Genomic DNA, 57,671 nt, shown 5'->3' with positions numbered 1-57,671 from the left:
TCAACGAATCGTGAAAGAAACGGCTCAACCGGTTACGTGCGCGCGACCGCCGTGCTCCGCGGGCGGCAGATACCCGCCGTCGCGCTCGGGCGCCGAGCCGAAATAGCTGGCCCAGGCGTCGTGCAGCGCGTCGTGCGTCACTTCGAGCGGATCGCCGCGATACCGCGCGCCCGCGGCGACGAGACGCAACAGATCCATCGGGAAACAGGCGAGGTAGGCCTTGCCGGTCGGCAAATGCAGCCGATGCAGCAGATAGTCGAATGCGTCCTGCGTCGATGCCAGGCCGAGCGACTCGCATGCGGCGTCGAACACCGCGCGGTAGTGGTCGATCGACAACGCGCCGACATGAAGCTTGGAGCCGAGCCGGCGCAGGAACGCATCGTCGGCGAACTGCTCCGGCGCGATGTTGCTCGAGAACACCGGCCAGACGTCGAACGGCAGCACGAAGCGATTGCCGGACTCGAGCGTCAGGAAATCGACGCCGCGATCGAGCGGCCGCAGCCAGCGGTTGAGCAGGTCGCGCGGCTCGACGCGCTGGCGGCCTAGATCGTCGATGATGTACATGCCCATGTTCGCCTTCATGTGCGGCGGCGCCTGGTAGAAGCCGGCGGCTTCGTCGCGGCGCAGGTCGAGCTCGTCGAGCGTCAGTTCGCCGCCGGACATCACGACCGGCCGCTCGCAGAGGCGCCAGCGGCGATCGGCCGATTGGCCGTCCGTCTGCGACGCCGCATCGACATGCACGAGCGGATCGTAGATCTGGATCACTTCGCCGGCCGCGTAGATCGCATACGGCACCGGCACGTGGCCGCCCATCAGCGCGCCGAGCCGCTCCGCGAGGTAGGTCTTGCCGCTGCCGGCCGGGCCGTAGATCAGCAGCGGCCGGCCGGAATTCAGCGCGGCGGCCGCCGAATCGAGGATCGCCGTGTCCATCACAACGCCGTCGAAGATGGCCCACACGTCGTTCTGGGCCACGCGCAACTTGCGCACCGAATGGGTGGACAGGCACTCGAGATACGCGTCGAGCGTGACCGGCGCGGGCCCGCTGTAACTGCTGCGCGCACGTTCCTCGAGCGCGGCCACACGGCCCGCGTCGGTCAGGCGGAACGTCACGTCGAGGTCCGTCTTGCCGCGATGGGTCAGTTCGACGAGATGCTCGCGCACCAGGAACGCGAAGATGTCGTCGAGCACCGCGAGCGACAGGCAGTGCCGTTCGATCAGGTCGCCGTAGGACGGGCGGCCGAGCACCAGCGTCGACTTCAGCACGAGCCCTGCGACGAACGCCTGGCTCAGTCCGGTTTCCTCGAGCGAGCGCGGCGCCGCCGGCAGTTGCGTGCCCGGCCTGGCGTACGCCTCCCGCATTGGCGACGGATGCGGCAGGTGTGAAACCTGCGCGTCGCGCGTCGGTTCGGTGAGGTTCGTGTTCATGTTCGATCCATCCTCGTTGCAGGCTCGGCGCGCTATGCGCACGATACGAACAGCATGCCCAGCGTGCCGGCGGCGATCGCGACGCCATACGGCAACGCACCGACCGACGCGAACGCCACGGGGCCGTCGGTTGCCCCTGCACGCGCCGCGGGCGAGCGGCGCGCGATCAGCGCCAGGACGTTCGCGCCCATCTGGCGCAGGCGTCCGCGCAGCAGCGCGAAGCCGATCGCGCCGATGCCACCGGCCAGAAAGGCGGCCAGCACGATATAGAAGGTCATCGGTGCGCCGACCCACGCGCCGATCGCGAGCATCAGCTTCACGTCGCCGGCGGCCATCCCGCGCAGCAGATAGAACGGCAGCAGCAGGCCGAAGCCGGTCGCGGCGCCGGCCAGCCATGCGAGTGCGCCCGCCTGGACGCCGTGCAGCGCGCACTGGGCAATCAGCGCGCCGGCAAGCCCGATCGCGACGAGCCGGTTCGGGATCCGGCGGCTCGTGATATCCGTGCTGGCCGCGACGACGACCAGCAGCGTCACGCACAACGGAACCGGATAAGGCAGCGCGGCAGGCAACATGGCGAACCTCGATTGAATGTAATGTCAGGGTCACTGACCCAGTGCGGTATTGACCGCATCGGTCACGACCGACGCGATCATGTTGTACGCGTCGTCAAGCGAGCTGCCCAGCGTCATCACGCTTGCCAGCACGATGGTGGCGAACAGCGCCGCGATCAACGCATACTCGATCGACGTCACGCCCTGCTCGTCGCCGATCCATCGCAATACCGATACCGCGCGTTCCCTGGCCCGCATGGCGGCCTCCGATTCGGTCGATCAAGGAGCGGGGGCGGCTCGAGCACTGCACCGGCCGAGCCATCCGCCGTTCGTTCCATCCGACATCCGTGGGTGTTGCGTCCGGCCCTGCACGCGCGACGGATTGGCGACGAACGGGCCGGACCCACCGTTCGCCGCCCCGTCATTCAGAGCGCCGAGCTGAGGTCGTCCGCAATCGTGTTGAAGACGTCCTTGAGGTCGCCGCCGACCAGCGTCAGTGCTGCGACGAGACCCACTGCGATCAGCGCGGCAATCAGGCCATATTCGATAGCCGTCACGCCTTGCTCGTCTTGAACGAAACCGCGGACCTTCTGAATGAACGTGGACATGGCAATTCTCCTTTCGCACTACTATGGGATTCCCGTTGTCGGGGATCGACGCAGGGAGCGGGTACTACCGGCACAGCAAACGAATTCGGATGAGGCGCTCAGCGACGCACGCGGCAGGGTACGAGCCTCGCCTGGTGAACGATCGTCGGTGAGCTGATGCGTGCGATATGCATGCGCGCTGCGATCAGGCGAATGGCGCGATCGAGCAGAACGGTGTAACGACCGCTCCGGACATGAATACGGATTGAATGGATGACGCCAACGCGTCGATGGTGCTGCGGGACATCTGCGCGGCATGCAAGCCGCGGCGTGCTCTGGTCTTTCATTTTTATTCCCCAATGCTGTCATGTGATTCTTGTTGCGCGGACGATGCCGTCGCCTATTCGCTCGGTCGACGTTTTCCGGCTGCTTGCACGGCCTGGGCGGCGTATTTCTTCCCCGACGCGCCCTCGATCCGTTGCTTTCCGCAGGTGATTGAGTCCGGTTTTGTCAGTCTGTTGCGTCAACCGGTCTTTCATCACGTCGTCGACTGTCGTGCGGACCATGTCGCAAAGAGCAGGCCAGCCTTGAAGAAATCCAGGCGCAGCAAGGGTGCCGGCGATTCGCCCTGGCGCCCGGTCCCGGCGCGATGCCGGAAATGTTTCAAATTTGATATACGCGGGCCGGCCCGCCCGGACGGCCACCCTGGCGCGGCCGCACTGCGCAAGGGCTCCAAAAAATTTTGTCGGGACTTTCCCGAATCCGCGAAGTCGCGCGTCCGACGCCCATTCCGGGCGATGCCGGACCGGCCAAAAACGCGGAATGTTTCAACCGAGAAACATCCGTCCCGCCACCCCGGCTTTTTCAGACGTCAAAACCCGGTTTTCAGCCTGATTGCCGCCGATTCGATATGGCTCGATCCAGCCGGCGGTTTGCGTCACACGATTTTTTCTCCAACAATGCATTCACCGGACAACGCCGTTGAATGCGATTCGATCCGGATACACGACAACACAAAAAGGCTGCGGCAGACCAGGCAGCCTTCACTGCAGACGGGGCATCATGTACACGGCCAATCGTGGAGTGCGCTATCGCGCCAAACGCTGTGCTCAGTGGCTGACAGCAGACCGAATCGTTCCGTACAGCTGCATCATGCTGCTGCTGTCCGTCGCTTTTCTGATCACCTGGGCCGTCGTAACGGATGCCTTCACATCGCAGGCGACCGCCCGGCCGGGCGTCGACTTCTCCGTCTTCTGGACCGCATCGCAGCTCGTGCTGCAAGGTCATGCCGCAGCGACCTACGATCCGGTCTTCTTCTCCCATGCCGAGGTAGCGCGATTTGGTGCCTATATGGGTCACCAGTCGCTGCCCTGGCTCTATCCGCCGACGATGCTCCTGTTCGTCGCGCCGATTGCCCTCGTGCCTTTCCTGCCCGCGTTTTTCCTCTTTTTTGCGGGCAGTCTTTTATGCTATGCGTATGCCGTCCTGCGACTGTCCGGACTTCGTACGTACCTGCCCGTTCCGCGCGCCGCCGCGCTCGTCGTGCTCGCCTACTCGGGCGTATTCTGGTCCATCCTGTATGGGCAGAACAGCGTCCTCACCGCCGGCATCGCCGCCCTCGCGATGGTTTGCCTCGGCCGTCGCCCGATCCTCGCCGGCGTGCTGATCGGGCTGCTCGCGATCAAGCCGCAGATGGCGATGGTGTTTCCGTTCGTGCTGATCGCGACGCGCGCATGGCGCACCTTCGCGGCGGCGGCCGTCGCGACCACGCTGTTCACGGCGGCCAGCATTGCGCTGGCCGGCACCGAATCCCTGACCGGCCTGGCGCATGCGATGTCGATCGTGCGCGGCATGCATTTCACGCTACCTGCCTACTGGTTCGTTTCGCCCACGCCGTTCGCGGCACTGCGGCTCTCCGGTGCCTCGATTCCGGTCGCGCTCGCCGTGCAGGCGGCCGTAGGCCTGCTCGCCATCGCGGCCGCCGTCCAGGTCTGGCGCCGCACGGCCGACATGCGTCTGCGCGGCGCGGCACTGGCCGTCGCCACGCTGTTGACGACGCCCTATCTGTGGCATTACGAACTGGCCTGGCTCGGCATCGCGGTCTTCTGCATGATCGCCCACGGACTCGACGAAGGCTGGCTGCCGGGCGACCAGATCGTGATCGTGATCGCGTGGCTGCTGCCGGTATTCGAGGTGTTCAACCGGATCTCGAAGCTGCCGCAGTTCGGCCCGGTCGTGCTGCTCGCCATCCTGTTCGTCGTCGTGCGCCGCGCCAACCTTGCCCCGCGGAGCGCGCAATGAAATCGCCGCTCACGCTACTGCACGCGGATTCGGCGATGGACGCCCATCCGGAGCTGCCGATCGCCGGCCCGCGCCGTTACCCGCATTGGCTCAATCGCGAACGTGTGCGCCTTTATGCAGCGGCGGTATTGTTCACCGAGCTGCTGTTCATGTTCGTATATCTCGTGCGCGTACATTGGTCGCAGACGGCCTTGCCCGAACCCCTGGCGCAGGATGTCGCGCCGATCTGGGGCGCCGCATGGCTCGCCGCGCACGGCCTCGGGATCAACGCGTGGAACCTGCCGTCGCTGTTCGAGGTCGAGAAGGTCGCGCTCCCGATGATGAATGCCGGGAACGGCTCGTTGCCGTGGCTCTACCCGCCCACGATGCTGATGTTCGTGCTGCCGCTCGGCTGGCTGCCGTACATGCTCGCGCTGGTGCTGTGGCTGGGCGCCACCTACGCGCTGTTCGTGACGACGATCCGCGCCACCGTACAGCGCGAGGGCGCGCTGCTCTGCGCGCTCGCGTTCCCCGGCGCGTTTCTCGCGGTGATCGTTGGGCAGACGAGCCTGCTGACCGCGGCGCTCGCGGGCGTCGGGCTGCTGACGCTCAATCGCCGCCCCGTCGTCGCTGGTATCTGCTTCGGGATGCTGACGATGAAGCCGCAGATGGCGGTGCTGTTTCCGCTCGCGCTGCTGTGCGCCGGACAATGGCGTGCGCTCACCGCGTGGGTCGCGACGATCGCCGGCGGCTTCGCACTGTCGACGCTGATGTTCGGCTTCGACGCCTGGGTCGCATTCGCGCACGGCGTGGACGCCGCCTACCAGATCGTCGGCGCCGGCCACGCGCGGCTCGCGCGCATGCCGACCGTGTTCGTGCTTGCCACCAGCCTCGGCTGGCCCGGTTCCGTCGCGCGCGCGCTGCAGCTGCTGTCGGCCGCGACCGCCGCGCTCGCCGTCGTGTACGCGTGGCGCGGCGCGTGTTCGTACGCGCTGCGCGCCGCGACGCTCGCCTGCGCGTCGCTGGTCGTCGGCCCCTACCTGTACGACTACGACCTGACCTGGTACGGGCTCGTGATCGCGTGGTATGCACGCTATGCGTGGACGCACGGCTGGCGGCGCTTCGATCGCGAATGGCTGTTGCTGATGTGGGTGATGCCGCTCGCCGGCCTCGTGCTGGTGCCGCACCTGTCGTTCCAGTTCATGCCGCTCGTCACGCTGGCATCGCTGGCACGGCTCGTCAGCCGGATTGCGCAGGAAAGACACGACGCGCCGTCGATGCCCGACGCACGCGACCACTCGACCGAGACCGGCTTCACGCATCCGGTCCGATCGCACCACCGCCCGGCGCACGAACTGCGCCGCATCGGCCGCGCGAATCTCCGCGCCGATCGCTGACACGTGATTACAGGGGAACCCATCATGCGCGAACCACTCTATACGCCGCTCGTCTCGCTGGTCGTGCCGTTCTACAACGAAGGCGAAGCCGTCGAACGCTTCTTCGACGTCGTGATTCCGCTGATGTCCGGTCTCGACGCGATCCGCTTCGAGATCGTCTGCGTGAACGACGGCAGCCGCGACGACACGCTCGACCGCCTGATCCGGGTCAGCATGACCGATCGCCGCGTGCGCGTCATCGATCTCACCCGCAACTTCGGCAAGGAAGCGGCGCTGACGGCCGGCCTCGACGAAGCGGCCGGCGATGCGGTGATCCCGCTCGATGCCGACCTGCAGGATCCGCCGAGCCTGATCCCGGTGATGCTCGAGCACTGGCGCGACGGCGCGGAAGTCGTTGCCGCGAAGCGCAGCAATCGCGCCTGCGATTCGTTCGCGAAGCGGACCGCCGCCGCGATCTACTATCGCGTGCACAACCTGCTGTCGGACGTGAAGCTGCCGGAGAACGTCGGCGACTTCCGGCTGATGGACCGCAAGGTCGTGAACGCGCTGCGCAGCCTGCCGGAGCGGCATCGCTTCATGAAGGGGCTGTTCGCATGGGTCGGCTACCAGACCGTGATCATCGAGTACCAGCGCGACCCGCGCAGCGCCGGGCACTCGAAGTTCTCCGGCTGGAAACTGTGGAACTTCGCGCTCGAGGGCATCACGAGCTTCAGCACCGTGCCGCTGCGCAGCTGGACCTACATCGGCGTCGGCATTGCCGCGCTCGCGTTCCTGTACGGCGCGTTCATCGTCGGCCGCACGATGCTGTTCGGCAATCCGGTGCTCGGCTACTCGTCGCTGCTGTCGGTCGTGCTGTTCATCGGCGGCATCGAGCTCATCGGCATCGGCGTGGTCGGCGAGTACATCGGACGCATCTACGACGAGTCGAAGCAACGGCCCGTCTACCTGATTCGCCGCCGCTACCAGACGCACGCGAAGGTAATCGAACTGCCGGTCGCACGCGATGCGCGCCGCCCGGCCGCCCGCCGCCGCGTGCAACCGGCCCGCGTGCGGGTCGGCGCACGCTGAGCGGCGACGCGGCGATGTTCGCGCTGCTCTATGCCGAGCGCGTGCGGCTGGCGCGCTTCGGCCTGTCCGGGCTCTGCTCGACCGCGCTGCACGTGCTGACCGCTTCCGCGATGTACGCGTGGTTCGATGCCACGCAGGTGGTGGCGAACGCCACCGCATTCGTCTGCGCGACCGCGTTCTCGTATCTCGCGAATACGCTGTGGAGCTTCTCGTCGACGGTGCAGTCGCGCAACCTGCTGCGCTACCTGACCGTCGCGCTGGCCGGCTTCACCGAAACCCTGCTGCTCGCGCGCGCCGCCGAACTGCTCGACGTGCCGCGCGGCTGGGCGATCGTCGCGATCGCGCTGCTGAGCCCGCCGACGATGTTCGTGCTGCACAGGGTGTGGACGTATCGGTAAAGGGTGGCGGCGCCGGCATGCGATACGCGCCCGACGAATCCACGCGGGACTCAATCGGCGCCGCAAGGCGCACCTGGCTCGCGCACATAGTAGATGTCCCACTCCGCCTCGCCGGTCTGAACGAACCCGTAGCGTCGATAGAAGCGATTGGATTCGCTGCCGCGCAAAGCCCCGACGCGAACCGGCATGCGTTGCGCATCCGCTGCCGCGAAGACCTCGCGCAGCACGGCGGCGCCGATGCCCTGCCCCTGATGCTCGGGCGCGATGTACAGGTGATCGATCTGCCAGTGATCGTCGTTCGGCCGCACCAGCACGAAGCCCGCACGAACGCCGTCGCGCTCGATGAACCGGCACCACGCAGGATCGAAGGACGCGAGAAACCGTTCGCGCGCACGCTGAGGATCGAAGCGTCCGATGCGTTCGAGGCTCTCGCGCATCGCGGCGATACGCGTCGCCACGAGCGCATCCGCGTCGGTATGCGTCGTCGGAGAGAAGGTCAGGTTCATCGCGAAGCCGGTCGTGGAAGGCGCATGGAAGACCTCGAGCATAGCGGTTGGCGACGGCACGCGATACGGTCAAAGCATTCATGGAACCGTCACGGAACCATCGCACGCGATATCGACGACGCCTGCTAGGATGCCGGATGGCCTGTCCGAATCGCGACGCGACTGTCAAGCGGTCACGCGGCATTGCGCGATGGGGATTCGGCGAACCGCCCGCCGCGTCAGCCAGGCCAGGCGGCTGCGCCCCGAACGTTTCCCGCAGCACGAATCGTGCTCCGCCCGCATTCGACTTCCATCCGACGGCCGGCCTTGCCGCATGCTGTTGCGCACGCCGCCGCCACGAGATTCGTCCATGCCCAGGAAAAAATCCAGCCTCTGGCTACGGCCTTTCGATCTGTTCGCCGCCGCGACGAGCACGCAACCCAAACGCAAGACGGGCAAACCGGCGACGTCGGCCAAGCGCGCGGCCACGCCCCCCGCACGCACCGCACACACCACGCGCCGCCCGCGCGCGCCGACCCCGGCCGGCCGCCCGTCACCGCGCCAGGCACCGGGCACGTGGCTGCGCTCGTTTCACTCCGCGCGCCCGGTGGCCGGCCGCTTCGTCAACCATCTCGCGTACGCGCTGTACCTGCCCGCCGCACCGGCGGCGCTCGCGGGCATGCCCGTCGTCGTCATGCTGCACGGCTGCAAGCAGACCGCCGAGTCGTTCGCCGCGGGCACGCGCATGTGCCGCGTCGCGGAGCGGGCCGGGTTCGCGGTGCTGTTTCCCGAACAGGCGAAGACGGCGCACTCGCATCGCTGCTGGAACTGGCACGGCGATGCGTCGGAGTCGGAGGCGCCGGCGATCGCGTCGCTCGTCGACGCGGTCGTGCGCGAACGCGGGTTCGATCGCGACCGGATCTATCTGGCCGGCATGTCGGCCGGCGCCGGGCTGGCCGCCCGACTGGCGCTCGCGTATCCCGAGCGGTTCGCGGCCGTCGGCCTGCATTCCGGCCCGGCCATCGCGCCGCCGTTGTCGACGATGGCCGCGATGAGCGTGATGCGCCGCGGCCTGCGCGACGATCCGGTCCGCGTCGTCGACACCTGCGTCGACATGCGCGCCTATCCGGGCATGCCGGCGCTCGTCGTCCATGGCGGGCTCGATACGGTCGTGAACGAGCACAACGCGGTGCAGCTCGGCAGCGCGTTCGCGCGGCTCAATCGGCTCGTCGACGAACACGGCGAACTGCGCGTCGGCGAGCAACGGACGTACACGCACGACGATGCGGACTACACGGACTATCTGCGCGGCGGCCGGCTGATCGTCCGGGTCTGCATCGTGCGGCGCCTCGCGCACGCATGGAGCGGCGGCGATCCGCACGAAGCGTTCCACTCCGCGACGGGGCCCGACGCGACCGCGATGTTCTGGCATTTCTTTCGGCGGCGGCGACGCAAGCGGTAGCGCGGATGCGCGCGGCTCCGCCGCATTCGCAACATCGGACCTGTTGTTTCACGTGTTTCCCTTCGGTCGAAATGCGGGTCGGGTCGGGTTGTTCGAGATAGCGTGGCCGCCCACCTGCCGGCCGGCTAAAAACGCTCATCGCCCCGTTACCGCCGGTTACACAAGCCACAACGCAGTATCACCCATCCGGCCTGCGCTACGTACCATGCAATCAGGAAGAGTTGCGTGTCGCCCGCCGAACCGGCGGCGACCGGAGTGACAGGAAGATGAAACGCATTCTGCTAGCCAGCGCCATCGGGCTTGCCGCCGCGTGTGTGTCGGCCAGCGCATACGCCCGCGCCGACATCGGCGTGTACTTCGGCTTTCCGGGGCCGGTGGTCGAAGCCCCGCCGCCCGTCTACTACGCGCCGCCGCCGCCCGTCTACTATGAACCGGCGCCCATGTATTACGGTCCGTACTACGGCGAATACCACTATCGCCGCCACTGGCACGACAACGGCTGGCATCGCGGCTGGCGCCATCATCACGGCGATGACCACGATTGATTCGGCAGGCAGCCGTCGCGGCCACGTCTCGCCGCCGAAATGGTAGAAACCGCGGCCTGTTACAGCGCGCGAGCCCGGCGCGACACACAGCGCGAGAACCGCGCCGCGATTGCGTCGCATTCGCCAGCCCGACAACACGTGTCGGCGAACCAACGTGCCCAAGGCAAAGACCTTCGCATTCGAAGGTCTCGGCAAATCCATCGAAGGCCGACGTGCTGACCCGCGCATCATTGACGCGCTTCGGTCAGCGCGGCTGCAACGTTGAGTCGAAACGCGCGAACGCCATCAGCGTCAGCCGGGCGGCCGGGGGACACGGCCCGACCGGCCCCTCCTCACTTACGACACCGATGCGTTGCCTTGCGGGAGGACTTCATCCGGCTCGGCGATCGGCTCGATCCGGCCCATGACGAAGACGAACGACACGATGCCGACCACGAGGATGACACCTGCAATCAGGAACGCATTGGTGAACGAGTTCGTCGCGCCGACGATGAAGCCGGTCACGACCGGTGCCGCCACGCCCATCAGGTTGTTGGCGAAATTCATGATTCCGCCGACCGTCCCGACACCGCCCTTCGGCGCGATCAGCGACGGCAGCGACCAGCCGACGGGCGCCGCTGCGGCGAGCCCGCCCAGCGCCACCGAAATCCAGAAGATCGCCCATACCGGATTGGTCGTCTGGGTCGCACCGAAAACCGCCAGTCCGAACATCATGCCGATCACGAGGACTGCCTTGCGCACGCGCGTTTCGTCCTTGCCGCGGGCGATCAGGTGATCGATCAGCCAACCACCGACCACGAGGTCCGTCAGCGTCGCGACTGCCCACGGAATCGCGGCAAAGCCGGCGGACTTGAGGATGCTCATGTGCATCGTCTGCACCAGATAGCCGGGCAACCAGGTGAGGAACAGGTAGAACGAATAGCCATACGCGGCAAAGCCGATCGTGAGACCCCAGATCTTCGGCTTCTTCATCAGATAACCCAGCATCGCGAAGACGCTGGCGCTCGACGTGCCTTCCGGCGTCGCGCCGCCCGACTGGATGTAGTGGCGCTCGGCCGCGCTGAGCTTCGTATCCTTGCTGGGATCGCGATACACGACATAGAACGCGACGAAGTAGGCCAGGCTCAGCAGCGCGGTCACGCCGAACCCCCACCGCCAGCCCAGGTTGACGACCACGACCGCCACGAGCGGCACGCCGATGACGTTGGAGAACTTGGCCGCCGCGTCGAAGATCGCCGTGGCGAGCGCACGTTCCCCGCGCGGAAACCAGTAGCCGGTCGCCTTGGAACTGACGGGAAAGCCCGGCGCTTCGGCGATGCCCAGCATCGCGCGCGCCGCGAAGATGCCCCCGAAACCGCTCGCGAACGCGGTGACGGCGGACGCGAGCCCCCAGAGAAATGCGCCTGCGCGCCCGATCCGGGTCACGCCGAAGCGGTCGAGAACGATGCCCGCCGGTACCTGAAGCAGCGCGTACGGCCAGAAGAACGCGCTGAACAGCAGCCCCAGTTCGCCGGGCGTCAGATTGAACGCCTCTTTGAGTTGAGGCGCCGCAACCGACAGGTTGATGCGGTCGAAATAGTTGATCAGCACCCCGATGCCCAGCAGCAGGCCAATCCCCCACCGCCGGTTCGGAACTTTCTGCACGGAAGATGATGCCATGGTCGTCTCCTCAATATTGTTGGACGAATTTCAGAAATCGCGAAAGCGCATTGAAACCGGATCGCCCTGCACGCCTGCGATGCCGTCGAACGGACCGTGCAGGCTCGCGGGGGCCGATTTCAGGTCAACCGCTGAGATAGCGCTATCTCAAGCAGCCAGCGCAAACTGGCCCGCGCAGGTGCGCAGGTGCCACGTGACAGCCTCGTCAACGACGCCGTCCAGCGGCAGCGTGGCGTCGACGGCCAGCGTCGACATCTCGCCGACCGGCGCCTCCAGATCGGCGAATTGACTGGCAACCAGCGTCGCCGGCATGAAATGGCCGGGACGCGAGCCCACCCGCTTCAGCGCCTCGTCCTCCGGCAGCGCCAGATAAACGAAATGCACCGTTGCGTCGCCCCCGCGCAGACGATCCCGATAGTCGCGCTTGAGCGCAGAACACGCGAGCACCACCGGCTCGCCGCGTGTGCGAGCCTCGTTCAACTCGGCCGCCAACGTGTCCAGCCAGCCCCAGCGGTCAGCATCGACGAGTCCGACGCCGCGCCGCATCTTTTCGACGTTCGCGACCGGATGGAACGCGTCGCCTTCGATAAAACGGGCGCCGATCCGGGCGGCGATGCCGCTCGCCACGCTCGACTTCCCGCACCCCGCGACGCCCATCACCACGATCGCCGAAACTGTCTCGTTCATCATCGTCCCCTTCTTTCGCGCGAAAGATAGCGCTATCTCAGCAGGTCTGAAGAAGGCGGCACTTGGCCGCCTCATGACTTTCTCTCATCCGGTTCGATAATACGAGCCACTACTTGCCACCGCGACGAGACAGCGCTATCTTACTTTCGCCATGACCACCCGAATACTCAGGAAAACCCGCGGCACCGGCCGCCCAACGCTCGAAGAGGTCGCTCGCCGTGCAGGTGTGAGCACCATTACCGCGTCGCGCGCGCTACGCGGCCTCAGTTCCGTGGGCGCGGAATACGTGCAGAAGGTCGAGGAAGCCGCCAAGGCACTGAATTACGTCGCCAATCCCGCTGCGCGGGCACTCGCCAGTGCGCAAAGCAACTCGGTCGCCGTGCTCGTCCCGTCGCTGTCGAACAATGTGTTCACGGATGCCATCGAGTCGATCCACACGGTCCTCAGGCAGCGCGGCATCGAGATTCTGATTGGCAATTCGCATTACTCGCGCGACGCGGAAGAGGATCTGCTTCGTCATTACCTTGCCTCTCCGCCGACGGGCATGATCGTCACCGGATTCGACCGCACTGAAGCGGCGCGCCACCTCATCGATGCGAGCGGTGTGCCGTGCGTCTACATCATGGACCTGGCCGATGCGCCCGGCATTCACTGTGTCGGGTTTTCACAGGTGGAGGCGGGCATGGCAGTGGCGGAGCACTTGATCGCGCAGGGATGCCGTCACAATGCGTTCGTTGCCGCTCAACTCGACCAGCGGATGATGCAGCGCGGAGAGGGCTTTCGCCAGGCGCTGCAACGCGCAGGATTGCACGAGGCCAACCTCGAGGTTCTGACGCCCGCCCCGTCGTCGATCGGTCTCGGCTGCGAACTATTCCGCCAGTTGATGACGCGCCGGCCGGATGTCGACGGCATTTTCCTCGGCAATGACGACCTCGCGCAGGGCGCACTGTTCGAGGCGCACCGGCTCGGCGTTCGCGTGCCGGAGCAGGTCGCGATCGTCGGTTTCAACGATCTGGCCGGCGCTGCCGATTGCGTGCCACGGCTCACGACCGTTCGCACCCCCCGAGCCGAAATGGGACGCATGGCGGCCGAATTGCTGCTGTCGATCATCAACCATGAACCCGTGGCATCGCCGACGATCGATCTCGGTTTCGAACTTGTGGTCAGGGAGAGCACCCGGCGCAGCCGGACACCGTGATCGGGATGGCCGCCGCAGGTCGCGCTCGGCAAAAGGATCAAGATCGGTCCCGCCGTCGCGCATGGTCGCGTGGCGGCACCCCAGGTGCATGCAGCGCCGACGCGCCGCCTTGCGCTCATGACCGTTGCTCGACCGCCGCCGCCACGTCCACGCCGTCATCCGCGCGCCGGACCGGCAGTCGAATGCAGAACGTCGTGCCGCGCCCCGGCTCGCTCGTCACGTCGATCGCGCCGCGATGGCGCTCGACGATGCCGTGCGACACCGACAGCCCGAGCCCGGTGCCCTGCCCGACCGGCTTCGTCGTGAAGAACGGATCGAAGATCCGGCGCACGATGTCGGGCGTCATGCCGGTTCCGGTATCGCTGATCGCGATCGACACCTGTTCGCCGTCGCTCGACGTGCGGATCGTGATCACCCCGCGCGTCGGCATCGCGTGCGCGGCGTTCACGAACAGGTTCATGAACACCTGGTTCAACTGCGACGGCAGACATTCGACCAGCGGCACGTCGCCGTATTCGCGCACGATGTCGGCCTTGTACTTGAGTTCGTTGTGGACGACGTTGAGCGTGCTCTCGAGGCCCGCGTGGATATCGGCCACGCTCCACTCGCCGCTGCCCGGCCGCGAGAAATCGCGCAGGTCCTGCACGATGCGCCGCACGCGCACCGCGCCGTCGATCGATTCGTCGATCAGCGTCACGATCTCGTCGCGCACGTAGTCCAGATCGGCCGCCGCGCGCCGCGCCGTCAGCGCGTCGCGCGTCGCGGGTTCGAGCTGCGGCAGCGCGGCTTCATGCGCGGCGATCACGTCCAGCAGGCTGCCCACCCATGTCTTGAGTGTATTGAGATTCGCGCTGATGAAGCCCACCGGATTGTTGATCTCGTGCGCGACGCCGGCGGCGAGCTGGCCGATCGACGCCAGTTTCTCCGATTGCAGCAACTGCACGTGCGTTTCCTCGAGCGCGCGCAGCAGGCGCCGCTGCTCGTCCTTCTCCTGTTCGAGCCGGATCTGCGCCGCGCGGCGCTCGTCGATCTCGGTCGCCATGTCCTCGCGCGCGCGTTGCAGCATCGCCGTGGTCTGCTCGTAGCGCCGCAACGCCGTTTCGAGTTCGGCGGTTCGCAATCGCACCAGCCGCTCGAGCGTGTCCGTCATCCCGCGCAGAAAGGTGGTGCGCGCATCGAAGCGGCAGACCAGCAGCGTGACGACCAGCGTCGCCGTCGTGAACAGCGCAATGGTCGTGGCCAGCCACGGCGCGTCGATCCCGTTCGCGGCGCCGCAGCGGGCATCCGGCGCGAAATGCGCGGCCGCCATCGCGGTGTAGTGCATGCCCGTGATCGCGATGCCCATGATGAGCGCCGCGCCGATGCGCAGCGCGGTCGCATGGCGCGCCTGCTGCGCGCGCAGCGTCTGCGCCATCCAGAGCGCGACGGTGGACGCGATCACCGCGACGCCGATCGACGCCGCGAACAGCGCGGGATCGTAGCGAATGCCGGGCGCCATGCGCATCGCGGCCATCCCCGTGTAGTGCATCCCGACGATCCCGGCGCCCATCAGCGCGCCGCCCGCCATCAGACGCCGGCGGCTCAGCCGCGCACGCGTGACGACGTTCAGCGCGAAATACGACACGAGCACCGCGATCGCCAGCGATGCGCCGGTATCCGGCAACGCATAGCCGAGCGGGATCGGCAGCGACAGCGCGAGCATGCCGACGAAATGCATCGACCAGATCCCGGTGCCCATCGCGGCCGCGCCGCCGCCCAGCCATGCCCGCTTGAGCGTCGGGTTGTCGAGCAACGAAATGAACGCGGCGAGGTCGAGCGCCGTATACGACGCCAGCGTCGCGATGACGAGCGACAGCAGGACCAGCAGCAGGTTGTAGGAGCCATCCATGATCGAGCGCCCCGGTCGAAATGAACGCGTGGCCGGTGGCGCGCAAGCGGTCGCGCGCCACGGTCACGGCCGTGCGGTGCGCGTGCGTCAGCCGGGCGGCGCGGCAGCGGCAGCGGACGCCTGCGCCGCCGCGGTCGCGGCCGCGCCGGTCAGCACGAGAATGTCGAACGGCGTGCCTTCCCGTGCCTCGAAACGGCGCACCAGCTCGATCTGATGTCGCGACATCACGCTGCCCTTCGTCATCAGCAACACGCCGCGATGCGTGCGCAGATCGTCGGCGAGCTGCATCCCTTCGCGCAGCTGGGCCGACTTGATTTCCGCGACGGACGTCGCGATGCCGAAGCTGGCCGGATCGCGCATCAGTTCGATGAAGCGCGCGACGAGCGACGGGTCGTAGCGCACGCCGGCCTGCGAGCGCAGCACGTCGATCGCCTGCTCGACCGAATGCGGCGCACCGATCTCGCCGTGGCGCAATCCTTCGAAGTCGCGCGCGATCGCGACGATCCGCGCGCCGAGCGGAATCGCGTCGCCCGTCAGCCCGTCCGGCGTGCCGCGGCCGTTGAACCGCTCGTACTGGTGCAGCACGATCGACGCGACCATGTGCAATTGCGCGACCGGCGTGAGCACCATCTGCGCCCGCAGCGGGTGCTGCTGGAACAGGCTGTGTTCGTCCGTCGTCATCTTCACGAGCGGCTTGTGCAGCAGTTCGTCGGGCAGCGACAGCTTGCCGATACCGTGCAGCAAACCCGCGTAGTACACGTCCTGCGCGTGCAGGTTGCTCATCCCGGCCGCCAGCGCGAGCCGGCGCGCCATCTCGCCGACGCGCATCGCATGGCCGCTGGCCGACCCGCAGCGCATCTCGATCATGCTCGCGCAGACCTGGACCATCGCGGTGAAACTGCTTTTCAGGTCGTGCTGCGCGGCTTCGAGGAACAGCACCGTTTGCCCGAGCTCCTCGGTGCGCGCGCGCACCTGGGTTTCGAGCGCCGTGTTGAACCGGCGCAGCGTGTCGTTCTGCGCTTCGGCCAGTGCGGCGAGCCGCGCGGCTTCGGCGCGCAAGCGCCGCTGCTCGAGCGCCTGCTCGAGGGTCATCAGCAGGTCGTGGTCGTCCCACGGCTTGTTCAGGTAGCGATACACGCCGCCTTCGTTGACGGCCTCCACGATCGACGCGATGTCGGAATAGCCGGTCAGCAGGATGCGCATCGTGTCCGGGTACAGCGAGCGCGCCCGCGACAGGAACGCCGCGCCGCTCATGTTCGGCATGCGCATGTCGGACACGATCAGGTCGACTTCGGTCGACGCGAGGATCTCGAGCGCGGTTTCCCCGCTGTCGGCGGTCAGGATCTCGTAGCGCGCGGGCCGCAATACGCGCTTGAGCGCGGACAGGACGCTCGGTTCGTCGTCGACCAGCAGGATCAAAGGGACGGCGGCGGGCTGGGCGGATGCCGCGTCGGCGATCGTTTCGGGTGGTGCATCATTCGTTCCGTTTGTCACGGATGTCGTCATGGCTGGCCTCGGATTGATTGTCTTCACCTCCTCTGTGACATCGGCATCGGCCGCGTCATTCCATATTGGGGGAAACGCTGATTCGTGTGAGCCGCCCGGTGGTGTGCGGCGCACGGCCACTGCGATCCCGACTTCCGGTATCGTTGTGGGAGACGCGCATCAACGCGCGCGCCGCTCTGCATCATTCAACCGTTGGAGCTTTCATGATTCTGGAATTGGCATCGCTCGAAATCGATCCGTCGCAGGCCGAGCCGTTCGAGGCCGCGGTCCGCCAGGCACTCCCGCTGTTCGCCCGTGCGCGCGGCTGCGGCGGCGCCGAACTGCACCGCGTGATCGAGCGCAGCGGCGGTTACCTGCTCGTCGTCAAGTGGGACACCCTCGACGATCACATGGTGCATTTCCGGGAGTCGGACGATTTCCAGGCGTGGCGGCAGCTGGCCGGGCCGTTCTTCAAGAGCCCGCCGCACGTCGTGCATACGGAAGTCGCGGTGAAGTAATCGTCACGGCAACCGCCATAACCCACGGCCCGATGTCGCGACGCACATGCGCTCGCGCTGCCGCACGCAACCTTGCGCCGTGAACACCGGCGCCGCCGACCACCACGAGCCCCGTCATGACCCTCGACCCTTCCGTCCTCGCCGCGTTCACCCCGACCGGCAAGCTGCGCTCGTCGATCAATCTCGGCAACCCGATCCTCGCGAACCGCGACCCGGCCACCGGCGAGCCGTTCGGCGTGTCGATCGACCTCGCGCGCGCGTTCGCCGAGCGGCTGTCGGCCGAGCTCGAGCTCGTCGTGTTCGACACCGCCGGCAAGTCGGTGCAGGCACTGACCGACGAGCGTGCCGATTTCGGCTTCTTCGCGGTCGATCCGCTGCGCGGCGAGACGGTCGCGTTCACCGAGCCCTACGTGCTGATCGAAGGCTTCTATCTGGTACGCGACGATTCGCCGATCCGAAGCAACGCGGACGTCGACCAGCCGCACAACCGCGTAGCCGTCGGCAAAGGCAGCGCGTACGACCTGTACCTCACGCGCGAGCTGAAAGCCGCGCAGATCGTGCGTGCGCCGACGTCGCCGGCCGTCGTGCCGACGTTCGTCGAACAGCAGCTCGAAGTTGCCGCCGGCGTGAAGCAGCAGCTCGAAGCCGATGCGGCCAAGACGCCAGGGCTGCGCCTGCTCGACGAGCGCTTCATGGTGATCCGCCAGGCGATGGGCGTGCCGAAGAGCCGCGGCGAAGCGGCCGCCGCGTTGCTCCGCCGGTTCGTCGAAGAGATGAAGGCGTCGGGCTTCGTCGCCGATGCGCTGAAGCGCCATCGCATCGCGGGCGCGTCGGTCGCGCCCCTCGCTTGATCGGGATCGGAATCGGCCACCCGCTGACGCAACTGCCGCGCCGGTGCCACGCCCGACCTCGGCATCGCGCACCGCCGCCCGCGCGCCAGCCTACTCGGTATTGGCGCGCCGCCACTGCATCGGCGACATCTCGTACCGGCCGCGAAACGCGCGGCTGAACGCCGCCTCGGACGTATAGCCGACGCGGTTCGCGATATCCGATACCGGCGCGCGGCTGTAGCGCAACAGCTCGGCCGCCCGATCCAGGCGCCAGGTCGTCAGATAGCCGAGCGGCGCCTGGCCGACGACACGCTGGAATCGATCCGCGAACGCCGAGCGCGACAGGTTCGACAGCTCGGCGAGATCGTTGACGGTCCATGCGCGGCCGGGATCCGCGTGAATGGCCGACATCGCCGGATTGATCCGGCCGTCGATCGCGCCGGACAGCCAGCCGTGACCCGTCGCCCCCTCGGTCGCCCAGGTGCGCAGCAGCTGGACGAAGATGACGTCCAGCAACCGCGAGATCATCGCGGCGGCACCGGCGCGCGGGCTCAACGCTTCGTCGAGTATGAAATGGCAGCTCAGCTCCAGCCACTCGAACGGCCGTTCCCGCAAGCCCTTCAGCACCAGCACCGGCGGCAGCACCGACAGCAGGCGCTGCGACAGCACGCCGTCGAAGCCGAAATCGCCGCACAGCCACGTGGTGTCGCCGCTCCCGATCGTCAGGCGTTCGCGGTCGTAGTACTGTGGCGCGAGCTCCGTGACGAGCCGGGCGGAACGTCCCGGCCGGTCGGCGATGACATGGCCGTGGCCATGCATCAGCATGACCAGGTCGCCCTGCGACGCCTGATAGCGTTCGTCGAGCCCCTCCACCTCGATCGTCACGCTGCCGCTGCGGATGATGTGCAGCCGGTACTTCCCGGCAGGAAACCGCAACCCGAAAGGCGCCGAGGCGGCGCAGGTGAAGACCGTGTTGCCGCGGATGCGGATCAGCTCCAGCACGTCGGAAAAAGCATCGCGCCGGAACGCGAACGGATCTGCGCCATCGTCCAGCCCGGCCGGCGTCTCAGCAAAGAATTCCGGTTTTTCAGCCATGTCGCGTACTCGGATGGTCTTTAAGATGGACACATCATTCACGCCGGGCGGTGCCGATGTCAAAGGGATTCGACGCGGCACACGGCACACGCGCCGACGTGACCGGCGTCATCCAGCGACCACAGGAGCAGCCACATGAATCCGGAAACGCGCACCGACACCGTTGTACTCATTCACGGCCTGTGGATGACGCCGCTGTCGTGGGAGCATTGGGTCGCCCGTTACGCGCAGCGCGGCATGCGGGTCATCACGCCGGGCTATCCGGGCATCGAGCCGGGCACGGCCGGGGTCGAGGCCCTGCGCCGCGATCCGTCGCCGCTCGTGAACCTGGGCGCGCGCGAGATCTTCGAGCACCTGGCCGCGACGATCGCCGCACTCGACACGAAGCCGATCATCATGGGGCATTCGTTCGGCGGCGCGTTCGTGCAGCTCCTGCTCGACGCCGGCTTCGGCTCGGCCGGCGTCTCCATCGACGGTGCGGCGGTGAAGGGGGTCTGGGCGCTGCCATTCAGCGAGATCAAGGCGACCTTCCCGGTCCTGCGCAATCCGGCCAACCTGCATCGCGCCGTGCCGATCACCGAGACGGAATTCCACTATGCGTTCACGAACAACCTGAGCCTCGCGGAATCGAAGCCGGTCTATGACCGCTACGCCGTGCCCGTGTCGGGGCGGATCCTGTTCCAGGGCGGATTCGCGAACGTGACGCCGAATGCGGCGACGACCTACAACTTCGCGAACGACCAGCGCGCACCGCTCCTTTTCATCGCCGGCGGCAACGACCACATCCTGCCACCGGCCGTGCAGCGCGAGAACTACGAGAAGAACGCGAAGCGCTCGCGGGCGATTTCGGCCTACCGGCTGTTCCCCGGCCGCAGCCACTACACCTGTGGCGAGCAAGGCTGGGAGGCGGTCGCCGACTTCGCGCTCGACTGGGCGCTGGCGCCGGTGGCGGGCGATCTCGGCGATCGTTGAGCCGTTTCGGTCCCGATCGGCCGCGGCGGTCGAACGCGGCGATGGGCCGTCCGCGCACGGGCTCGCGGATTGAGTCCGCCGAGCCCACCGAACCCGTGTACGTTCCACGCTACAACAGCGACGAATCGTCCGCGCGCAACGTGATGCCCGTCCATGTTCCGCTCGCGGCCAGTTCCGCGATCCGCTCGACGATCGTTTCCCGCACGGCCAGCGCGGCGGCATTGACGGGTGAGGTGCTGGACCAGCACAGGCTCGCCCGCCGGCGAGATCCCTGCCCTGTTGCCGCACGGGGTCGCGCCAAGCGACGATCCGCGCATGGATCCGGTGCCGTCGCTCGGCCAGCATACCGATGCCGTGCTGCGCGAGCTCGGCTATGCCGACGATCAGATTCACACGTTGCACGCATCCGGCGCGGTTTGATCGGGCCCGCTCCGCGCCGGCCGTCCTGCCGCAACGTTTCAGATCTGCAACCTAATGCGCTTTCCGGCCGTCTGGCCGCCACCCAACCGCACGCGCCGCGACCCGACAGCTGATTCTCGCCACACGGGCCGCCGGCGCCGGCTGGTGGCCTGCCCCGATACCGGCGCCTCCCTCGTACCGGACGGTCTCCCCCCATCGCACTCGCCTGCGACTGATTCGGAATTGAAACCGATCGGCAAGGGTCGGCGGCCGGCGTTCGGCAACGCCGCGATGGACGCATGTCCCCGACGGGCGTGGCACGCTCCGTGCATTCACGCCAAAGGCGCTGGATCAGCCGTCCCGGCGCTTGACCCAATATTTCGATAAAGTCCGCGTCCGACGCACCGGTATAGGCACTTCTGGGTGCAGGACGCATCGGGGGACACAATGAAAACCAATATCTCGATCGCGGCGTCGTCGGATGAGCCGCGGCACAGCAACGATCGCACCGAAAACAGTCCCGGGTGGATGCTGGACCTTCCAACACGCACCCGCGCGAATCAAAGACGGGGGACGCACCTGCGCACGCAGGCCCCCACCCTGCCGCCGGTCACTTGATCGGCATGCGTGTCTGCGTACCGCTGACGACGGACTGCAAGCTGAAACGCACGCCCTGAGCGCGATCCAGCATTTCATCCGAAGGCGCTCGGGCCGTCGGGATGCAGCGCGCCGCCGTCAGCGAGACCGGAACCTCACGGTCCGTTCCGCCGCATCAGGATTGCGGGCTCACGAAATGCTGTCGATATATGGCTTCCATTCAATCATGAAATGGACTGAGAAACGCCCTCGTTCGGTCTTCGCGATTGCGCTTTCGCTGGCCGTTCTGTTCTTGCTGACGCATCCGTACACGGGCATTCGGCACGATGCGATTCTGTACACCGCGCAGGCGCTCTATAACGCCCATCCGGAGAATTTTTCGCACGACCTGTTCTTCGAATATGGCTCCCAGGATCGCTGGACGATTTACGGCCGGATCTTCTCGAAGCTTATCGCGGCGTTCGGGCTCCGCACGAGCAATCTCGGGTGCCTGATCGCAACTCAGGCGCTTTGGTGGAGCGGCATGTGGCGCCTGACGAAGAAACTGCTGCCTGAACCGTGGCACTGGCTCGCGTTGTTCTTCATCGCCGGCATGCCGGCCGATTACGGCGCCGGTCTGGTCTTCTCCTACGACGAAGGCTTTCTCACCGCCCGGCTTCCCGCCGAAGCACTCGGCCTGTGGGCGATTGCGTCGCTGCTCGAACGCCGGTATCGCGTTGCCATCGCGCTGACCATCGTCGCAACTGCTGTTCATCCGCTGATCGGCGGCGCTTCGTTTGTCTTCGTCATGCTCGGCCTGATGCCGCGGATGAAGTGGTGGTGGCTATTGCCGCTCGCGCTGATGACGTTCGCCGTCGTCGAGATGCCGCCGTTCAAGGGGCTGCACCTGCATCCGTTCGACCCGGAATGGCGCTCGATCGCGCGATACAACCTGCCATTCCTGTTTCCGACCTTGTGGTCGCTTACTGCATGGAGCAAGGTGTGCTGGGCTATCGCACTTCCTGCGATGCTATGTGTACCCCGGACACGCGATCACGGCACGCTATGGTCGAATCTGACGCTGATCGGTATTGCCGGCGTCGCGCTGACCACAATCGCGGACTTGACCGGACAGGACGCGCTCTGGATACAACTTCAGCCTTGGCGTGCGCTGTGGCTGCTGACGCTGATGCAATGGCCTGCGGCCATTTTGCTCGTGCGACGCGAATGCCACACTCGGCCGACCCTGATCTGGCTGCTCGCGATTTGCTGGCTGCTGCTTGACGTCGGCGGCGGGTTCATCGCGCTGACGATTGCTGCGGCGCTCCACGCGACAGCCCGTCAGCCGGCGCCCGCCGCTCCGCGGACGCGGCTTCGCGATCTCGCCGCGCCGCTTCGCTATACGTGGATCGGAACGGCGCTCGGTGCCGCGGTAGTCTGGATCGTCTTCCAGTGCGCCTATCAGGTCGGTCGCGCGGCATATCCGACCGGCAGCGTGAGGCTCGACATCCCCTGGCTCGAAACACTGATTCATACGCACCTGGCCGTCACGCTGGTCGCGTTGTTCGTCATCCTCAATCTGTCGCGCAAACGCATCGCGGTCGTCGGCCTGCCGGCGATATTGGCCGCATTCGCCGCATACGGAATTGTCAATATCGACCAGCGCTCGGAACCCTCCAGGATCATGGAGGCGGGCGTGGATCGCGCTGACTTCGCGCCATTCGAAGATACAGTCGCGCGCGGCGACATCGTCTACTGGGACGGTCCGGCGGACGAAATCGTTTATCCGTGGCTGATGATGAGGACATCGAGCTATTACTCGTCGGCGCAGGCGGCGGGCCTGATCTTCCACCGCCGGACGACATTCGAGGCGGTACGACGGGTCGAACTGATCAAGCAGGATCCCAATTCCGCCCGGCCGCGCGGCGACGACACCCTGGGCAAAAAATCGACCGTATTCATTTCCAAGTATGAATACGTTCCGCTGACCCGAACAGGCATCCGGCAAATCTGCGCAGACCCGGTGCTGGATTTCATCGTATCGCATCGCCACTACCCGGAGTTGGCGACCCGCCATGCGTGGTCGCCCAAACCCCAAAACACCGTCTGGCTGTACGACTGTCGCAGCATCAGAACGACTGCCGCAGTTCAGGGACCATCACCCGGGCACACGCAGCAAGCCGACAACACGAAAGCGGTGCCCGCACGACGGTCGGCTTCCGCCCAGGGCGATGTCTCACCGCCTCGCGACGCGAAGGCGCACGATGTTTGAACGGGGAAATACCCATCATCGATTCGACATGGCAGTTTGCCGTCTGGCTGGCGCGGCCGATACGACAGTAATGACCAGCGACTTGAGACTCGGGGTGACAACATGGACCAATCCGTTGACGTACTCATCATCGGCGCGGGGCCGGGCGGGCTTACCGCCGCCTATCTGCTGACCAGGCAGACCGACCTGTCGGTCGCGCTCGTCGAGAAAGACCCTCACTATGTCGGCGGCATCAGTCGCACCGAACGATTCGACGGCCACTGCTTCGACATCGGCGGACATCGCTTCTTCTCCAAGTCCCCGGACGTAGTCGCACTGTGGCACGAACTGCTGCCGGACGACTTCATCGAGCGGCCGCGCAGCTCGCGCATCTTCTACCGGAACAAGTTCTACCGCTACCCGCTCGACGGAATCGAGGCCTTGCGGAATCTCGGCATCGTGGAAAGCATTCGTTGCGTGCTCTCGTACCTCGCAGCCCGCGTCAAACCTTGCCCGAACCCGAAGTCCTTTCATCAATGGGTCGCCAATCAATTCGGAGAACGACTTTTCTCGATCTTCTTCAAGACGTACACCGAAAAGGTGTGGGGCATGTCCTGCGACGAGATTTCGGCCGACTGGGCCGCTCAGCGTATCAAGGGCCTGAGCCTGTCGACCGCCATCGTCAGCGCGGTGAAGCGCTCGCTCGGCATTCGCTCGCGCAAGACCGACGTCAAGACCCTGATCGAATCTTTCCACTACCCTCGCCGCGGCCCCGGCATGTTGTGGGAAGCCGCCGCCCGAAAATTCCAGGATCAGGGCGGACGGCTGACGATGGGGCAAGCGGCCCGCGCAATGCAATACGACAGCCGCGCGCAGCGCTGGCTCGTCGAAACCGTCGGTCACGACGGACAGACGCATCGCATCACCGCGCGTGACGTCGTGTGTACCGCGCCGCTGCGCGAAACGCTTAACGCGATTTCGCCCCGTCCGTCATCCGCGGATGCCGCGTCGAGGCTTCAGTATCGAGACTTCATCACGATCGCGTTGATACTGGATCGGCCCGCCACATTCACGGACAACTGGATCTACATCCATGACCCGTCCGTCAAGGTCGGGCGCATCCAGAACTTCGCGTCGTGGTCGCCCGAGATGGTGCCCGACGCGGCGACGGGCGGCTGTCTCGGGCTCGAATACTTTTGTTTCGACGGCGATTCGATGTGGGAAAGCAGCGATGCCGACCTCGCCGAACTCGCGATCGGCGAACTCGAGAAAATCGGCCTTGCGACGCGCGACCAGGTTCGCGGATCGCGCGTCGTTCGTCAGCCGAAGGCGTATCCCGTGTACGACGACGATTATCGCGGCATCGTCGATGAGGTCCGCGCGGATCTGGCCGAGCATTATCCGACCCTGCATCTCGTCGGCCGTAACGGGATGCACAAGTACAACAATCAGGATCACGCGATGATGACCGCCATGTTGACCGTCGAGAACATCATCGTGGGGCACAAGCTTCGCGACGTGTGGGCCGTCAACGAGGACGCGGAATATCACGAAAGTGGCAGCGAACCGCAAGCCGGCGCATCGGGGTTGCGCGCGGTCCCGACCCGCGCTGTTCAGTGGGGGCGGACATGATGTTTTCCAGCTATCTGATCGTGAGCGCCCTGTCGCTCGTCGTCGACTGGTCGCTATTCCTCGCGCTGACCTCGGCCATGCACATCGATGCCGGGATATCGGCCTGGGTGGCCTACCTGATCGGCGGTGTCGTGAATTACATGCTTTCGCGCCGCTTCGTGTTCCGCTCGGTCACGATCGGCCGCAGGCGGATCGACGAAGCGCTGATGTTCGCGGCGAGCTGCGGATTCGGTTCGCTGCTGACCGGGGGCATCGTGCATGTCGCTGCAGCACCGCTCGGCAATGTTGCCGCGAAATGGATCGCGGTGATGGTCAGCTTTATCGCGCTGTATCTGGTTCGCAGGGGCGCGGTATTTCGGGCGCCTCGCGCACCTTTGCCGGCCGCTGTTCTGGCGACTGAGCGCCGGGAAGCTCGCGGGGACGCGTGTGTCGAGGCGACGGTTCGTTGAGGGTGAGCGGATGGAGTTGAAGTCGGATCCGGGACAGACTGGTTATCCGGATTCAAGGGCCGAACGGGGCGGACACGTTCCGCCGCCACGTCAGTCTTTCGAAAGAAAAAGGCGTCACGACTGAGCCTAAAGAAGTACTTCAAAAGGTCGTTATACAGCGGATTGGCACTCTATATTCCGTGCCGGCTTGATCCCCTCAGGGATCAACAGATCGCAGTCAACTTCTCGGAAAAAGAACAATGGCGACGGTACAACAAGGGAAATGCCCTTTCTGCAAACAGGTGGTTTTGCCGAAGATCGTGGAGACCGGCGTCATTCAGCGCAACAAACTCCAGTGCCCCACGGAAACTTGCGGCCAGTACATGTACAAATGCCGCACACCCGGGTGTCACGATTTCGCGAAGTGGACGGAGGTCTATGACCACGAGTTCTGCCCAGACTGCACGGAAAGCGTGAGCAACGTGGCGGGTGCAGTCGGCAAGGCAGCGCTTGCTGTCGCCGTTGCCGCCGGTGCGGCATTCGCCAAGGCGGCAGCCACCAAGAAGTAGCGTGCCCGGTTCGCACACCGGGCTCAGGCAGGAGCCAGGAGGATCGACGTGAGCTTGCTGCCCTCGAGTGCGGCAACGCTCCGTCGGCATACGCATCACGCCGAGCTTCCCCTCCCCTTGCCCGCGGCCATGCGACTTTGTGCAGCAACGAGTTGGTCATCCATAGTCGCCACCAGCCACAGACGTGCCTGCTCCTCGATCCGGCGGTTGTGGTCTTTCAACGGCCCCATCGCGGCAGCGGCCTTCCAGACCACCGGGCCGATTCGGCTTTTCCTGCCCGACGGCGCACCGACCAGCAGGCAGTAAGGTCCCAGCGGAAGCGACACGAACGGCAATGCAGGACTGACGCACACGCGCCAGTCAATGAAGGGCGCGTCGCCGATAAGCAGCGGCATGGGCAAGCCGTGGAGCACGCTGAAATCGTACAGCGCAAGTTGCTCGCGCATGCCGGCGTAAATGGGCCGGATGTCGTCGACAACCGCCGCGCGGATCTCGTCGTCGAACATCGGTTCCTGCGCGTATCGGGCAAATGCCTTTCGAGCCTCCCCTTGATATGCACTGAACAGGCCGATCTCCACGCAGTCCTGCACTGCGCGCTGCACATCCGCGGCAGAACCGGCCTCTTCCGGCTTACCCAACTGCGCAGCCCGCAAGAACCGGGCAAGTCCGGCCTCGTGAACGACAGGGCCATCCGCAGACGCATCGTAGTCAGCGCCATTGCCAAGCGGCACATAGACATATTCCTCCGCTGCGAAATGCGACTTCTTGCCTTCGTCGAACTTGATTTCGCAGTCAACGCAGTCCAGATAGCGCGTCCCGATTCGGCCATGCTCCCAAACCCAATTTTTCAGGAACGGACGGAGCGGATGCAGTCTGTCGTGATCAGTCATGGGAACCTCCCGGTTGCCCCAGTATAGGTCCAGGTTGTCGATTGCCCGGTGCCGGACATCAATCCGACGGACCGAGGCGCCGGTCAGATTGCACGCGACACACGCTCCGCAGAACCGTTTCCGGTTCGACGCGGCCATGCACGATTTCGTCAGGATGGCTTTAAGGCGACGGGTGCGATGAGCGTTGCTCCGTTAGAGAATCGTAAGCATGGTATCGGAGTGACGGACATACCTTTACATGCCGCGTTGATGTACTAATCTAAATCGAGCAACAAGGGGCAGACTTCGAATTCGACCTGAGAGCGAAATTATTAAGGAATATTTTAATATTCCAACGGGGGCCAGTCATGATTTCCAATAAAGACAACAATCCATTGAACGGGGTTTCGGTCGGATCGACGGTTGACGCGGGCACGCTGAATTTCAGCCATTCTCAGATCCACGGCGCCATCACGAAGTTGGACAAGCGCGGCCGCATAAACACGGACTTCATGAGTGGCGAGAGCAGCTTCGTCTATAAGGAAACGATGAATTCCGGCGCACTCGGACTTGGCGGATCCTATGGCGTAAGCGGGCTGATGCAAGTCTCGAGTTCCTTCGACGCCTACGTCGGCCAGAGCGCGGCGCTTAGTTCAAAATCAATCCGGACTCACTACAACTCGATCATCCAGGCGGGTGTCGAATTTGTCGATTTCGACAATCTCACGGTCACGCAGTTTCTTGCAGCATTGAGCGGCAGCGCGAGAGACGCGGCGATGAGCGCCCTGAAGCACTACAACGCAGTCATGGCCGACGCTCGCAAGCAGAACGTTTCAGTCCGCGACGTTGTATCGGGCAAGGTCAACAACCCCGAGGTGCGACGCTTGATCGACGAATGGCTGACCTCGTCCGACGAGTTCGTCCGCAGGAATGGCTTTGGAATCGTGATGGCCGTTTTCTGGGGCGCCTATGGCGCGGTAAGCCTGACAATGACATCGAAGCAGACCGCCGAAGCGTGGACATACGGCGGCTCGGGCAGCTTCTCTTATGCGGGCACTGGCAAGAGCGTGACGGTCGGCGCCGCTTATGATGGCGGCCGCAGCAACTCGGCGTCGAATGTGGAAGTGAGCTGCACCGCTTATTCGTGCGGCAGCGCGATCGAGAAGCGCATTTCGGAATGGTTCGACGCGGTCAATAAGTTGGCGCGCGATGAGCTTTGGGAAATCGACGTGATGAAGCTGCAGCCGCAGAAAGCGATTCTTCCGAGCAAGGAAATCCCAGCGTTCAGCGAGCCAAAACCTGACGAGGAAACGAAGCAGGAAGTCGACAAGCTCGATCTGAGCGCGGTCGAAACGCTCGCGCAGGAATCGGCGTTCAAGCAGGCGAGCCAGAAGAACAAGGACCTGACGTTTTCCAGGTTCGTGGAGGACAGTGGCGAGCGCGCCGACACCTCCAAGCTCAAGAACCTGATCGGCAAGATCAAGAACAATGTGATCGAAGGTTCGCCAGAAGTGAAAAATGGTGCGAGCAAACGCGCCAGGATCGCGCCGGAAGAAGCGATGGCCGCGGCGTCCACCGCAGACGCTCCCGACTCAGGCGACGAGATGACGCCCCTCGGCGTATGGATCGCGCGTTGGCCGGACCTCTTCCCGTGGCTCGCACAGGGTTACATGAACGCCATCGTCGATGATCCCGACATCGGAGAGCTGAAGCGTCGCACCTTCATCCAGGATTGCCTGACGTTGAAGAAAATTTACTATTGCGCGTCGTCATCCGGAATTACGGAGCTGCGTCGGAAGGATATCGATCAGCAGCCTGTCTCCACTCGTCAGCTTGCAGACGAGTTCGGCAACGCCGCCAGTAGCGTGCAGTCGGGTGAATCGGCCTCGCTCGGCGTGGCAGCTCAAAAGATTTACGACATCTGGAACGCCAATAGCCTGCTGCGTAACGCGGAACTCGGGCTCGGCTTGCTCTGCGTCGACCAGTCGATTCGCGTTAGCGCCAGCCATAGCGGCGACGACAAGCGCATGAGCTATCGTTTGGCACCCTGCCAGTTCGACGAGAAGCACAACAACCAGAGCGTGTTCAGCGAGTTCTTCAAGCTGCTTCCGCTCATCACGCCGGACGGTGAGATCATCGCATTCGGGCCGGCGGCGGGTGGTCTCAGCTCGATTTATGCCAACGACAGTGCCGTCTTCAGCGCCTCGTCGGACGGTGCGCGTTACATGAAGTTCCTGCCCGACGGACAGCATGGGCTGTTGAAAAACGATGACGCCCGCGTGCGCCTCTACCCGATCCGCTTCGCAGCCGCCAACGGCACGGATTGGCTCGGCCAGTCGGTCTCCACCGGGATTTCATGTGACCAGCATTTGGTGCCGAATCTGACCGCGCTCGACGAACAGCTCCGCAAGCTCAACGCATGGTCGTTCAGCAGCGACGCATGGAAGGATGGCCAGTGGGAGCCGGACACGCACTACGCAATGAACAAAATCCCGAAGCAGTATATCGGCATCGCCGACGCGCCGGCCAACATCTTCAAGTAAAGCAGGAGCATTACCCGCAACGTCGCGGGCATCGCCCGCTCGCTGCCGTTGTCACGTCCTGACCCGGCGATAGACCCGCTGTTGCCATCGGCCCCTTCTTTTGCGAGAGACCATCATGGGCAGAAACGCCACCATCAAGATCACGAACAATACGAGTCATCAACTGCAGCTCGGTGACGTTAAAGTCGAGCACGGCAAGTTCAACGCCGATCCACCAAAGACGATCGACAGCCAGGGCCAATGGGAAGTCGGCAATCACACCGGCGCGAAGATCGGCCCGAAAGGTCAGCTCGAATACAAGCTGATGAAGCCGGACCACACCAGCGTGATCTGTACCATCACGTTTACCTGGAATCACCCGTTCAGCAGTGCAGACAGCGCGTACGGCGCCACTGCCGACAAGCCTGGCATCGTGGTGCTCACGCCCGACAAGAACCGCTACACCGGCCACGACCAAACCGTGGTCTGGACGATCGGCCTGATCTCCCAGTAATCGCGCGCCTCTGCAGCCATCCAGACCCCGTTGCTCCATCTTCAACAGGAGAAACTTCATGAAAAGTTCCGCCATGTTCCTCGTACCGGCGCTCGTTGCAGGTTTCGTATTCAGCGGGCCGGCTCAGGCCGCGGACAAGAAGTTCTGCTACATCCATCACAATTGCCCCGACGACGGGAAGATGCCGAGTGTCAAAAACCCGGCATTATTCACCAAACGCCAATGCGCCAATCAGCCAAAAGGCAAAAGCTGGGGTGACGGGCCGGCGGGAAAGGCCGTTTGCGAGAACGTAAATTAACCCGATAAACATGGCATACCTAACTTCTCCGCAATCCATGCGCTTCACAATTTCAACCAGGTGAATCCCGCCGACGCCCGGTCGAACATGGGCTGTCTGCTCGATGGTTGTCAACAACGCGTCGACCAGATCATGTTGACCGGGAACCGGCGCCGCCAACCGCGGCGTTGCGTTTCCCCGCCTGGAGCCGACTCGCCGAAGCAATCGACTGATGGCTCGATGGCAAGCCCGAATGGCGTCCGTCTCTGCCGACAATAGCTTGCGACGCGGATCGGTTTGCATCAACCACAGTCTGTCGTTCTACCTGGATCGCGAAGCGGTCATGAAAGAGCATGCGGCGTCTCCCTACCGACGATGCGCCAATACCGATGAGGCACCGCCGCCCTGGCACACACCCCCTCACCCAAACAACTTCATCGCCGTCGCCAGCGTATTGACGACACCCCAAGCCAGCGGAACCAGCACATACAACCAAAACACCGCCAGCACCGCCTTGTTGGTCGGGCGAACCGAAGCAACCATTTCGTTCATTTCTCGCATCTCCAGAAATTTACTTGCCCGCATCGAGCTGCGCATCGCTCATGTGATGTCGCTCGTCCACCCGCTTGACGAACAGGTTGCAGACGAAGCCAACCACAAGCAGCGACGCCATGATGTGAACCGTCATCGTGTATGCATCGGCCTTCACGACGCCGTGTGCAACTTCGTACGCACGGATGTAATTGACGAGCACCGGCCCCGCGATACCCGCCGCGGCCCAGGCAGTCAGCAACCGCCCATGAATCCCGCCGACATACGCAGTCCCGAACATGTCCGCGAGATAAGCGGGCACCGTCGAAAACCCGCCGCCATACATCGACAGGATCAGGCAGAACGTCAACACGAACAACGCGATCTGCCCGGCTGAAGCAAACAGCGGCGCACAGAAGTACAGCACCGCACCCAACACGAAGAAGATGAAGTAGGTATTCTTCCGCCCCACCCAGTCCGACGCCGACGCCCATACGAAGCGCCCACCCATGTTGAACAGCGACAGCAACCCGACGAAACCGGCCGCGGCCGCCGCACTCACGGCACCCTTGAAGCTCTCCTGGATCATCACCGACGCCTGCCCGATGATGCCGATCCCGGCCGTCACGTTCAGAAACAGCACGAGCCAGATCAAATAGAACTGCGGCGTCTTAAGCGCCTGGTCGATGTGCACGTGATTCGACGTGATCATCTTGTGCTTCGTTACCGCCGGCGGCGTCCACCCTGCCGGTTTCCAGCCGGCCGGCGGCACGCGGATCGCGAGCGCGCCGATCGACATCGAGATGAAGTACGCAACGCCCAGCACGATGAACGTCTCGGCAACGCCGACACTCGTCGCGCTCTTGAAATGATTCATCAGCGCGACGGACAGCGGCGCGGCGATCATCGCGCCGCCGCCGAAGCCCATGATCGCCATCCCGGTCGCCATCCCGCGCCGGTCCGGGAACCAGCGGATGAGCGTCGATACCGGCGACACATAGCCAAGCCCGAGCCCGATGCCGCCGACCACGCCGTAGCCGACGTACAGCAACACGATCTGGTGGAGCTTCACGCCGAGCGCGGAAATCAGGAAGCCGCCGCCGAAGCAGCATGCGGCCGTGAACATCGTGCGACGCGGCCCGACGCGTTCGAGCCACTTGCCGGCGAACGCGGCGGACAAGCCGAGGAAGAAGATCGCGAGCGAGAAGATCCAGCCGAGTGTCGTGAGCGACCAGTCCCCAGGCGCGGATTCGGTGATGCCGAGCACTTTCGTGAGCGGGCCGTTGAATACCGAGAACGCATACGCCTGGCCGATGCACAAATGCACCGCCAGCGCGGCGGGCGGCACCATCCACCGCGAAAAGCCCGGTTGCGCGATGGTGGCTTCCTTCGAAAAGAAAGGCGCGGCGCCTGCACGGGCGCCGGGATCGATAACGCTGCTCATCAGTGGTGTCTCCGTTGGGGATCGTTGCGATCCGTTTTGTCTGTCGTCGCTTCGACCGGGCGCTGTCGTCGCCTGGCTGACGGGTGTCGTCCCATATGCAACTCAGGATCATATGGAACGGCCCGTCAGGGTCGATTCGCTGGCCGCTTTGGTATCGGCTTTGAGGAAATTAGTTCATGAGCACCGCATGTTCAATATGCTATTTTTTATCCTATTCAGGACGACGTAGCGACGACGTCGATCGAGATTGGCGCGAGAGCCCGCGCCGGCCGGCCCGATGATCCGACTACCGTGCGAGCGTACAGGATGAAAAAAACCGCATCGCGCAGTCGTTACCGATTCATCCCTCTAAATCCCCGGCCCGAAGCTCGCTCGCCACCCATCGCCCCGTCGCACCGGCACCCGCCGCTCCGCGCTGCCACCCTCGCTGGCGCACTGGCCCCGCGCGATTTCATCGACGCGCGGCGCATGCCGCCGAAACTGACCCATTCGATCATTCCAGAGCACTGACTGATCAAAAAATGATCGATACGCGCATCGACCTAGGGTTTTCATTGACTGATTCAGTCACGATATCGACTAGAATGCACACATCGCTCAACAAAATTGATCGAAACGAGCAAACAACCCGAAGTAGCCTTCGGCGCGCGTTTCCTCATACGAGTTGCACGGCGTGACGTACATGGCGGCGCCGTCCTGACCGCCAGCGCGCAGCCTTCGCTGATATCGACCCAACCCATGGACACGGCGCTTCCGCCCGCCGTCCCATCCCCGATGGAGCAAGCATGTCAATGTCGTTCAAAGGAATCGTTCCCGCGCTGATCACGCCGATGACGGCGGACGAGAACGTCGATGAAGACGGCCTGCGCGCGCTGGTCGACCGGCTGATCGAGTCAGGCGTGCACGGGCTGTTCGTGCTCGGCACCAATGGCGAATTCATCGCGCTGAACGAAGAAGAGAAACTGCGCATCGCCCGCATCGCGGTCAGCCAGTCCCGTTCGCGCGTGCCCGTCATCGCGGGCACCGGCGCCTATGCGACGCGTGACGTGATTGATTTGAACCGGAAGATGAGCGAGGTCGGCGTGGACGCCGTATCGGTCATCACGCCGTATTTCAACGGCGCGACGCAACCGGAGCTCTACACGCACTACAAGAAGATCGCCGACGCAACGCCGCTTCCCGTCATGCTCTACACGATTCCCGCGAAAGCGGGCATCACGCTGACGGTCGATACCGTGCGCCGCCTTTCCGAGATTCCGAACATCCGCGGCATCAAGGACAGCGGCGGCGACTTCGATCGCCTGCTGCAACTGATCAACCTGCGGCGCGACGACTTCGCCGTCTTCACCGGCACCGACTCGATGATTCTGTGGACGCTGATCGCCGGCGGCGACGGCGCGGTTGCCGCGACGACCAATGCCGTCCCGCATGTCGTGATGTCGATCTGGAACAAGTTCCAGGCAGGCGATATCGCCGGCGCACGCGCCGCACAGGAATCGCTGCGTCCGCTACGCGATGCGTTCGCGCTCGGCACGATGCCCGTCGTGCTTAAAACGGCCGCGCAGATGCTCGGGATGCCTGCCGGCCCCGCGCGGTCTCCCGCGCAACCGCTTGACGACAACGCCCGCGAGCGCCTGGCGCGGGCGCTCTCCCTCTACCGCGACGCCGCGCGCGATCACTGAAACGGATCATCAGCATGACGACTTATCATTTCCAGACAGTCAAGCACATCGTTCACGGCGCCGGCAGCCTCGCCGCGCTTCCCGACAAGCTGGCGCTGCTCGATACGCCGGTCGAACGCATCGCGTTGATCACGCAACCCGCGATGGAAGCGCTGGGGATCGCCGATCGCGTGATCGCATCGCTCAACACGAAGGACGTCGACGTGCGCATCATTCGCGGTGTCGAACCGGAGCCGACCATCGGCAATGTCGAGACGGTGTTCAAGGAGCAGATCGAACCGTTTGCGCCCCAGGCCATTCTTTCGATCGGCGGCGGCAGCGTGCTCGATGCGGCGAAACTGTTCGCGGTGCGGCTGACCAACGACGAACCGCTGCGCGACTGGCTGGGCATCGACCTGATCAAGCACCCCGGCGTGCCGATGATTCTCGTGCCGACGACCGCCGGAACCGGCTCCGAGGTCACGCCGAATGCGATCGTGACGCTGCCGGACGAATCGCTGAAGGTGGGGATCGTCAGCCGTCACCTGCTGCCGCAACTCGTCATTCTCGATGCGGAGCTGACGCTCGGCCTGCCGAAGCCGATCACGGCCGCGACCGGCATGGATGCGTTCGTGCATGCGCTCGAATCGTACATCTCGACGAAAGCGAACCCGATCAGCGACATGTATGCGATGGAGTCGATGCGCCTGATCGGCGCGAACATCGTCGAAGCGTACGAAAACGGCCAGTCGCTGAAGGCGCGCGAGGCGATGATGCTCGGGTCGATGTATGGCGGCCTCGCACTCACCGCCGCCGGCACCGCGGCGGTGCATGCCCTCGCCTATCCGCTCGGCGGGATGTTCAACGTCACGCACGGCGTGGCGAACGCGATGCTGCTGCCGCATGTGATGGCGTTCAATCTCGATGCGATCGAAGGCCGGTTGTCGAACGTTGCGCGCGCACTCGATCTGGCGTCGCAGGCCGACCCGGACGCGGTCGCGGCACGCAAGCTGATCGACAAGATGGAGGAATGGACCGCGGCCGTCGAGATTCCGCAGGACCTGCGCAAGTTCGGCGTGTCCGAAGCGCATCTCGATGCGCTCGCGGTCGCGGCGTCGAAGGTCAAGCGCCTGCTCGGCAACAACCCGAAGGCGCTGGCGCTCGACGACATGAAATCCATCTACCGGCGCCTGCTGCCGTGAACGCGCCCGCCCAGCATGGAGCACGGCTCCTGATCGTCGCCGACGACCTGTCGGGCGCGGCCGATTGCGCGGTGGCCGGGCTGCGTCATGGCTTGACGGCGATGGTCCTGCTCGATGCGGAACGCGCACCGGCGCCGCCGCACGGGGTGGACATCCTGTCGGTCGACGTGGACTCGCGTCGCGTCTCCCGCGACGTGGCCGCCCGACGCACCGTCACCGCCGTCGATTCGCTGTCGCGTGCCGGCACGCGCCTCTACAAGAAGATGGACTCCACGCTGCGCGGCAATTTTGCAGCGGAAGTCGCCGCGCTGGCGTCGCATCGCGGGATGGCAATCGCGTGCCCCGCCTACCCGGCCGCCGGCCGCACCACCCTGGACGGACGGCAATGGGTGCGCGGCGTCCCGGTGGAAGCCAGCGAATACTGGCGCAACGAGAACCTTCCCGGCAATGCCGATCTGGTTGCATTGCTGTCCGCCGAGCATCTGCGCGTCGCATACGCGGCAATCGGCACGGTGCGCGGCGAACCGGGCACGCTCGCGGCACGGTTGCGGCAGCTGCAATCCGATGGGGCGCAAGCCGTCGTCTGCGACGCGTCGTCCGACGAGGATCTGCAACGGATTGCCCGCGCGTCGGCGACGCTCGACAACGTGTTCTGGGTCGGCTCGGCCGGCCTGGCCCCTGCCGTCATCGAGGCGCTGGAGCCACCCCGCGACATGCCCGGCCCGGCGGCCGACGATCAGGGTCCGCAAGGACCGGTGCTCACGGTGGTCGGCAGCATGTCGAGCATCTCGCATGCGCAGCTGGACTGCCTCAAGGCACGCGCCGGCGCGCAGCTCGTCACGCTCGACATTGCCGTCTCCGCGCTGGACGCGCCGCGCAGCGACGTGACGACGACGGTATGCGACGCGCTGCGTCGCGGCCGGCACGTGGTGGTCTCGTTGAGCCAGACGCAGCGCGGCGAGGTGAGCGACGGACTGCGGTTCTGCAACCGTCTTGCATCCTTGCTCGCGCCCGCCCTGCGCGACGCGGGCGGCGTCATCGCGACCGGCGGCGAAACGGCGCGCGCGCTGCTCACCACGGCCGGCGCAAGCGCGCTGCGGGTCGTCGACGAAATCGAGGACGGCATGCCGCTGCTTGAATGCCGGCTGCACGGCAAGGCACTCTCCGTCGTGACCAAAGCGGGCGGCTTCGGCCAGCCCGAGTCGCTTTATCGCGCGTGGCGCCGGCTTGCGAATGCAGGCAAGACGGCCGCCACCACTCAAATCAATCTGTGAAGGGAACCGCCATGGACAACCGTCCCATCATCGGCATCACCATGGGCGACGCGGCTGGCGTCGGACCGGAAATCATCATGAAGAGCCTGGCCCATGCTTCCGTGTACGAGCAATGCCGCCCCGTGGTCATCGGCGACGCCGCGCGCTTGCGGGACGCCGGTCGCCGGGCAGGCGTCGATCTCGAGGTTCGGACGGTCAGCCGGCCGGCCGACGGCGCGTTCCGCCTGGGCGTCGTCGATTGCATCGACCTGGCACTCATTCCGGCCGATCTGCCTTATGGAAAGCTGTCGGCGATCGCCGGAGACGCCGCCTATCAATACATCGCCCGCACCGTCGAACTGACTTCGAACGGCGAACTCGACGCGATCTGCACCGCCCCGCTCAACAAGGAAGCGCTGCATGCCGGCGGCCATATTTTCCCCGGACACACGGAAATGCTCGCGCACCTGACCGGCATCGACGAAGTATCGATGATGCTGGTCGCGCCCAATCTTCGCGTGATCCACGTGACGACGCACATCGGCCTGCTCGACGCGATTCGCAAGATCGAGCCGGGCCTCGTGCAACGCACGATCGAACGCGCGCACGACACGCTGGTTCGCGCGGGCATCGCGAATCCGCGCATCGGCGTGTGCGGCATCAATCCGCATGCCGGCGAGAACGGGCTGTTCGGCTACGGTGAAGAGGAGGAGAAGATCGTGCCGGCGGTCAACGTGCTGCAGGCGCGCGGCTGGGACGTCGAAGGCCCGCTGCCGGCCGATACGCTGTTCTTCCGTGCGGGCCGCGGCGATTTCGACGTGGTCGTCGCGATGTATCACGACCAGGGGCACGGGCCGGTGAAGGTGATGGGCCTCGAAGCCGGCGTGAACGTGACGGTCGGCCTGCCCGTGATCCGGACGTCGGTCGACCATGGCACGGCGTTCGACATCGCCGGCCGAGGCATCGCCGACGAACGCAGCCTGCTGGAAGCGTTCCGCCAGGCCGTGGACCTCGCCACGCGACGCAACGAGACGTCGCCCGTCGCAAGCGCCGCGTAAGCGGCCCGTATGCAACGACACGCAGCACCGTCGGGCGCGACCGGCAGGCACATGCCGGATCGCTCGACGCACCGAACGCACATCAACCGAAGGTAACGTGGAGACAAGCAATGGCCACCTTCAGTTATTGGGACACAGCCACCATCATCGGCATGGTTGTCGTCTACATCGTGATAACGAGCCTGATCAGCATTCGCCTGCGCAGCCGCAATTCCGAGCAGTTCATGGTGGCCGGGCGTTCGATGCCGGCACTGGTGGTTGCCATCCTGCTGATGTCCGAATTCATCGGCGCCAAATCGACGGTCGGGACGTCGCAGGAGGCGTTCTCGGCCGGCATCGCCGCGTCGTGGTCCGTGCTCGCCGCGGCGATCGGCTTTCTGTTCTTCGGCCTGTTCATGGCCAAGCGCCTGTATGCGTCCGGCGAGTTCACGATCTCCGGGTTCATCGCCCAACGATACGGCCACGGTGCGAAGCTCGCCGTCTCCGCGATCATGATCTACGCGCTGTTCGTGGTGAACGTCGGCAATTACGTGAGCGGCGCGGCGGCGATCTCCACGGTCATGCGTATCAACTTGCCCACGGCCGCCGCCATCACCGCCATCGTCAGCACGATCTACTTCGTCTGGGGCGGCCTCAAGAGCGTCGCGTACCTGACCGTCGTCCACAGCGCCGTGAAGCTGCTCGGCATCGCCATCCTGGTGGGCGTCGCGTGGAAGCTGTCGGGCGGCATCAAGCCGATGGCGCAGAGCATGCCTGCGCACTACTTCACGTGGAGCGGCGCATTGTCGGGCGGCACGATCGGCGCATGGATCATCGGCACGGCCGGCGCGATCTTCTCGACACAGTTCATCATCCAGGCCATCTCGGCCACCCGCAGCCCCGAGGGGGCACGCGCGTCCTCGCTGATCGCCGCGGTCCTGTGCGTGCCGATCGCGGTCGCACTCGGCTTCATCGGCGTGACGGCCAAGTACCTGTATCCGAACATCAAGAGCCTGTATGCGCTGCCGGTGTTCCTGCAGCACATGAACCCGATTCTGGCCGGCATCGTCACGACGTCGCTCGTCGCATCCATCTTCGTCAGCGTCTGCACCGTCGCACTGGCCATCGCGTCGTTGATCGTGAAGGACTTCTATGTTCCTCGCTTCCGTCCGACGCCCGACGTCGAACTGCGAATGACGCGCTGGATCTCGCTGGTCGTCGGCTTCCTGCCGCTGATCTTCGTGCTGTTCGTCCCGCAAATCCTCGCGCTGTCATTCTTCAGCCGTGCGCTTCGCCTGTCCGTGTCGGTCGTCGCGCTGATCGGCATCTACCTGCCGTTCTTCAGCGGCAAGCGCGGCGCCGTATCGGCCCTCATCGTCGCGACGATCGCCACGACACTCTGGTACCTGCTCGGCAACCCGTTCGGCATCGACAACATGTACGTCGCACTCGTGACGCCCGCCATCGTGCTGGTCGTCGGCAAGCTGTTGTTCCATGGCGAGGACTCGAACCTTCGCGACAAGCGGCTCACGCATCGCGAATCGCACTGACCGCGCAACCCCAGAGACATTTCATGAGCACGAACTTCGTTGAAGCGGCGAGCGCCGCGTCGGATCACTGCGTTCGCACGGCGTATGCCGACGCGGAACGGCAAGAGGCGTTTCTGCCTACCCCCTGCGTGCAGAACCATGCGGCCAACCTGCACTGCCTCGCGAACGGCGACCTGCTGTGCGTCTGGTTCGGCGGTACCCAGGAAGGCATTCCCGACGTCTCCATCTACCTGTCGCGCCTGGCGGCCGGGACGAGCGAGTGGTCGTCGCCGCGCAAGCTGTCGGACGACCCGACCCGCTCCGAACAGAACCCGGTGCTGTTCACCGCGCCCGACGGCCGCCTTTGGCTGATCTACACCGCGCAATTGTCGGGCCATCAGAACACCGCGATCGTGCGCCGCCGCATCTCGATGGACGGCGGCATCACGTGGGGCCCGGTCGAAACCCTGTTCGACCACCCCGGAACGTTCGTCCGCCAGCCGATCGTCGCGCTCGACAGCGGCACGTGGATTTGCCCGGTATTCCTGTGCCGCACCGAACCCGGCGAGCGCTGGGTCGGCAACGACGACGTCAGCGCGGTCATGGTCTCCGACGACCAGGGCGCGACGTGGGTGCGACATGAGGTGCCGGACAGCGTCGGGTGCGTGCACATGAACGTTCACGTGCTGCACGACGGATCGCTGCTGGCGCTCTTCCGCAGCCGCTGGGCCGACTTCGTCTACGCGAGCCGCTCGACGGATGGCCGCACGTGGAGCGCGCCCGTGCCGACCGAGGTGCCGAACAACAACTCGTCGGTTCAGTTCACGGTGTTGCGGAACGGTCATCTCGCCCTCGTGTTCAACGACAGCGATGCGTCGCACGGCAACGCGCGTCGCGCATCCCTGTACGACGACATCGAAGACTCGGAGGATAGCGGCGAACTGCGCGACCAGAAGGCGTCCGCGCGTGGCACCGCCTTCTGGGGCGCGCCGCGCGCGCCGATGTCGCTCGCCATCTCCGAGGACGGCGGCAACACATGGCGACGCCGCCGCAACCTCGAAATCGGCGACGGCTACTGCATGACGAACAATTCCGCGGACCAGCGCAACCGGGAATATTCGTATCCGTCGATCGTACAGTCGCAGGATGGCGCGCTGCACGTCGCGTTCACCTGGTTCCGCCAGAAAATCAAGTACGTGCGCGTCGACGAGTCGTGGGTTCGCGGTCGATGATGCCCGCCGGGGCAACGGGCCGGTCGCTGCGGCAATTCGATAAACTTGTCGGTCGGGATGCGCAGACGTGCGCGCCCATTCGATCAGACCAGGAAATCACGCACATGAAAGTGACCAGGCGCCGGGAGGCGATGCTGCAGGCCGTGCTCGGGGGCATGACGGACGTTGCGACGTTGTGCGAGCACTTCGGGATGTCGGAAGCGACGGTTCGCCGGGACCTGCGTGCGCTGGCGAGCGACCGTCGCATTCTTCGCACGTACGGCGGTGCCGCGGCGGTCGGCGGCCACGAGCCGGAGCCGTCGCTCGAGGAGCGGCGCGTCAGCTCGCAGGAGCAGAAGGAAGCGATCGCGCACGCGGCGAGCCTGTTCGTCGAGGACGGCGATACCGTGTTCCTCGACGGCGGCACGACGACGGCGGCGCTGGCGCGTTTGCTGGCCGGCCGGACCGCCGTTCACGTGGTCACCAACAACCTGCTGGTCGTGAGCCCGCTCGCCTCGTCGGGCGTTCAGGTGACGGTGATCGGCGGCGACGTCCGATCGTCCAGCATGAGCACGCTCGGGCCGCTCGCGCAGATCGCGCTGAGCCGGCTGAGCGTCGACAAGGCGTTCCTCGGCGCCGATGGCGTGGTCGCCGAACTGGGCTTGTGCGAAGCGAGCAGCGAGCAATCGTATCTGAAGGAGTGCGTGATGCGACAGGCTGCCGAAGTCTTCGTGCTCGTGACCGCGGACAAGCTCGGTCGCGCGAGCCAGCAGCACTGGACACCGCTCGAGCGTGACTGGACGCTCGTGACGGATGACGGGGCGCGGCACGAGCAACTCGAGCCGTTCCATGCGCAGGCACGGGTCACGGTTCATGCCGTCGGCACGCACGCTGAAACGGCATCCGGTCGTTCATCGCAGGTTCAAGCGTAGCAGGAGAGATCGTGGGTCAATCGGAGCAGTCGGGTTCGGGCTCGGGTTCGCGCCATGCCGTCGTCACGGGCGCGTCGTCAGGTATCGGACGAGCCATCGTCGATCGGCTGCTCGCCGACAACTGGCGCGTGACGGGACTCTGCCGATCGCACGTTGAAGCGAGCCGCGAATCGCTGAAAATCGTGCCGGTCGACGTCACCGACTTCGCGGCACTCGGGCCCGTGTGCGACGAACTGGGTGCGGTGGACGCCCTCGTGCATGCGGCCGGCTTCATGCGTACCGCGCCGCTCGGCCAGCTTTCACACGAGGATGGCGCGGCAATGTGGCGCCTGCACGTCGAGTCCGCCACCTTTCTCGCCGATCGTCTGGTTCCCCGGATGTCCGCCGGCGGACGCATCGTGCTGCTGGGCAGCCGCACCGCCAACGGCGCGGCCACGCGCAGCCAGTATGCGGCGACCAAATCCGCGCTGGTGGGCCTGGCGCGGTCCTGGGCGGCGGAACTCGCGCCCCGCGGCATTACCGTCAATGTCGTCGCGCCTGGCGCGACGGATACCCCGTTTCTGCGCGATCCGGCACGCGCGGCAACGCCTCCGAAGCTTCCGCCGATCGGGCGGTTCATCACGCCCGAGGAAGTCGCCGCGCTGACCGGTTTTCTGCTGAGCGCGCAGGCGAGTGCGATCACCGGGCAGCAAATCGTCATGTGCGGCGGTGCGTCGCTTTAGTGCGCTTTAGTGCGGTGCGGCGTGGGATTCAGCGTCAGGCCTGCGATCACTTCGAGGGTACAACCGCCCTGCTCGAAGGGATCGACGTGACGTCGCGGTTCGGCTTCTACGCGACAGGCGTGAACGGCTCCGGCACCCGGCCCGCCGCCTGACGATCGATCATCCAGCCGGGATAGCCGGGCGGCAACGCGCTCACGGCGTCCAGACGTGCAAGTTCGTCGTCGGTAAGACCGACATCGACCGCGCCGAGATTGTCTTCGAGCTGTTCGACCCGTTTGGCGCCGACGATGACGCTCGTGACGCTTGCCCGACGAGGCGTTCGGACTGGCCAAAGGAGTAAACGTCGGCGGTATCGATGAAGTTGATGCCCGCGGCCAGTGCGCGGGCAATCAGTCGGGTCGCGCCGTCCTGCTCCACTGCACCGATCGCCGCCCACATGCCGGCATCGGCATGACCGCCCAGTGTCATCGTGCCGAGGCACAGCTCGGAGACATACAGGCCGGTGCGGCCCAGTTGCTTGTATTGCATGGTCGTTTGCCTCAAGGTCGGCTGGAAAGAAAGCGGCGACGTCCGGCTTCGGGCGCCACGCAGGCCAGCATGTCAGTTGCTTCGCGCCTGTCCTGCCCGAAACTGCCCGGCGATCGCTGCAACGCGTGCGCCATAGCGGCGTGCGGTCTCGAGGTCGCCCGGCGACATCTCGTCAGGCGATGCGTCGGCCGGCGTCTGCGCCATCGGCGCGATATAGGAGCCCATGCGATTCAGGTCATCACGCATCGACGCCTTCACGTTCGCCGGCTTGATGTCCATGCTCACCCAGATACCGCCATGCTGCCCGCTGAGCAGAACGAAGTATTCGAGCGTATTGAGCTTGTCGCCGTTGATGCTTGCGCTGTTGGTAAAGCCGCCGAAGAGCTTGTTGCGCCACGCGCCGTCGAACCAGGCTTTCGACGAGGCATCGGCGAACTTCTTGAACTGCCAGCTCGGGCCGCCCATGTAGGTCGGCGAGCCGAACACGATCGCATCGGCACCGGCCAGCGCGTCCCACGCATCGTCGGCAATGTTGCCGTCGGCGTCGATAGCGACGAGGACGGCGCCGGCCCCGTCGGCAACCGCCGTGGCCATGCGTTCGGTATGCCCATAGCCGGAGTGGTAGACGACGACCGTCTTAACCGGCGAGGTGTGTTGCGTCATGGTGACTTCCTTTCGTTCAGGTTGTCGTCGATGGACGACATCGGAGGGCACTTTACCGAGTCGCAATTGCGTTATAAATGACGGTCGATTGAACGTTCTGTTACTCCACGAGAGAACAATGCAAAATCTTGATGCGCTTTTGATCTTTGCCCGCGTCGCGGAAATGACGAGCTTCACGCGGGCGGCTGACAGCCTCGGCATCCAGAAAGGACGTGTGTCGATGGTGATCCGCAGGCTCGAGCGCGACGTCGGTGTTGCGCTGCTGCATCGGACGACGCGCAGCGTGCAGCTGACCGAAGACGGCCGCGCGTTCTATTCGCGCGCACGGGATCTGCTGGCCGAGGTCCAGGCATTGCAATCGATGTTCTCCGGCAATGGCACGCGCCTGCGGGGACGCTTGCGCGTCGACATGCCCACGGAGTTGGCACGCAGCGTCGTGGTTCCCGCCCTGCCACTGCTGATGGGCGCGCATCCGGAGCTGGAACTGGAAATCTCCAGCACCGATCGGCGTGTCGATCTCGTGCAGGAGGGGTTCGATTGCGTGATCCGCATGGGTCCGATCGTGGACGAAACGCTGATCGCCCGACCGTTGGGCCGGCTGCGCATGATCAATGCGGCGAGCCCCGGTTATCTGGCGCGGTACGGCGTGCCGCATACGCTCGACGATCTGCTTGCCCAGGGGCACCGGATGGTCCACTACACGCTGACGCTCGGCGCCCGGCACGCGGGATGGGAATATCCGAACGGCGACGGCTATGCGACGCTGCCGTTGCCAAGCGCGATGCAGGTGAACAACGTGCAGACCTATCACGCGGCCGGGATTGCCGGCATCGGGTTGATCCAGGCCGGATATTCCGGGGTCGCGAAGTACATCGAAAGCGGCGCGCTGGTGGAGGTACTGCCTGACTTGCGTCCGGAACCCCTCGCGGCGTCGCTCGTCGTGGCCCATCGGCGCAATCTGTCGCCGCGGGTGCGGACGTTCATGGAGTGGATCGAAGGGGTGTTGGCGCCGTATTTCGATTGAGGGGGCGGGAGGCGGGAGGTAGGGGCAACGGCAGTTGGACTGCCGCTGTGGCCGGCGGCAGTCGACCCAACTCGGGCACCCGGTCACGTACGATCGTCAGGATCGCATCCACGCGCCCGAGGCCATGCTTAAATTTGCTGCTGCCCACCATCGACGAACAACTCGACGCCGTTCACGAAGCTCGCGTCGTCCGAGGCGAGGAACAGCGCGGCACTCGCGATCTCGCCGGGCTCACCGAGGCGCCCCATCGGGATCTGGGTAGCCAGATAATCGGCCAGGCCCTGGCGCTGCGCGGCATCGTCACCGGCGAGGTCGAGCAGGCCGGGCGTGCGGGTCGCCCCGGGGCTGATCGTATTGACGCGAATGCGGCGGTCCTTCAAGTCGAGAATCCAGCTGCGTGCGAAGGCGCGCACTGCGGCTTTTGAAGCCGAATACACGCTGAAGGAGGCAGTGCCCGCGCTGCCGGCCGTCGAGCCGGTGAGGATCACCGATGCACCTTCGGCGAGCAGCGGCAGCGCTTTTTGCACCGTGAACAGCACGCCCTTCACATTGCGATCGAAGGTGTCGTCGTAGTGTGCTTCGGTGATACTGCCAAGCGCCAGCATCGAGCCGCCACCGGCGTTCGCGAACAGCACGTCGAGCCGGCCCTGTTCTTCCTTGATCTGCACATACAACGCGTCGAGTTCTCCGAGCTTCGTCGAGTCGACGCGTACGCCGGTCGCGCTGCCGCCAGCTTCCCGAATGCTCTTCACGGCGGTATCGAGCTCGGCCTGACGGCGGCCGGTGAGGTAGACATGCGCACCTTCCGCGGCGAAGCGTTGGGCAGTGGCAAGGCCAATGCCGCTGGTTGCGCCGGTAACGAGTGCGATCTTGTTGTCGAGTTTGCGTGCCATGGTGCTTCTCCTTTCGTTCGATAAGTGGGTGACGGCGTTCGGTGTTGCGTGCTGCGATGAGAGGAGAATATCGACGCCCCAATCCTTTCGAAATAGAATTGATTGCAATCCAACGTTGCAAAAATGAAAAGACGAGGGGTCATGACAAAGCTGCCTGATTTCGAAGGACTCGCGATGTTCGCGAAGGTCGCCGAGGAAGGGTCGTTCGCCGCCGCGGCACGGACGATGGGGGTGTCCGTCGCGACAGTTTCTCGTGGGGTCGCCCGTCTGGAAGACCGGTTGAGTGCGCGGCTCTTCAATCGCACGTCGCGACAGCTCTCGTTGACCGAGTTCGGCCGGACGATTTGCGAGCAAGCCGGCGAGATCTATCGCCGGGCCGAGCAGGCGGAAAGCACCGCGCGCGAGATGTCATTGCGGCCGCGTGGCCTGGTACGCCTCGCCGTGCCGATGTCATTCGGGCTGCGCTGGGTCGCCCCACTGCTGCCGGACTTTTTTCGCGCGTACCCCGAGGTGTCGATCGACTTGCATCTTTCCGATGCGTCGGTCGATCTGGTCGCCGACGGTTTTGACGCCGCGCTGCGCATCGCCGCACTGCCGGACTCCTCGCTGGTCGCGCGACGGTTGTGCGCGGTCACACAATTCGTGGTGGCATCGCCGGCGTATCTGGCGCGCGAAGGACGGCCCACTCATCCGCGCGAGCTGGTGGACCGACCGTGCCTGTCCTACGCGTATCGCGCACGTGGCGATGTCTGGCGCTTCACGAACGCGGCGGGTGACGAGGAGCCGATCATGCCGTCCGGACCGTTGCGCGTGACGAATGCCGATGCACTGCTGCCCACGCTGCTCGATGGCCTCGCGATTGCCGAGCTGCCCGAGTTCATCGCCGGAGAATATCTGGCCGATGGCCGACTCGAAGCGATCCTTACCGACTGGTCGTTGACGAAAGGCGGACTCTACTTCGTCACGCCGTCGGCGCGCGCACGTCCCGCCAAGGTGACCGCGCTGTCCGATTACTTTGCGGAACACTTGTCCGATCCGTCGTGGCGGCGGCCGAGATGACGCTCTGATGCAATTGATTTGCGTCGACCAGGATCATGCCGGTGATCCTAACCCGTGGAAGGCCTGTCAACAGCACACCTTTCCGGGGACCCCTATCGATTTACGCTGCCGGTCATAGCCCGAACCTATCGCGCCTCAGGTGTCCCGGCGCGCATGACCGAGTGCGCATCCCGCCATTGAAACGGCCCGGCAGGCCCATGGCGCGATGCACCCGCATCGCTGCACACCGAATCACATGGTCGGATCTTCAGCGTCATGGACAGATATTCGAATACGGTCGAGACCCGCAGCAGATGTCGCGACTCCCGGTGGGTCAGCACCCACAGCCCGATCTGACAGTCGTGCAGGACCTCGGTCAGTTGCACGAGACCGGAGCGGCCGCGGGTCGGGAACGTCGGCAGGATGCCGACGCCCATGCCGAGGGCGACGAGCTCCATCACGGTCAGGATGCTGTTGACCTACCCTCGTCAGTCGATTCGCGCAGGACATGGGCGCGTAGCGCAGCGCCGGGCACCGCAAAGCCGGGGCCGTCGGCCAGGCATTGTGCTGCCCCGCACAAATCAGGCGCGGGTTGCGCCGGCGGCAGACACGAAGCGCCACCGGCGCAATCACTGTCGTCCGGTCGGCCGTGACACGGTGCTAGCGCAAACCCGGGCCCGGTTGCACTGTTCAGCGCCATTCTGGTCCTGTATCGTCCTGCCATGCCCGATTGCGGAACCGGTGCTTGGGAGGCTCACGATGCGAACCAAGAATGCAGCAGCCGTCTGGATCCTGATCGCGATGGTGGCAGGCATCGTGATCGGCTACATGATCTTCACGAGCTTTCCGGACAAAAAGGCCACCACCGAAATCGCCGGTTACATCTCGCTCGTCTCCGACGTGTTCCTGCGCCTGATCAAGATGGTGATCGGGCCGCTGGTGTTCTCCACGCTCGTCGTCGGCATCGCGCACATGGGCGACGCGGCATCGGTCGGGCGCGTGTTCGCGAAATCGATCGGCTGGTTCATCACCGCGTCGCTCGTCTCGCTGCTGCTCGGGCTGTTCATGGCGAACCTGCTCCGGCCGGGCGACAACCTTGGCCTGCCGCTGCCGGACATCGGCGCATCGGCGAACCTCGCGACCTCCAAGTTCACGCTCAAGGATTTCGTCGGCCACATGGTGCCGAGGTCGTTCGCCGAGTCGATGAGCAATAACGAAATCCTGCAGATCGTCGTGTTCTCGATGTTCTTCGGCGTCGCGCTCGCCGCGCTCGGCGAACGCGGCAAGATCCTCATCGCCGCGATCGACCAGCTGTCGCACGTGATGCTCAAGATCACCGGCTACGTGATGAAGCTCGCGCCGCTCGCCGTGATGGCCGCGATGGCCGCCACCGTCGCGGTCAACGGGCTGTCGGTGCTGCTGAAGTTCGCGGTGTTCATGGGCGACTTCTACGTCAGCCTGTTCCTGCTCTGGACACTGCTCGTCTGCGCCGGGCTGCTGTTCCTCGGGCGGCGCGTGTTCAAGTTGCTGGTGCTGATCAAGGAAGCGTTCATGCTGTCGTTCGCGACGGCCAGCTCCGAAGCCGCCTACCCGAAAATCCTCGACGCGCTCGACCGGTTCGGCGTGCGCCGCAAGATCTCGAGCTTCGTGATGCCGATGGGCTATTCGTTCAACCTCGACGGCTCGATGATGTACTGCACGTTCGCGGCACTGTTCATCGCACAGGCGTACAACATCCACCTGTCGCTCGGCACGCAGATCACGATGCTGCTGGTGCTGATGCTGACGTCGAAGGGCATGGCCGGCGTGCCGCGCGCGTCGCTCGTCGTGATCGCCGCCACGCTCCACCAGTTCGGGCTGCCGGAGGCCGGGCTGCTATTGATTCTCGGCGTCGACACCTTCCTCGACATGGGCCGCTCGGCCACCAACGCGGTGGGCAACTCGATTGCGAGCGCGGTGGTCGCGAAGTGGGAAGGCCAGCTGATGTCGGAAGCGGAAGCCGAAGCGAACCTCGCGCGCATCGAAGCGGAGCAGGAAGGGACGATCGCGCATCCGGCGGATGCCTGACGGAGGCCCGCGATGAAGATGCAGCGATTCTGGCGTGCGCTCGCGCTCGCAGGCCTGCTCGCCGCGGGCGCGGGCGCGACCGCGCGCGCGGAAGATGCGCCCTCCACGCCGCCGCGCGTCGAGCCGTTCGCGCCGGCCCAACTGACCGGCACGCTCGCGAAGGTGCGCCGCAGCGGCACGATCGCACTCGGCTATCGCGACGCGTCGATCCCGTTCTCGTACCTGAACGCGCGCAACCAGCCGATCGGCTATTCGATCGAGCTCTGCAAGGCGCTCGTGTCGTCGATCGAGGATGCGGTCAACGAGAACCTGACGATCCGCTGGGTGCCGGTCACGTCCGACAACCGGATCGACGCGGTGGTCAGCGGCAAGGTCGACCTGGAATGCGGCTCCACGACGAGCAACCTGGAGCGCCAGCAGCGCGTGGCGTTCTCGCCGATTTTCTTCGTGGCCGGCACGAAGGTGATGGTGAAGCGCGGCTCGCCGATCCACTCGTTCCGCGATCTGGCGGGCAAGAAGGTCGCGGTGACGGCCGGCACGACCAACGAGAAGGCGCTGCGCGACCTGGACGCGCGGTTCAAGCTGGGGATCCAGCTGCAGGTGGTGCCGGACCATGCACAGGGCTTCGCGCTCGTCGCGAACGGCGGCGCCGATGCGTTCGCGACCGACGACGTGCTGCTGTACGGCCTGATTGCCGAGCATGCGGGCGAGGGCGGCCGGTACGACGTGGTGGGCGATTTCCTGTCCTACGACCCGTACGGGATCATGTTCCGCAAGGACGATCCGCAGCTCGCGCAGGTTGTAAAAAGCACGTTCCAGGAGCTGGCCGCCGATGGCGAGATCACCCGCCAGTACAAGCGCTGGTTCCTGCGCCCGCTTCCGTCGGGCATGAGTCTCAACCTGCCGATGAGCCCGCAGCTGGAGACCATCATCGAGACGATCGGCGTCAAGGGCGAATGAGTTCGGCCGCCGGAATGATGACGAGATGAAAACGGCCCCGGTGTCTCGCCAGACACCGAGGCCGCTCACCGGAAGGACCGCGTTCAACCGACCCGCGCTTCTCCGTCACGCACTGCGTCATCGCCCTCGTCGGCCGTTCGCGCCAGCACCGGCTTCAGCGCGTGCCCGGTATGGCTCGCCGTCACCTGCACGAGCCCTTCCGGCGGCGCCGCCGCGACGATCGTGCCGCCGCCCACGCCGCCTTCCGGGCCGAGATCGATGATCCAGTCGGCTTCCGCGATCACGTCGAGATCGTGCTCGATCACGACCACGCTATGGCCGCCGTCGACCAGCCGGTGCAGCACGCGGATCAGCTTCGCGACGTCGGCCATGTGCAGGCCGACCGTCGGCTCGTCGAGCACGTACAGCGTGTGCGGCGCCTTCTGCCCGCGCCGCGTGATGTCGTCGCGCACCTTCGTGAGCTCGGTGACGAGCTTGATCCGCTGCGCCTCGCCGCCGGAGAGGGTCGGCGACGGCTGGCCGAGCGTCAGATAGCCGAGGCCGACGTCCTTCATCAGCTGCAGCGGATGCGCGATGTTCGAAATCGGCGCGAAGCATTCCACCGCCTCGTCGATCTCCATCGTCAGCACGTCGCCGATGTTCCGGCCGCGCCACGTGACCGCGAGCGTCTCCGGATTGAAGCGCTGCCCGTGGCACACGTCGCACGGCACCTTCACGTCGGGCAGGAAGCTCATCCCGATCGTGCGCACGCCTTGCCCCTCGCAGGCCGGGCACCGCCCGTCGCCGGTGTTGAACGAGAAGCGCGACGCGGTGTAGCCGCGCGCCCGCGCTTCCAGCGTATCGGCGAACAGCTTGCGGATCGTGTCCCACACGCCGATGTAGGTGGCCGGGCACGAGCGCGGCGTCTTGCCGATCGGCGTCTGGTCGACTTCGAGCACGCGGTCGATCTGCTCCCAGCCGCTCAGCGACGCACAACCCTGCCACGCATGCGTGACACTCAGCGACGGCCGCGGCGCGCTGCGCGCGAGCACGCTCGAACGGCGGTTGGCGGCCGGCGCGTCCTGCTGCGCGGCCTTGCGCGCGCGCCGCGTGGCCGGCGACGACAGCACCGAGCGGCCGACCGCGTCGAGCAGGTTCGTCATCAGCACGTCGCGCGCGAGCGTCGACTTGCCCGAGCCGCTCACGCCCGTCACCGCGACGAGCCGCGCGAGCGGAATGCCGACGGTCACGTCGCGCAGGTTGTGCAGCGTCGCGTCGTGCACGGTCAGCCACGCGTCCGGCACCGCCGGTGCGCCGTTCTTGCCCGCCGCGCTCACCGCGCGGCGCGGTTGCAGCGGGTGCGTCATCGGCTGCGCGAGCAAACGCCCCGTGACCGAATCCGGCTGCGCGGCCAGATCGGCGACCGCACCCTCGGCGACCAGCGTGCCGCCGCGCTTGCCGGCGCCCGGGCCGACGTCGATGATGTGATCCGCGCGCCGGATCGTGTCCTCGTCATGCTCGACGACGACGAGCGTGTTGCCCTTGTCGCCGAGCTTGCGCAGCGCGTCGAGCAGGATCTGGTTGTCGCGCGGATGCAGGCCGATCGTCGGCTCGTCGAGCACGTAGCACACGCCCTGCAGGTTGCTGCCGAGCTGCGCGGCGAGCCGGATCCGTTGCGCCTCGCCGCCCGACAGGCTCGGCGCCGCGCGATCGAGGCTCAGGTAGCCGAGCCCGACCTCCTCGAGAAACGCGAGGCGGCTGCCGATCTCGCTGACGATGTCGCGCGCGATCTGCGCGTCGCGGCCGGACAGTTCCAGCGCATCGATCCAGCGGCGCGTGTCGGACACCGTCCACTGCGCGACCTCGACGATCGGATGCGCGTCGAACGTGACCGCGCGCGCGGACGGGTTCAGCCGCGTGCCGTGGCAATCCGGGCACGGCTCGTTGCCGACGCCTTCCGGTTCCTGCTCGTCCGACGGCAGTGTTTGCTCGCGGCCGCGATCGTCCCCGGCGAGTACCGTGTCGTCATACGCGGCGCGCTGTTCGCGCGTGAGCGTGACGCCGGTGCCGACGCAGGTCGTGCACCAGCCGTGCTTGCTGTTGTACGAGAACATCCGCGGATCGAGTTCCGGGTAGCTCGTGCCGCACACCGGGCACGCGCGCTTGACCGACAGCACCTTGACCGCGCCGACGCGCGCGGTCGAATGATCGTTCTGCATCGCGTGGTGCAGCCCGTCGAGCGGTGCCAGCAGGTGCATCACGCCCTTGCCGATCTCGAGCGTCTCGTCGAGCCGGCGCCGCAGCTCGGCCTCGTTGTCCGGCGACACGACGAGGTCGGCCACCGGCAGCTCGATCGTGTGCTCGCGGAAGCGATCGAGCTTCGGCCACGGATCGACCGTGACGAACTCGCCGTCCACGCGCAGATGCGTGCTGCCGCGCGCCTTCGCCCATTTCGCGAGATCGGTATAGACGCCCTTGCGGTTGACGACGAGCGGCGCGAGAAAGCCGACGTGTTCATCGCGATGGTCGCGCAGCAACTGGGCGGCGATCGATTCGACGGTTTGCGACGTGACGGGCGTGCCGTCGTGGATGCAATGCTGGAGGCCGAGCTTCACATACAGCAGCCGCAGGAAGTGCCAGACTTCGGACGTGGTCGCGACCGTGCTCTTGCGGCCGCCGCGCGACAGCCGCTGCTCGATCGCGACCGTCGGCGGAATGCCGTACACGGCGTCCACTTCCGGCCGCCCGGCCGGCTGCACGATCGAGCGCGCATACGCGTTCAGCGATTCGAGGTAGCGGCGCTGCCCTTCGTGGAACAGGATGTCGAACGCGAGCGTCGACTTGCCGGAACCCGACACGCCGGTGATCACGTTGAACTTGCCGTGCGGGATGTCGACGTCGAGCGCCTTCAGGTTGTGCTCGCGGGCGTTGACGATCCGCACGACGTCCTCGCCCTCGATCGCGCGCCGCTCGCGGGCGGCGCTCAGCACGGCCTGCAGCGGCACGCCTTCGTCGGCCAGCGCCGTTTCGCCGTCCATCGCGCGGTCGTACTGCAGCAGCGCGACGCCGGTATGCGATTCCGTGCAGGCCTTCACGTCGTCGGGCGTGCCCGCGCACAGCACGCGGCCGCCGCCGTCGCCGCCCTCCGGGCCGAGATCGATCAGCCAGTCGGCCGCGCGGATCACGTCGAGGTTGTGCTCGATCACGATCAGCGAATGGCCGGCCGCGAGCAGCTTGCCGAACGCCTGCATCAGCTTCGCGATGTCGTCGAAGTGCAGCCCGGTGGTCGGCTCGTCGAACATGAACAGCTTCGTGCGCGCGATGCGCGCCTCTTCGCTGGCGATCCGTCGCCCGCCGGCAGCCGCCGCCGACTCGGCGAGGAAGCCGGCCAGCTTCAGCCGCTGCGCTTCGCCGCCCGACAGCGTCGGCACCGGCTGGCCGAGTTTCACGTATTCGAGGCCGACGTCGACGATCGGCTGCAGCACGCGCAGCACCTCGGCGTCGGCCGCGAAGAACGCGGCCGCCTCGCTGACCGTCAGGTCGAGCACGTCGGCGATGCTCAAGGCGCGGCCGTCGCGCTCGATGCGCACTTCGAGGATCTCGGCGCGATAGCGGCTACCGTCGCAGTCCGGGCAACGCAGGTAGACGTCGCTCAGGAACTGCATCTCGATGTGCTCGAAGCCCGAGCCGCCGCAGGTCGGACAACGGCCGTCGCCCGAGTTGAAGCTGAAGGTGCCCGCGCCGTAGCCGCGTTGCAGCGCGAGCGGCGCCTTCGCGAACAGTTTGCGGATCTCGTCGAACGCACCGACATAGCTGGCCGGGTTCGAGCGCGTGGTCTTGCCGATCGGCGACTGGTCGACGAACACGACGTCGCCGACCTGGTCGGCGCCCGTCAGGGTGCGGAACGCGCCCGGCGACTCGGTCGCCTTGCCGTGATGGCGCGCCACCGCCGGATAGAGCACGTCCTGCAGCAGCGTCGACTTGCCGGAACCCGACACGCCGGTCACGCACACGAGCCGCTGCAGCGGAATCCCGACGGTCACGTCGCGCAGGTTGTGCTCGGTCGCGCCTTCGAGCACGATGCGCGGCGTGCGCTCGTCCACCGGACGGCGCGCCCAGTTCGACGCGTGCGCGACGTGCTTGCGGCCGCCGAGATACTCGCCCGTCAGCGTGGGCGCGGAACGGATGTCGTGCGGCGTGCCGTCGTAGACGATCGTGCCGCCGCGCTCGCCGGGGCCCGGGCCCATGTCGATCAGCCGGTCGGCCGCGAGCATCACCGACGGATCGTGCTCGACCACCACCAGCGTGTTGCCCGCGTCGCGCAGCCGCTGCATCGCCTCGACGATCCGCGTGAGGTCGCGCGGATGCAGCCCGATGCTCGGCTCGTCGAGCACGAACAGCGTCTTGGTCAGCGACGTGCCGAGCGCCGTGGTCAGGTTGATCCGCTGCACCTCGCCGCCCGACAGCGTGCGGCTCTGCCGGTCGAGCGTCAGGTAGCCGAGCCCCACGTCGCACAGATATTTGACGCGCGTGCGCACCTCGGCGAGCAGCAGCTTCAGCGCATCGTCGAGCAGCGCGCTCGGCAAACTCACGTCGTCGAAGAAGCGGCGGATGCGCTCGATCGGCAGCAGCATCAGGTCATGCACCGTCAGGCCCGGCAACGCTTCGAGTTGCGCGCGCGTCCAGTCGACGCCGCGCGGCAGGAAGCGATCGGCCGGCGCGAGCACCGCGTCGGCGTTCGCCTTCGAGCCGAGCCGCCACTGCAGCGATTCCGTCTTCAGGCGCGCGCCGCCGCAGACGTCGCACGGCGTGTAGCTGCGGTACTTCGACAGCAGCACGCGGATATGCATCTTGTACGCTTTCGATTCGAGATAGCCGAAGAAGCGTTTCACGCCGTACCACTGGCTCTGCCACTTGCCGTTCCAGTCCGGCGAGCCGTCGATCACCCAGTCGCGCTCGGCGTCCGACAGCTCGGACCATGGCGTGTCGCGCGGGATGCCGGCTTTCGCCGCGTAGCGCATCAGGTCGTCCTGGCACTCCTTCCACGCGGGCGTCTGCATCGGCTTGATCGCGCCGCCGCGCAGCGTCTTGCGCGCGTCGGGGATCACGAGGCCGAGATCGACGCCGATCACGCGGCCGAAGCCGCGGCAGGTTTCGCAGGCGCCGTAGGCCGAGTTGAACGAGAACAGCGCGGCTTGCGGCTCCGCGTAGCGCAGGTCGCTGTCGGGATCGTGGAGCCCCGTGGAGAAACGCCAGATCAACGGCTCGGCCACCGCGTTTGCCGCTTCGGGCGCCAGCACGTACACGTTCACGCGGCCGCCGCCGCGCTTGAGCGACGCCTCGATCGCCTCGACCACGCGCACCTTGTCGGCCTGCTGCACGCGGAAACGGTCGGCCACCACGTCGAGCAGCTTGCGCGGGCCGGTAGGCGACGCGACTTCGCGCTGCGCCTGCACGCGCGTGTAGCCACTCGCGGACAGCCACTGCGCGACTTCGTCCTCGGATGCGCTGTCCGGCAGCTCGACCGGGAACGTGACGACGACGCGCGGATCGTCGGCGCGCGTGCGCGCGACGAGTTCCGCGTAGATCGTCTCGGGTGTGTCGTGCCGCACCTGCCGCGCGGTCTGGCGGTCGAACAGCTCGGCCGCGCGCGCGTACAGCAGCTTCAGGTGATCGTTGAGCTCGGTCATCGTGCCGACCGTCGAGCGCGAGCTGCGGACCGGATTGGTCTGGTCGATCGCGATCGCGGGCGGCACGCCGTCGACGCGCTCGACCTGCGGGCGGTCCATCCGGTCGAGGAACTGCCGCGCATATGCGCTGAACGTCTCGACGTAGCGTCGCTGGCCTTCCGCGTACAGCGTGTCGAACACGAGGCTCGACTTGCCGGAGCCCGACGGGCCGGTGACGACCGTCATTTCGCCGGTGCGCAGGTCGAGATCGAGGTTCTTGAGGTTGTGCTGACGTGCTCCGCGAATGCGGATCAGATTGCTGGATGACAATTTGCCTGCCCGTCTGAATGAGTTAGCCGGAATCACGGGGCCGGAACGCTGCGGCGGATGCCCGCAGGCGCGGCGCGCGTGCCGCACGGGTCATGCCCGTGCCGCTCGAGTTCGACGGATACTATACTGTATATTCATACAGGCGCGACCTGCAAAGTCGCTATCACAACTGTCTCGCCAATAGCAATTGGACGGGACCTGCTGTTCTGCCAGCAGTAGCCTACTCGATCGTGCGTCGCTGGTAACGGCGGGGTGCGGAGCATCGAGGACAACGACTGGGGCCGCAAGGCCTAGCCCGAGCCGCGAGGCGAAGGCGACACCTGCAAGCATCGACGCGGGAGCCGGAAGGGCTCGGGTGGCACGGTTAACGGAAGTGAATTCTCGCAAGCGTCGTGATTACAGTCCAGCCAAAGATGCTGACAGGCTGAGGGCAAAAGCTACGCGACCGGGTGCATTCAGTCTGTGGTGAATGCACGCAGACCACGGTGTCGCCGGCGTAAAGAGGAAACCGTCGTCATCCCGTTGCGACAGCGGAACAGGGTAAGCCCATCTCGTCGCCCCCAGGGGCAGGCCAACCGCGAGGGAGGCTGCGGGCGGAGCGGGTAAAGGAGGTTGGAGAAAGCGAACGCCAGGCCGTAATGGCCGGGATACGAGCTGAAACATCGCTCGACACGAAAGTGGGCAGACTTCCAACTGGTCTCTCATCACGAGATAACTTGCGTAATCTTTGAAGGCGAGAAAGCAAATGAACGGGCTGTCAACGTGTGCACTGGCCGACCAAGGTACGTCGTGGCACAGCATCGACTGGGACGCGGCCCACGCCATGGTCAAAAGAATGCAAGCGCGTATCGTGAAGGCGACACAGGCCGGTCGCTGGAACAGGGTCAAGGCTCTGCAACGGCTACTGACCACCTCGTTCTACGGCAAAGCGTTAGCCGTTAAACGAGTGACGGAAAACCAAGGCAAACGTACACCGGGCGTTGACAAAGTGCTTTGGTCGACCCCGGATGCCAAATACATGGCAATAGGCTCGCTGACGCGGTGTGGGTATCAACCGCTGCCGCTGAAGCGTATCTATATACCCAAGAGTACCGGCAAGCTGCGCCCGCTGAGCATCCCCACGATGCGAGATCGGGCGATGCAGGCCCTTCACCTGCTCGCCCTCGACCCCGTATCCGAAACGATCTCTGATGGACAATCCTATGGATTCCGAAAAGAGCGATCTACCCATGACGCGATAGCGCAATGCTTCATGAACGCCCGATACCACGGCAACCCAAAAGACCGGGGCGCACGGGTCTCGGCGCAGTGGATTCTCGAAGCGGACATCCGCGGCTGCTTCGACAACATCGACCATGCGTGGCTCTTAAAGCACGTGCCGACGGACAAGGCCGTGTTGGCGAAATGGCTGAGGGCCGGTTACTTGAAGGACGGTGTATTCGCGAGGACGACCGAAGGGACGCCACAGGGCGGCATCATCAGCCCTGTGCTCGCCAACTTTGCGCTGAACGGGCTGGACAAGGTTTTATCGTCCGTTTTCAAATATCCGTCACATCGCGTAGCTCACAAGGTCAATCTCGTGCGATACGCCGACGACTTCGTCATCACTGGAGTGAGTCGGGAAGTGTTGCAGGACACAGTCACCCCGGCAGTCACCACGTTTCTTGCATCTCGAGGACTGGAACTCGCCCCGGAGAAGACGAAGATCACCCACCTGACGGAAGGCTATGATTTCCTTGGCCAGAACGTCCGGCGATACGGCAAGAAACTGCTTATCAAGCCGGCGCGGAAGAACGTGCAGTCCTTCCTGCAAAAGGTTCGAGACATCATCCGAAGGCTAAGACCAGCACCGCAGGACGTGCTGATCGACGCCCTCAATCCTGTGATCACCGGCTGGGCAATGTACCACCGTCACGTCGTTGCACAGGAAGCCTTCACCCGCGTGGACAGCCATATCTGGTACGCAATATGGCAATGGGCCAAGCGACGCCATCCCAAGAAGCCTGCGGAATGGGTGCGGCAACGTTACTTTCATCGGATTGGGCTAAGGCAATGGGTATTTGCCGTCGCCACTGATCATGTGGACGATAACGGACGCCCTATCCTCCGGTCTCTCCGGACAGCGGCGAGTACACCCATCGAACGACATCCGAAAGTCCAATCGGACGCCAATCCCTACGATCGTGAGTGGTACACCTACTTTGCGCAGCGCGCTGCGATTCGAAGTCGGATCTCCCGGGCACGTCGCAAGGGCAACGGCCGCAGCTAGTCTGCACGCTGCCATGAAGCAGGTACATAGGCCGGTCGGTACGTGGTGCCGCCGGGTTGGTTTAATCACTGGCCTTATAGAGGCTTGAGCCGTATGCGGGGAAACTCGCACGTACGGTTCTTAGGGGGCGGCGGCGCAGCAATGCGTCGCTGCTACCCGACT

Annotated in this window: 48 protein-coding genes and 2 pseudogenes; 31 read left to right on the top strand and 19 right to left on the bottom strand. The window is 65.3% G+C overall.

Going from position 1 to position 57,671, the window contains the following annotated elements; genetic code table 11:
• Positions 1–24: 24 nt before the first annotated feature.
• From ACTJKF_RS01990 to ACTJKF_RS01975, 4 genes are all read right to left on the bottom strand, one after another.
• Positions 25–1,425 (bottom strand): ATP-binding protein, encoded by a 1,401-nt coding sequence (locus ACTJKF_RS01990; protein WP_440621877.1) that lies wholly within the window; start codon positions 1,423–1,425, stop codon positions 25–27.
• A gap of 32 nt (positions 1,426–1,457) precedes the next feature.
• The gene (locus tag ACTJKF_RS01985; RefSeq protein ID WP_440621876.1) at positions 1,458–1,997 is read right to left on the bottom strand and encodes an A24 family peptidase; all 540 of its coding nucleotides are present in this window, start codon (positions 1,995–1,997) and stop codon (positions 1,458–1,460) included.
• Positions 1,998–2,027: 30 nt separating this feature from the next.
• Positions 2,028–2,234 (bottom strand): Flp family type IVb pilin, encoded by a 207-nt coding sequence (locus ACTJKF_RS01980; protein ID WP_440621875.1) that lies wholly within the window; start codon positions 2,232–2,234, stop codon positions 2,028–2,030.
• Positions 2,235–2,401: 167 nt separating this feature from the next.
• Positions 2,402–2,584 (bottom strand): Flp family type IVb pilin, encoded by a 183-nt coding sequence (locus ACTJKF_RS01975; protein WP_440621874.1) that lies wholly within the window; start codon positions 2,582–2,584, stop codon positions 2,402–2,404.
• Between the two features lie 1,041 nt (positions 2,585–3,625).
• Between ACTJKF_RS01975 and ACTJKF_RS01970 the strand changes: the two genes are divergently transcribed.
• Genes ACTJKF_RS01970 through ACTJKF_RS01955 form a run of 4 tightly spaced genes read left to right on the top strand, consistent with a single transcriptional unit; the run spans position 3,626 to position 7,706 of the window.
• On the top strand, positions 3,626–4,864 hold the full coding sequence (locus tag ACTJKF_RS01970) for a glycosyltransferase family 87 protein (RefSeq protein WP_440621873.1): 1,239 nt from the start codon (positions 3,626–3,628) through the stop codon (positions 4,862–4,864).
• Complete coding sequence (locus ACTJKF_RS01965) at positions 4,861–6,240, top strand: glycosyltransferase family 87 protein (RefSeq protein ID WP_440621872.1); 1,380 nt, start codon at positions 4,861–4,863, stop codon at positions 6,238–6,240. The genes ACTJKF_RS01970 and ACTJKF_RS01965 overlap by 4 nt, the downstream gene beginning before the upstream one ends.
• A gap of 24 nt (positions 6,241–6,264) precedes the next feature.
• Positions 6,265–7,308: a glycosyltransferase family 2 protein gene (locus tag ACTJKF_RS01960; protein ID WP_440621871.1), complete on the top strand. Its 1,044-nt coding sequence runs from the start codon at positions 6,265–6,267 to the stop codon at positions 7,306–7,308.
• Positions 7,309–7,322: 14 nt separating this feature from the next.
• Positions 7,323–7,706, top strand: a complete 384-nt coding sequence (locus tag ACTJKF_RS01955) for a GtrA family protein (protein ID WP_440621870.1) — start codon at positions 7,323–7,325, stop codon at positions 7,704–7,706.
• Positions 7,707–7,756: 50 nt separating this feature from the next.
• Here ACTJKF_RS01955 and ACTJKF_RS01950 read toward each other — a convergent pair whose 3' ends face one another.
• Complete coding sequence (locus tag ACTJKF_RS01950) at positions 7,757–8,212, bottom strand: GNAT family N-acetyltransferase (RefSeq protein ID WP_440621869.1); 456 nt, start codon at positions 8,210–8,212, stop codon at positions 7,757–7,759.
• A 349-nt stretch (positions 8,213–8,561) separates the two neighbouring features.
• Between ACTJKF_RS01950 and ACTJKF_RS01945 the strand changes: the two genes are divergently transcribed.
• Together ACTJKF_RS01945 and ACTJKF_RS01940 are read left to right on the top strand one after the other, a co-directional pair.
• Positions 8,562–9,653 carry an extracellular catalytic domain type 1 short-chain-length polyhydroxyalkanoate depolymerase gene (locus tag ACTJKF_RS01945; protein ID WP_440621868.1) on the top strand — a complete coding sequence of 364 codons (1,092 nt, stop codon included), beginning with the start codon at positions 8,562–8,564 and terminating at the stop codon, positions 9,651–9,653.
• Between the two features lie 266 nt (positions 9,654–9,919).
• Entirely contained in the window at positions 9,920–10,198 is a 279-nt protein-coding gene (locus tag ACTJKF_RS01940; protein ID WP_440621867.1) for a hypothetical protein, read from the top strand.
• A gap of 336 nt (positions 10,199–10,534) precedes the next feature.
• Here the strand turns inward: ACTJKF_RS01940 and ACTJKF_RS01935 are convergent, their stop codons facing one another.
• Together ACTJKF_RS01935 and ACTJKF_RS01930 are read right to left on the bottom strand one after the other, a co-directional pair.
• On the bottom strand, positions 10,535–11,857 hold the full coding sequence (locus ACTJKF_RS01935) for an MFS transporter (protein WP_440621866.1): 1,323 nt from the start codon (positions 11,855–11,857) through the stop codon (positions 10,535–10,537).
• Between the two features lie 147 nt (positions 11,858–12,004).
• Entirely contained in the window at positions 12,005–12,544 is a 540-nt protein-coding gene (locus ACTJKF_RS01930) for a gluconokinase (protein ID WP_440622131.1), read from the bottom strand.
• Between the two features lie 151 nt (positions 12,545–12,695).
• On the opposite strand from ACTJKF_RS01930, the gene ACTJKF_RS01925 reads away from it, so the two are divergent.
• Entirely contained in the window at positions 12,696–13,742 is a 1,047-nt protein-coding gene (locus ACTJKF_RS01925; RefSeq protein ID WP_440621865.1) for a LacI family DNA-binding transcriptional regulator, read from the top strand.
• Between the two features lie 115 nt (positions 13,743–13,857).
• Here the strand turns inward: ACTJKF_RS01925 and ACTJKF_RS01920 are convergent, their stop codons facing one another.
• Positions 13,858–15,630, bottom strand: coding sequence for a histidine kinase (locus tag ACTJKF_RS01920; RefSeq protein WP_440621864.1), 1,773 nt, complete (start codon positions 15,628–15,630; stop codon positions 13,858–13,860).
• Positions 15,631–15,717: 87 nt separating this feature from the next.
• Entirely contained in the window at positions 15,718–17,136 is a 1,419-nt protein-coding gene (locus ACTJKF_RS01915; RefSeq protein WP_440621863.1) for an HD domain-containing phosphohydrolase, read from the bottom strand.
• 203 nt (positions 17,137–17,339) lie between these two features.
• On the opposite strand from ACTJKF_RS01915, the gene ACTJKF_RS01910 reads away from it, so the two are divergent.
• Together ACTJKF_RS01910 and ACTJKF_RS01905 are read left to right on the top strand one after the other, a co-directional pair.
• Positions 17,340–17,633, top strand: a complete 294-nt coding sequence (locus tag ACTJKF_RS01910) for an antibiotic biosynthesis monooxygenase family protein (RefSeq protein ID WP_440621862.1) — start codon at positions 17,340–17,342, stop codon at positions 17,631–17,633.
• A 116-nt stretch (positions 17,634–17,749) separates the two neighbouring features.
• A complete protein-coding gene (locus ACTJKF_RS01905) occupies positions 17,750–18,484 on the top strand; it encodes an ABC transporter substrate-binding protein (RefSeq protein ID WP_440621861.1) in 735 nt (244 codons plus the stop codon).
• Positions 18,485–18,574: 90 nt separating this feature from the next.
• Here the strand turns inward: ACTJKF_RS01905 and ACTJKF_RS01900 are convergent, their stop codons facing one another.
• Positions 18,575–19,621 (bottom strand): AraC family transcriptional regulator, encoded by a 1,047-nt coding sequence (locus tag ACTJKF_RS01900; protein ID WP_440621860.1) that lies wholly within the window; start codon positions 19,619–19,621, stop codon positions 18,575–18,577.
• Between the two features lie 72 nt (positions 19,622–19,693).
• On the opposite strand from ACTJKF_RS01900, the gene ACTJKF_RS01895 reads away from it, so the two are divergent.
• The 6 genes and pseudogenes from ACTJKF_RS01895 to ACTJKF_RS01870 all read left to right on the top strand — a co-directional run bounded on the left by ACTJKF_RS01895 (position 19,694) and on the right by ACTJKF_RS01870 (position 26,385).
• Positions 19,694–20,530, top strand: a complete 837-nt coding sequence (locus tag ACTJKF_RS01895) for an alpha/beta hydrolase (RefSeq protein ID WP_440621859.1) — start codon at positions 19,694–19,696, stop codon at positions 20,528–20,530.
• A gap of 237 nt (positions 20,531–20,767) precedes the next feature.
• A pseudogene (locus ACTJKF_RS01890) lies at positions 20,768–20,950 on the top strand (CoA transferase); the annotation flags it as partial.
• Between the two features lie 802 nt (positions 20,951–21,752).
• On the top strand, positions 21,753–23,777 hold the full coding sequence (locus ACTJKF_RS01885) for a hypothetical protein (protein ID WP_440621858.1): 2,025 nt from the start codon (positions 21,753–21,755) through the stop codon (positions 23,775–23,777).
• 36 nt (positions 23,778–23,813) lie between these two features.
• A complete protein-coding gene (locus ACTJKF_RS01880; protein WP_440621857.1) occupies positions 23,814–25,388 on the top strand; it encodes an NAD(P)/FAD-dependent oxidoreductase in 1,575 nt (524 codons plus the stop codon).
• Complete coding sequence (locus ACTJKF_RS01875; protein ID WP_440621856.1) at positions 25,385–25,837, top strand: GtrA family protein; 453 nt, start codon at positions 25,385–25,387, stop codon at positions 25,835–25,837. The genes ACTJKF_RS01880 and ACTJKF_RS01875 overlap by 4 nt, the downstream gene beginning before the upstream one ends.
• A gap of 239 nt (positions 25,838–26,076) precedes the next feature.
• The gene (locus tag ACTJKF_RS01870) at positions 26,077–26,385 is read left to right on the top strand and encodes a hypothetical protein (protein WP_440621855.1); all 309 of its coding nucleotides are present in this window, start codon (positions 26,077–26,079) and stop codon (positions 26,383–26,385) included.
• Positions 26,386–26,480: 95 nt separating this feature from the next.
• Here ACTJKF_RS01870 and ACTJKF_RS01865 read toward each other — a convergent pair whose 3' ends face one another.
• Positions 26,481–27,275, bottom strand: coding sequence for a hypothetical protein (locus ACTJKF_RS01865; RefSeq protein WP_440621854.1), 795 nt, complete (start codon positions 27,273–27,275; stop codon positions 26,481–26,483).
• 347 nt (positions 27,276–27,622) lie between these two features.
• On the opposite strand from ACTJKF_RS01865, the gene ACTJKF_RS01860 reads away from it, so the two are divergent.
• The 3 genes from ACTJKF_RS01860 (at position 27,623) to ACTJKF_RS01850 (ending at position 30,588) form a co-directional block, all read left to right on the top strand.
• Positions 27,623–29,797 carry a hypothetical protein gene (locus ACTJKF_RS01860; protein ID WP_440621853.1) on the top strand — a complete coding sequence of 725 codons (2,175 nt, stop codon included), beginning with the start codon at positions 27,623–27,625 and terminating at the stop codon, positions 29,795–29,797.
• Between the two features lie 115 nt (positions 29,798–29,912).
• Positions 29,913–30,290, top strand: coding sequence for a hypothetical protein (locus ACTJKF_RS01855; protein ID WP_440621852.1), 378 nt, complete (start codon positions 29,913–29,915; stop codon positions 30,288–30,290).
• 58 nt (positions 30,291–30,348) lie between these two features.
• Positions 30,349–30,588: a hypothetical protein gene (locus ACTJKF_RS01850; protein WP_440621851.1), complete on the top strand. Its 240-nt coding sequence runs from the start codon at positions 30,349–30,351 to the stop codon at positions 30,586–30,588.
• Positions 30,589–30,987: 399 nt separating this feature from the next.
• Here ACTJKF_RS01850 and ACTJKF_RS01845 read toward each other — a convergent pair whose 3' ends face one another.
• The gene (locus tag ACTJKF_RS01845; RefSeq protein WP_440621850.1) at positions 30,988–31,119 is read right to left on the bottom strand and encodes an MFS transporter small subunit; all 132 of its coding nucleotides are present in this window, start codon (positions 31,117–31,119) and stop codon (positions 30,988–30,990) included.
• A 19-nt stretch (positions 31,120–31,138) separates the two neighbouring features.
• Positions 31,139–32,542: an L-lactate MFS transporter gene (locus ACTJKF_RS01840; protein ID WP_440621849.1), complete on the bottom strand. Its 1,404-nt coding sequence runs from the start codon at positions 32,540–32,542 to the stop codon at positions 31,139–31,141.
• A gap of 785 nt (positions 32,543–33,327) precedes the next feature.
• Here ACTJKF_RS01840 and dapA point away from each other — a divergent pair.
• The 8 genes from dapA to ACTJKF_RS01800 all read left to right on the top strand — a co-directional run bounded on the left by dapA (position 33,328) and on the right by ACTJKF_RS01800 (position 42,089).
• On the top strand, positions 33,328–34,224 hold the full coding sequence (gene dapA / locus ACTJKF_RS01835) for a 4-hydroxy-tetrahydrodipicolinate synthase (protein WP_440621848.1): 897 nt from the start codon (positions 33,328–33,330) through the stop codon (positions 34,222–34,224).
• Positions 34,225–34,238: 14 nt separating this feature from the next.
• Entirely contained in the window at positions 34,239–35,405 is a 1,167-nt protein-coding gene (locus ACTJKF_RS01830; protein ID WP_440621847.1) for an iron-containing alcohol dehydrogenase, read from the top strand.
• The gene (locus tag ACTJKF_RS01825; RefSeq protein WP_440622130.1) at positions 35,402–36,679 is read left to right on the top strand and encodes a four-carbon acid sugar kinase family protein; all 1,278 of its coding nucleotides are present in this window, start codon (positions 35,402–35,404) and stop codon (positions 36,677–36,679) included. The genes ACTJKF_RS01830 and ACTJKF_RS01825 overlap by 4 nt, the downstream gene beginning before the upstream one ends.
• Positions 36,680–36,690: 11 nt before the next feature.
• The gene (pdxA, locus tag ACTJKF_RS01820; protein ID WP_440621846.1) at positions 36,691–37,716 is read left to right on the top strand and encodes a 4-hydroxythreonine-4-phosphate dehydrogenase PdxA; all 1,026 of its coding nucleotides are present in this window, start codon (positions 36,691–36,693) and stop codon (positions 37,714–37,716) included.
• A gap of 110 nt (positions 37,717–37,826) precedes the next feature.
• Positions 37,827–39,245 (top strand): sodium:solute symporter family protein, encoded by a 1,419-nt coding sequence (locus ACTJKF_RS01815; RefSeq protein WP_440621845.1) that lies wholly within the window; start codon positions 37,827–37,829, stop codon positions 39,243–39,245.
• 23 nt (positions 39,246–39,268) lie between these two features.
• Positions 39,269–40,456, top strand: a complete 1,188-nt coding sequence (locus ACTJKF_RS01810; protein ID WP_440621844.1) for a sialidase family protein — start codon at positions 39,269–39,271, stop codon at positions 40,454–40,456.
• 104 nt (positions 40,457–40,560) lie between these two features.
• On the top strand, positions 40,561–41,367 hold the full coding sequence (locus tag ACTJKF_RS01805) for a DeoR/GlpR family DNA-binding transcription regulator (protein ID WP_440621843.1): 807 nt from the start codon (positions 40,561–40,563) through the stop codon (positions 41,365–41,367).
• An 11-nt stretch (positions 41,368–41,378) separates the two neighbouring features.
• Positions 41,379–42,089, top strand: coding sequence for an SDR family NAD(P)-dependent oxidoreductase (locus ACTJKF_RS01800; protein ID WP_440621842.1), 711 nt, complete (start codon positions 41,379–41,381; stop codon positions 42,087–42,089).
• A gap of 106 nt (positions 42,090–42,195) precedes the next feature.
• Here ACTJKF_RS01800 and ACTJKF_RS01795 read toward each other — a convergent pair whose 3' ends face one another.
• The 3 genes and pseudogenes from ACTJKF_RS01795 to ACTJKF_RS01785 form a co-directional block, all read right to left on the bottom strand.
• Positions 42,196–42,525: an aldo/keto reductase gene (locus tag ACTJKF_RS01795; protein WP_440622129.1), complete on the bottom strand. Its 330-nt coding sequence runs from the start codon at positions 42,523–42,525 to the stop codon at positions 42,196–42,198.
• Positions 42,489–42,617, bottom strand: a pseudogene (locus ACTJKF_RS01790) (aldo/keto reductase); the annotation flags it as partial. The gene ACTJKF_RS01795 and the pseudogene ACTJKF_RS01790, both read right to left, overlap by 37 nt.
• Positions 42,618–42,689: 72 nt before the next feature.
• On the bottom strand, positions 42,690–43,280 hold the full coding sequence (locus ACTJKF_RS01785; RefSeq protein ID WP_440622128.1) for a flavodoxin family protein: 591 nt from the start codon (positions 43,278–43,280) through the stop codon (positions 42,690–42,692).
• Between the two features lie 118 nt (positions 43,281–43,398).
• On the opposite strand from ACTJKF_RS01785, the gene ACTJKF_RS01780 reads away from it, so the two are divergent.
• On the top strand, positions 43,399–44,304 hold the full coding sequence (locus ACTJKF_RS01780; RefSeq protein ID WP_440621841.1) for a LysR family transcriptional regulator: 906 nt from the start codon (positions 43,399–43,401) through the stop codon (positions 44,302–44,304).
• Between the two features lie 128 nt (positions 44,305–44,432).
• On the opposite strand, the gene ACTJKF_RS01775 is transcribed toward ACTJKF_RS01780, so the two are convergent.
• Positions 44,433–45,197 carry an SDR family NAD(P)-dependent oxidoreductase gene (locus ACTJKF_RS01775; RefSeq protein ID WP_440621839.1) on the bottom strand — a complete coding sequence of 255 codons (765 nt, stop codon included), beginning with the start codon at positions 45,195–45,197 and terminating at the stop codon, positions 44,433–44,435.
• A gap of 141 nt (positions 45,198–45,338) precedes the next feature.
• On the opposite strand from ACTJKF_RS01775, the gene ACTJKF_RS01770 reads away from it, so the two are divergent.
• Positions 45,339–46,256, top strand: coding sequence for a LysR family transcriptional regulator (locus ACTJKF_RS01770; protein WP_440621838.1), 918 nt, complete (start codon positions 45,339–45,341; stop codon positions 46,254–46,256).
• A gap of 125 nt (positions 46,257–46,381) precedes the next feature.
• On the opposite strand, the gene ACTJKF_RS01765 is transcribed toward ACTJKF_RS01770, so the two are convergent.
• Positions 46,382–46,696, bottom strand: a complete 315-nt coding sequence (locus ACTJKF_RS01765) for a hypothetical protein (protein ID WP_440621837.1) — start codon at positions 46,694–46,696, stop codon at positions 46,382–46,384.
• A 298-nt stretch (positions 46,697–46,994) separates the two neighbouring features.
• Between ACTJKF_RS01765 and ACTJKF_RS01760 the strand changes: the two genes are divergently transcribed.
• Both ACTJKF_RS01760 and ACTJKF_RS01755 read left to right on the top strand, forming a co-directional pair.
• Positions 46,995–48,302: a dicarboxylate/amino acid:cation symporter gene (locus tag ACTJKF_RS01760; RefSeq protein WP_440621836.1), complete on the top strand. Its 1,308-nt coding sequence runs from the start codon at positions 46,995–46,997 to the stop codon at positions 48,300–48,302.
• Between the two features lie 12 nt (positions 48,303–48,314).
• Entirely contained in the window at positions 48,315–49,262 is a 948-nt protein-coding gene (locus ACTJKF_RS01755; protein ID WP_440621835.1) for an amino acid ABC transporter substrate-binding protein, read from the top strand.
• 83 nt (positions 49,263–49,345) lie between these two features.
• Here ACTJKF_RS01755 and uvrA read toward each other — a convergent pair whose 3' ends face one another.
• Positions 49,346–55,240: an excinuclease ABC subunit UvrA gene (gene uvrA, locus ACTJKF_RS01750; protein ID WP_440621834.1), complete on the bottom strand. Its 5,895-nt coding sequence runs from the start codon at positions 55,238–55,240 to the stop codon at positions 49,346–49,348.
• Between the two features lie 745 nt (positions 55,241–55,985).
• Between uvrA and ltrA the strand changes: the two genes are divergently transcribed.
• Positions 55,986–57,509 carry a group II intron reverse transcriptase/maturase gene (ltrA, locus tag ACTJKF_RS01745; protein WP_440621833.1) on the top strand — a complete coding sequence of 508 codons (1,524 nt, stop codon included), beginning with the start codon at positions 55,986–55,988 and terminating at the stop codon, positions 57,507–57,509.
• Positions 57,510–57,671: the final 162 nt, after the last annotated feature.

It is taken from the genome of Burkholderia sp. 22313, from assembly GCF_052045245.1.
Taxonomy (GTDB): Bacteria; Pseudomonadota; Gammaproteobacteria; order Burkholderiales; family Burkholderiaceae; genus Burkholderia.
Note: the sequence above shows the minus strand (reverse complement) of the source record. Positions and strands in the feature narration are given on the sequence as shown.

Coding starts and splice junctions, on each gene's coding strand:
- ACTJKF_RS01990 (WP_440621877.1), bottom strand. CDS start 1,425: ATGAACACGAACCTCACCGAACCGACGCGCGACGCGCAGGTTTCACAC.
- ACTJKF_RS01985 (WP_440621876.1), bottom strand. CDS start 1,997: ATGTTGCCTGCCGCGCTGCCTTATCCGGTTCCGTTGTGCGTGACGCTG.
- ACTJKF_RS01980 (WP_440621875.1), bottom strand. CDS start 2,234: ATGCGGGCCAGGGAACGCGCGGTATCGGTATTGCGATGGATCGGCGAC.
- ACTJKF_RS01975 (WP_440621874.1), bottom strand. CDS start 2,584: ATGTCCACGTTCATTCAGAAGGTCCGCGGTTTCGTTCAAGACGAGCAA.
- ACTJKF_RS01970 (WP_440621873.1), top strand. CDS start 3,626: ATGTACACGGCCAATCGTGGAGTGCGCTATCGCGCCAAACGCTGTGCT.
- ACTJKF_RS01965 (WP_440621872.1), top strand. CDS start 4,861: ATGAAATCGCCGCTCACGCTACTGCACGCGGATTCGGCGATGGACGCC.
- ACTJKF_RS01960 (WP_440621871.1), top strand. CDS start 6,265: ATGCGCGAACCACTCTATACGCCGCTCGTCTCGCTGGTCGTGCCGTTC.
- ACTJKF_RS01955 (WP_440621870.1), top strand. CDS start 7,323: ATGTTCGCGCTGCTCTATGCCGAGCGCGTGCGGCTGGCGCGCTTCGGC.
- ACTJKF_RS01950 (WP_440621869.1), bottom strand. CDS start 8,212: ATGAACCTGACCTTCTCTCCGACGACGCATACCGACGCGGATGCGCTC.
- ACTJKF_RS01945 (WP_440621868.1), top strand. CDS start 8,562: ATGCCCAGGAAAAAATCCAGCCTCTGGCTACGGCCTTTCGATCTGTTC.
- ACTJKF_RS01940 (WP_440621867.1), top strand. CDS start 9,920: ATGAAACGCATTCTGCTAGCCAGCGCCATCGGGCTTGCCGCCGCGTGT.
- ACTJKF_RS01935 (WP_440621866.1), bottom strand. CDS start 11,857: ATGGCATCATCTTCCGTGCAGAAAGTTCCGAACCGGCGGTGGGGGATT.
- ACTJKF_RS01930 (WP_440622131.1), bottom strand. CDS start 12,544: ATGAACGAGACAGTTTCGGCGATCGTGGTGATGGGCGTCGCGGGGTGC.
- ACTJKF_RS01925 (WP_440621865.1), top strand. CDS start 12,696: ATGACCACCCGAATACTCAGGAAAACCCGCGGCACCGGCCGCCCAACG.
- ACTJKF_RS01920 (WP_440621864.1), bottom strand. CDS start 15,630: ATGGATGGCTCCTACAACCTGCTGCTGGTCCTGCTGTCGCTCGTCATC.
- ACTJKF_RS01915 (WP_440621863.1), bottom strand. CDS start 17,136: ATGACGACATCCGTGACAAACGGAACGAATGATGCACCACCCGAAACG.
- ACTJKF_RS01910 (WP_440621862.1), top strand. CDS start 17,340: ATGATTCTGGAATTGGCATCGCTCGAAATCGATCCGTCGCAGGCCGAG.
- ACTJKF_RS01905 (WP_440621861.1), top strand. CDS start 17,750: ATGACCCTCGACCCTTCCGTCCTCGCCGCGTTCACCCCGACCGGCAAG.
- ACTJKF_RS01895 (WP_440621859.1), top strand. CDS start 19,694: ATGAATCCGGAAACGCGCACCGACACCGTTGTACTCATTCACGGCCTG.
- ACTJKF_RS01885 (WP_440621858.1), top strand. CDS start 21,753: ATGAAATGGACTGAGAAACGCCCTCGTTCGGTCTTCGCGATTGCGCTT.
- ACTJKF_RS01875 (WP_440621856.1), top strand. CDS start 25,385: ATGATGTTTTCCAGCTATCTGATCGTGAGCGCCCTGTCGCTCGTCGTC.
- ACTJKF_RS01870 (WP_440621855.1), top strand. CDS start 26,077: ATGGCGACGGTACAACAAGGGAAATGCCCTTTCTGCAAACAGGTGGTT.
- ACTJKF_RS01865 (WP_440621854.1), bottom strand. CDS start 27,275: ATGACTGATCACGACAGACTGCATCCGCTCCGTCCGTTCCTGAAAAAT.
- ACTJKF_RS01860 (WP_440621853.1), top strand. CDS start 27,623: ATGATTTCCAATAAAGACAACAATCCATTGAACGGGGTTTCGGTCGGA.
- ACTJKF_RS01855 (WP_440621852.1), top strand. CDS start 29,913: ATGGGCAGAAACGCCACCATCAAGATCACGAACAATACGAGTCATCAA.
- ACTJKF_RS01850 (WP_440621851.1), top strand. CDS start 30,349: ATGAAAAGTTCCGCCATGTTCCTCGTACCGGCGCTCGTTGCAGGTTTC.
- ACTJKF_RS01845 (WP_440621850.1), bottom strand. CDS start 31,119: ATGAACGAAATGGTTGCTTCGGTTCGCCCGACCAACAAGGCGGTGCTG.
- ACTJKF_RS01840 (WP_440621849.1), bottom strand. CDS start 32,542: ATGAGCAGCGTTATCGATCCCGGCGCCCGTGCAGGCGCCGCGCCTTTC.
- dapA (WP_440621848.1), top strand. CDS start 33,328: ATGTCAATGTCGTTCAAAGGAATCGTTCCCGCGCTGATCACGCCGATG.
- ACTJKF_RS01830 (WP_440621847.1), top strand. CDS start 34,239: ATGACGACTTATCATTTCCAGACAGTCAAGCACATCGTTCACGGCGCC.
- pdxA (WP_440621846.1), top strand. CDS start 36,691: ATGGACAACCGTCCCATCATCGGCATCACCATGGGCGACGCGGCTGGC.
- ACTJKF_RS01815 (WP_440621845.1), top strand. CDS start 37,827: ATGGCCACCTTCAGTTATTGGGACACAGCCACCATCATCGGCATGGTT.
- ACTJKF_RS01810 (WP_440621844.1), top strand. CDS start 39,269: ATGAGCACGAACTTCGTTGAAGCGGCGAGCGCCGCGTCGGATCACTGC.
- ACTJKF_RS01805 (WP_440621843.1), top strand. CDS start 40,561: ATGAAAGTGACCAGGCGCCGGGAGGCGATGCTGCAGGCCGTGCTCGGG.
- ACTJKF_RS01785 (WP_440622128.1), bottom strand. CDS start 43,280: ATGACGCAACACACCTCGCCGGTTAAGACGGTCGTCGTCTACCACTCC.
- ACTJKF_RS01780 (WP_440621841.1), top strand. CDS start 43,399: ATGCAAAATCTTGATGCGCTTTTGATCTTTGCCCGCGTCGCGGAAATG.
- ACTJKF_RS01775 (WP_440621839.1), bottom strand. CDS start 45,197: ATGGCACGCAAACTCGACAACAAGATCGCACTCGTTACCGGCGCAACC.
- ACTJKF_RS01770 (WP_440621838.1), top strand. CDS start 45,339: ATGACAAAGCTGCCTGATTTCGAAGGACTCGCGATGTTCGCGAAGGTC.
- ACTJKF_RS01760 (WP_440621836.1), top strand. CDS start 46,995: ATGCGAACCAAGAATGCAGCAGCCGTCTGGATCCTGATCGCGATGGTG.
- ACTJKF_RS01755 (WP_440621835.1), top strand. CDS start 48,315: ATGAAGATGCAGCGATTCTGGCGTGCGCTCGCGCTCGCAGGCCTGCTC.
- ltrA (WP_440621833.1), top strand. CDS start 55,986: ATGAACGGGCTGTCAACGTGTGCACTGGCCGACCAAGGTACGTCGTGG.